37 protein-coding genes, 1 tRNA gene and 1 other RNA gene are annotated in these 41,081 nt (G+C 72.3%); 30 read left to right on the top strand and 9 right to left on the bottom strand.

Translation table 11 applies throughout. The features are described 5' to 3' along the window. Positions 1 to 118: 118 nt before the first annotated feature. On the bottom strand, positions 119 to 310 hold the full coding sequence (locus ACWGE1_RS17265) for a hypothetical protein (protein ID WP_365198949.1): 192 nt from the start codon (positions 308 to 310) through the stop codon (positions 119 to 121). Positions 311 to 546: 236 nt separating this feature from the next. On the opposite strand from ACWGE1_RS17265, the gene ftsE reads away from it, so the two are divergent. From ftsE to ssrA, 5 genes are all read left to right on the top strand, one after another. Then, positions 547 to 1,236, top strand: coding sequence for a cell division ATP-binding protein FtsE (gene ftsE / locus ACWGE1_RS17260; protein ID WP_030011324.1), 690 nt, complete (start codon positions 547 to 549; stop codon positions 1,234 to 1,236). Positions 1,237 to 1,253: 17 nt separating this feature from the next. Beyond that, entirely contained in the window at positions 1,254 to 2,222 is a 969-nt protein-coding gene (gene ftsX, locus ACWGE1_RS17255) for a permease-like cell division protein FtsX (protein WP_453421335.1), read from the top strand. A gap of 67 nt (positions 2,223 to 2,289) precedes the next feature. Further along, positions 2,290 to 3,480: a S41 family peptidase gene (locus tag ACWGE1_RS17250; RefSeq protein ID WP_453421334.1), complete on the top strand. Its 1,191-nt coding sequence runs from the start codon at positions 2,290 to 2,292 to the stop codon at positions 3,478 to 3,480. An 18-nt stretch (positions 3,481 to 3,498) separates the two neighbouring features. Beyond that, positions 3,499 to 3,984 (top strand): SsrA-binding protein SmpB, encoded by a 486-nt coding sequence (smpB, locus tag ACWGE1_RS17245; protein ID WP_453421333.1) that lies wholly within the window; start codon positions 3,499 to 3,501, stop codon positions 3,982 to 3,984. A gap of 82 nt (positions 3,985 to 4,066) precedes the next feature. Next, positions 4,067 to 4,455, top strand: a transfer-messenger RNA (tmRNA) gene (gene ssrA, locus ACWGE1_RS17240). A gap of 55 nt (positions 4,456 to 4,510) precedes the next feature. On the opposite strand, the gene ACWGE1_RS17235 is transcribed toward ssrA, so the two are convergent. From ACWGE1_RS17235 to ACWGE1_RS17225, 3 genes are read right to left on the bottom strand one after another with little or no spacing between them, the layout of a single operon-like run. Then, positions 4,511 to 4,768, bottom strand: coding sequence for a Txe/YoeB family addiction module toxin (locus ACWGE1_RS17235; protein WP_453421332.1), 258 nt, complete (start codon positions 4,766 to 4,768; stop codon positions 4,511 to 4,513). Beyond that, a complete protein-coding gene (locus ACWGE1_RS17230; RefSeq protein WP_030010371.1) occupies positions 4,765 to 5,040 on the bottom strand; it encodes a type II toxin-antitoxin system Phd/YefM family antitoxin in 276 nt (91 codons plus the stop codon). The genes ACWGE1_RS17235 and ACWGE1_RS17230 overlap by 4 nt, the downstream gene beginning before the upstream one ends. A 30-nt stretch (positions 5,041 to 5,070) precedes the next feature. Beyond that, entirely contained in the window at positions 5,071 to 6,342 is a 1,272-nt protein-coding gene (locus ACWGE1_RS17225) for an MFS transporter (protein ID WP_453421339.1), read from the bottom strand. 94 nt (positions 6,343 to 6,436) lie between these two features. On the opposite strand from ACWGE1_RS17225, the gene ACWGE1_RS17220 reads away from it, so the two are divergent. The 8 genes from ACWGE1_RS17220 to ACWGE1_RS17185 all read left to right on the top strand — a co-directional run bounded on the left by ACWGE1_RS17220 (position 6,437) and on the right by ACWGE1_RS17185 (position 16,381). Next, positions 6,437 to 7,402: a LysR family transcriptional regulator gene (locus ACWGE1_RS17220; RefSeq protein WP_453421331.1), complete on the top strand. Its 966-nt coding sequence runs from the start codon at positions 6,437 to 6,439 to the stop codon at positions 7,400 to 7,402. A gap of 97 nt (positions 7,403 to 7,499) precedes the next feature. Continuing rightward, the gene (locus ACWGE1_RS17215; RefSeq protein ID WP_453421330.1) at positions 7,500 to 8,870 is read left to right on the top strand and encodes a nitrate/nitrite transporter; all 1,371 of its coding nucleotides are present in this window, start codon (positions 7,500 to 7,502) and stop codon (positions 8,868 to 8,870) included. A gap of 95 nt (positions 8,871 to 8,965) precedes the next feature. Beyond that, the gene (locus tag ACWGE1_RS17210; protein ID WP_453421329.1) at positions 8,966 to 10,141 is read left to right on the top strand and encodes a uroporphyrinogen-III synthase; all 1,176 of its coding nucleotides are present in this window, start codon (positions 8,966 to 8,968) and stop codon (positions 10,139 to 10,141) included. Between the two features lie 9 nt (positions 10,142 to 10,150). After that, complete coding sequence (locus tag ACWGE1_RS17205; RefSeq protein ID WP_453421328.1) at positions 10,151 to 10,699, top strand: GNAT family N-acetyltransferase; 549 nt, start codon at positions 10,151 to 10,153, stop codon at positions 10,697 to 10,699. Between the two features lie 203 nt (positions 10,700 to 10,902). Next, positions 10,903 to 11,463: a CGNR zinc finger domain-containing protein gene (locus ACWGE1_RS17200; protein WP_453421327.1), complete on the top strand. Its 561-nt coding sequence runs from the start codon at positions 10,903 to 10,905 to the stop codon at positions 11,461 to 11,463. 103 nt (positions 11,464 to 11,566) lie between these two features. After that, positions 11,567 to 13,873, top strand: coding sequence for a HelD family protein (locus ACWGE1_RS17195; RefSeq protein ID WP_453421326.1), 2,307 nt, complete (start codon positions 11,567 to 11,569; stop codon positions 13,871 to 13,873). A gap of 481 nt (positions 13,874 to 14,354) precedes the next feature. Then, positions 14,355 to 15,758, top strand: coding sequence for an NAD-dependent malic enzyme (locus ACWGE1_RS17190; protein WP_033224466.1), 1,404 nt, complete (start codon positions 14,355 to 14,357; stop codon positions 15,756 to 15,758). Positions 15,759 to 16,099: 341 nt separating this feature from the next. After that, the gene (locus ACWGE1_RS17185) at positions 16,100 to 16,381 is read left to right on the top strand and encodes an HU family DNA-binding protein (protein ID WP_007264399.1); all 282 of its coding nucleotides are present in this window, start codon (positions 16,100 to 16,102) and stop codon (positions 16,379 to 16,381) included. Between the two features lie 379 nt (positions 16,382 to 16,760). Here ACWGE1_RS17185 and murA read toward each other — a convergent pair whose 3' ends face one another. Continuing rightward, the gene (gene murA, locus ACWGE1_RS17180; RefSeq protein ID WP_453421325.1) at positions 16,761 to 18,101 is read right to left on the bottom strand and encodes a UDP-N-acetylglucosamine 1-carboxyvinyltransferase; all 1,341 of its coding nucleotides are present in this window, start codon (positions 18,099 to 18,101) and stop codon (positions 16,761 to 16,763) included. A gap of 263 nt (positions 18,102 to 18,364) precedes the next feature. On the opposite strand from murA, the gene ACWGE1_RS17175 reads away from it, so the two are divergent. The 10 genes from ACWGE1_RS17175 to ACWGE1_RS17130 all read left to right on the top strand — a co-directional run bounded on the left by ACWGE1_RS17175 (position 18,365) and on the right by ACWGE1_RS17130 (position 30,774). Next, complete coding sequence (locus ACWGE1_RS17175) at positions 18,365 to 18,925, top strand: YqgE/AlgH family protein (protein WP_453421324.1); 561 nt, start codon at positions 18,365 to 18,367, stop codon at positions 18,923 to 18,925. Positions 18,926 to 18,953: 28 nt separating this feature from the next. Then, positions 18,954 to 19,238: a DUF3039 domain-containing protein gene (locus ACWGE1_RS17170; protein WP_030010729.1), complete on the top strand. Its 285-nt coding sequence runs from the start codon at positions 18,954 to 18,956 to the stop codon at positions 19,236 to 19,238. 167 nt (positions 19,239 to 19,405) lie between these two features. Beyond that, complete coding sequence (locus ACWGE1_RS17165) at positions 19,406 to 21,043, top strand: beta-N-acetylhexosaminidase (protein WP_453421323.1); 1,638 nt, start codon at positions 19,406 to 19,408, stop codon at positions 21,041 to 21,043. Between the two features lie 293 nt (positions 21,044 to 21,336). Next, entirely contained in the window at positions 21,337 to 22,245 is a 909-nt protein-coding gene (locus ACWGE1_RS17160) for an FAD binding domain-containing protein (RefSeq protein ID WP_051779605.1), read from the top strand. Beyond that, the gene (locus ACWGE1_RS17155) at positions 22,242 to 24,395 is read left to right on the top strand and encodes a 2Fe-2S iron-sulfur cluster-binding protein (protein WP_453421322.1); all 2,154 of its coding nucleotides are present in this window, start codon (positions 22,242 to 22,244) and stop codon (positions 24,393 to 24,395) included. The genes ACWGE1_RS17160 and ACWGE1_RS17155 overlap by 4 nt, the downstream gene beginning before the upstream one ends. Before the next feature lie 41 nt (positions 24,396 to 24,436). Next, a complete protein-coding gene (locus ACWGE1_RS17150; protein ID WP_453421338.1) occupies positions 24,437 to 26,737 on the top strand; it encodes a xanthine dehydrogenase family protein molybdopterin-binding subunit in 2,301 nt (766 codons plus the stop codon). 159 nt (positions 26,738 to 26,896) lie between these two features. Beyond that, positions 26,897 to 27,466, top strand: coding sequence for a hypothetical protein (locus ACWGE1_RS17145; RefSeq protein ID WP_453421321.1), 570 nt, complete (start codon positions 26,897 to 26,899; stop codon positions 27,464 to 27,466). Further along, positions 27,466 to 28,920 carry a hypothetical protein gene (locus tag ACWGE1_RS17140; protein ID WP_453421320.1) on the top strand — a complete coding sequence of 485 codons (1,455 nt, stop codon included), beginning with the start codon at positions 27,466 to 27,468 and terminating at the stop codon, positions 28,918 to 28,920. Before ACWGE1_RS17145 ends, ACWGE1_RS17140 begins: the two co-directional genes overlap by 1 nt. A gap of 27 nt (positions 28,921 to 28,947) precedes the next feature. Continuing rightward, a complete protein-coding gene (gene mycP, locus ACWGE1_RS17135) occupies positions 28,948 to 30,123 on the top strand; it encodes a type VII secretion-associated serine protease mycosin (protein ID WP_453421319.1) in 1,176 nt (391 codons plus the stop codon). A 111-nt stretch (positions 30,124 to 30,234) separates the two neighbouring features. Further along, the gene (locus ACWGE1_RS17130) at positions 30,235 to 30,774 is read left to right on the top strand and encodes a hypothetical protein (protein ID WP_453421318.1); all 540 of its coding nucleotides are present in this window, start codon (positions 30,235 to 30,237) and stop codon (positions 30,772 to 30,774) included. Positions 30,775 to 30,830: 56 nt separating this feature from the next. Here ACWGE1_RS17130 and ACWGE1_RS17125 read toward each other — a convergent pair. Beyond that, positions 30,831 to 30,902 (bottom strand) — tRNA-Cys (locus ACWGE1_RS17125). A gap of 180 nt (positions 30,903 to 31,082) precedes the next feature. Between ACWGE1_RS17125 and ACWGE1_RS17120 the strand changes: the two genes are divergently transcribed. The 6 genes from ACWGE1_RS17120 to ACWGE1_RS17095 all read left to right on the top strand — a co-directional run bounded on the left by ACWGE1_RS17120 (position 31,083) and on the right by ACWGE1_RS17095 (position 37,157). Beyond that, positions 31,083 to 32,534, top strand: a complete 1,452-nt coding sequence (locus tag ACWGE1_RS17120; protein WP_453421317.1) for an MFS transporter — start codon at positions 31,083 to 31,085, stop codon at positions 32,532 to 32,534. A gap of 107 nt (positions 32,535 to 32,641) precedes the next feature. Then, the gene (locus ACWGE1_RS17115; protein WP_453421316.1) at positions 32,642 to 32,842 is read left to right on the top strand and encodes a hypothetical protein; all 201 of its coding nucleotides are present in this window, start codon (positions 32,642 to 32,644) and stop codon (positions 32,840 to 32,842) included. Further along, positions 32,839 to 33,249 carry a type II toxin-antitoxin system death-on-curing family toxin gene (locus tag ACWGE1_RS17110; RefSeq protein ID WP_453421315.1) on the top strand — a complete coding sequence of 137 codons (411 nt, stop codon included), beginning with the start codon at positions 32,839 to 32,841 and terminating at the stop codon, positions 33,247 to 33,249. The genes ACWGE1_RS17115 and ACWGE1_RS17110 overlap by 4 nt, the downstream gene beginning before the upstream one ends. A gap of 136 nt (positions 33,250 to 33,385) precedes the next feature. Continuing rightward, complete coding sequence (locus ACWGE1_RS17105) at positions 33,386 to 35,170, top strand: DEAD/DEAH box helicase (RefSeq protein ID WP_453421314.1); 1,785 nt, start codon at positions 33,386 to 33,388, stop codon at positions 35,168 to 35,170. A gap of 364 nt (positions 35,171 to 35,534) precedes the next feature. After that, positions 35,535 to 36,176, top strand: coding sequence for an IclR family transcriptional regulator (locus ACWGE1_RS17100; protein WP_189747270.1), 642 nt, complete (start codon positions 35,535 to 35,537; stop codon positions 36,174 to 36,176). A gap of 183 nt (positions 36,177 to 36,359) precedes the next feature. Next, positions 36,360 to 37,157 (top strand): S16 family serine protease, encoded by a 798-nt coding sequence (locus ACWGE1_RS17095; protein ID WP_453421313.1) that lies wholly within the window; start codon positions 36,360 to 36,362, stop codon positions 37,155 to 37,157. On the opposite strand, the gene ACWGE1_RS17090 is transcribed toward ACWGE1_RS17095, so the two are convergent. The 3 genes from ACWGE1_RS17090 to ACWGE1_RS17080 form a co-directional block, all read right to left on the bottom strand. Continuing rightward, complete coding sequence (locus ACWGE1_RS17090) at positions 37,087 to 38,427, bottom strand: MFS transporter (RefSeq protein WP_453421312.1); 1,341 nt, start codon at positions 38,425 to 38,427, stop codon at positions 37,087 to 37,089. The two genes, ACWGE1_RS17095 and ACWGE1_RS17090, sit on opposite strands and share 71 nt — an antisense overlap. Before the next feature lie 83 nt (positions 38,428 to 38,510). Further along, positions 38,511 to 39,110 carry an ArsR/SmtB family transcription factor gene (locus tag ACWGE1_RS17085; RefSeq protein WP_453421311.1) on the bottom strand — a complete coding sequence of 200 codons (600 nt, stop codon included), beginning with the start codon at positions 39,108 to 39,110 and terminating at the stop codon, positions 38,511 to 38,513. Between the two features lie 76 nt (positions 39,111 to 39,186). Further along, positions 39,187 to 39,666, bottom strand: a complete 480-nt coding sequence (locus tag ACWGE1_RS17080) for an Lrp/AsnC family transcriptional regulator (RefSeq protein ID WP_202201380.1) — start codon at positions 39,664 to 39,666, stop codon at positions 39,187 to 39,189. 141 nt (positions 39,667 to 39,807) lie between these two features. On the opposite strand from ACWGE1_RS17080, the gene hppD reads away from it, so the two are divergent. Beyond that, the gene (gene hppD / locus ACWGE1_RS17075) at positions 39,808 to 40,953 is read left to right on the top strand and encodes a 4-hydroxyphenylpyruvate dioxygenase (RefSeq protein WP_453421310.1); all 1,146 of its coding nucleotides are present in this window, start codon (positions 39,808 to 39,810) and stop codon (positions 40,951 to 40,953) included. Positions 40,954 to 41,081 lie beyond the last annotated feature (128 nt).

The raw sequence follows: 41,081 nt of genomic DNA, 5'->3' as shown, positions 1-41,081 counted from the left end.
CCCCACCCGCCACCCTCCACACGCCCCCGCCCCCCGGGGCACCGCCCCCTACTCATGTGGGTGATCGGTACGCGGCACGAAGACCGCGGGCACCGCGGCAGGGCGCGGTCCGGGCGGTTCAGGCGGTCTGCTGGGCCACCAGGACCAGAGCTGCCACGAGGACCACCATGAGCACGATGAGGGTCACGGGGTTCAGGCCGGAGAAGGGGCCCTCCTGCTGGAGGCGCTCCCGGTTCGCCCGGCACACCGGGCAGCGGCCCTGGCTGACGGGTGCGGCGCAGTTCGCGCACACGAGCCGGTCATATGTCATGCGCTCCTCCTCTCGTCCCCTCGGGCTTCTCGTTGCGTATAACGGCGTGGGGAACCAGACCGTTCCCCCTACCACTGTGCCAGCTTCGCCGACATTCGGCGCGGCCCGTCCGGGCAATCACGTTCCGGACCCCCCGGAGCCCGGGATAAATCGGACAACTCCGGAGGCCGGGTCCACACCTCGCGCCCGTTCGCGTATGGTCACGCACACCTACTCCCGGCGACCGTGGTGCACCCGTGATCCGATTCGACAGCGTCTCCAAGTCCTACCCGAAGCAGAGCCGTCCCGCACTCAGAGAAGTCTCCCTCGACATCGCGAAGGGGGAGTTCGTCTTCCTCGTCGGCTCCTCCGGCTCCGGCAAGTCCACCTTCCTGCGCCTCATTCTGCGCGAGGAACGGGCGAGCCACGGCCAGGTGCACGTTCTGGGCAAGGACCTCGCCAAGCTCTCCAACTGGAAGGTCCCGCAGATGCGGCGCCAGCTGGGGACCGTGTTCCAGGACTTCCGCCTGCTGCCCAACAAGACGGTGGCCGAGAACGTGGCCTTCGCCCAGGAGGTCATCGGCAAGCCCCGGGGCGAGATCCGCAAGGCCGTCCCGCAGGTCCTCGAACTCGTGGGCCTGGGCGGCAAGGAGGAGCGGATGCCCGGCGAGCTCTCCGGCGGTGAGCAGCAGCGCGTGGCCATCGCCCGTGCCTTCGTCAACCGGCCCGCCCTGCTCATCGCGGACGAGCCCACCGGCAACCTCGACCCGCAGACCTCGGTCGGGATCATGAAGCTGCTGGACCGGATCAACCGGACCGGAACCACGGTGATCATGGCCACCCACGACCAGCAGATCGTCGACCAGATGCGCAAGCGCGTCATCGAACTCGAACAGGGCCGACTCGTGCGCGACCAGTCGCGCGGCGTCTACGGCTACCAGCACTGAAAGGTCCCTGAGACGCAATGCGCGCCCAGTTCGTCATGTCGGAGATCGGCGTCGGTCTCCGTCGCAATCTCACCATGACCTTCGCGGTCATCATCTCCGTGGCCCTCTCGCTGGCCCTGTTCGGCGGCTCCATGCTCATGAGCGAGCAGGTGGGCCGGATGAAGGGCTTCTGGTACGACAAGGCCAACGTCTCGATCTACCTCTGCAACAAGCAGGACGCCCAGGAGGCCGGCGAGGCCGCCGCGAAGCCGGACGGTTCGGGGGGCGGCGCCGGGGGCGTCGCCACCTGCCGCAAGGGCGCCGTGACCGAAGAGCAGAAGAAGCAGATCGAGTCCGAGCTCAAGCAGATGTCCCTGGTGAAGTCCGTCGCCTACGAGTCGGCGGACGAGGCGTACAAGCACTACCAGGAGCAGTACGGCCACACCGCCCTGGCCTCCTCCATCACCCCCGACCAGATGCAGGAGTCCTTCCGGGTCAAGCTCAAGAACCCGGAGAAGTACAAGGTGGTCACCTCCGCCTTCGCCGGCCGTGACGGCATCCACACCGTCGACGACCAGCGCCAGGCGATCGACGACCTCTTCCGGATCCTCAACTACCTCAACTACGCGGCCCTCGGCATCATGCTGATCATGCTGATCGTGGCGCTGCTGCTGATCGTCAACACCGTGCGTGTCTCGGCGTTCAGCCGCAGGCGGGAGACGGGGATCATGCGGCTGGTGGGTGCGTCCAGCTTCTACATCCAGGTCCCCTTCATCATGGAGGCGGCCGTCGCGGGCCTCATCGGCGCGGTCTTCGCCTGCGCCATGCTCGTCTCCGGGCAGTACTTCGTGATCGACCACGGCGTCGGCCTGCGGGACAAGATCCAGCTCATCGACTTCATGGGCTGGGGATCGGTGCTGGCCAAGCTCCCGTACGTGCTCTTCATCGGCCTCCTGATGCCCTCTGTGGCCGCTTTCATCGCCCTGCGCAAGTACCTGAAGGTGTGACAAGCGCCCCGTGAGCGGTCCGGGCAACCACCCGTACCGGCGCGGGCCTTGTCCTAGACTCGGCGCCATGCTGGGCTTGCCGAGTATTCCCGCCTTCTGTCTCCGGCCCCGCGGCCTGCGCCGCGGGGCCGTTTTGACGATGGCCTTCCTCGCCGCCGTCGGCACCGGCGCGTACACCGGCTGCTGGGACCGCGAGGAGGGCGCCGCGGTTGTCGCGGCCCCGACCGGAGCCGCCGCGCCCGAGGCCCCGCGCGAGGCGGGCACCGCCGACCGCGAGGCGGTCGCCCGCGCCGCGGCCGAGGCCGTCGCCGAGGGGAAATCGGGGAAGAAGGCCGCCCAGGAAGTGGTCAGCCGCAGCGGCGACCGCTGGGGCACCGTCTACGACCAGGGTGAGTACGCCGCCTTCGCCGAGGGCCTCGACGGCCACTGGACCGGCGTCGGGGTGTGGGCCGAGCGGGCCCGCGACGGCATGATCAAGGTCGACAAGGTGCAGCCAGGCAGCCCCGCCGCCCGGGTCGGACTGCGCGCCGGGGACCGGCTGCTGAGCGTCGACGGGCACGCCGTGACCGGGCTGGCCGTGGCCGAAGTGGTCGCCCTGCTGCGCGGCGAGGCCGGCACCCCCGTCGTGCTGAACCTGAGCCGGGACGGCGCCGACCTCACCGAGACCGTGCGGCGCGAGCAGCTGCGCACCGAGCCGGTGACCGTGCGGCAGCGCCCGGACGGGGTCACGGTCATCAAGGTCGCCTCCTTCACCCGCGGTTCCGGCGAGCGCGTCAAGGCCGCCGTCCGCGCGGCCCCGCCCGGCGAGGGGGTCGTGCTCGACCTGCGCGGCAACCCGGGCGGGCTGGTCACCGAGGCGGTCACCGCCGCCTCCGCCTTCCTGGACGGCGGACTGGTCGCCACGTACGACGTACGGGGGGACCAGCGGGTCCTGTACGCGGCACCGGGCGGGGACACCGCCCGGCCGCTGGTGGCCCTCGTCGACGGCGGCACGATGAGCGCGGCCGAGCTGGTCACGGGCGCCCTGCAGGACCGGGGCCGGGCGGTGGCGGTGGGCAGCCGGACCTTCGGCAAGGGTTCCGTGCAGATGCCGACCGAGCTCCCGGACGGCTCGGTGGCCGAGCTGACGGTGGGCACGTACCGCACACCGGCCGGCCGGAGCCTGGACGGCAGCGGGATCACCCCGGACGTGGCGGCGGGCGAGGCGGTCGAGGAGCGGGCCGTCACGGTATTGGGTGGCCTCGGGGTGGGTCCGTAGTGCGAAAATGACCGCACTATGGCTAAGGAAAAAGGGCGCAAGCTGATCGCCCAGAACAAGAAGGCGCGTCACGACTACGCGATCCTCGACACCTACGAGTGCGGTCTCGTGCTCACGGGAACCGAGGTCAAGTCCATGCGCCAGGGCCGGGCCTCGCTGGTGGACGGCTTCGTGTCGGTGGAGGGCGGGGAAGCCTGGCTCTACAACGTGCACGTGCCGGAGTACAGCCAGGGCACCTGGACCAACCACAGCGCCCGGCGCAAGCGGAAGCTCCTCATGCACCGCGAGGAGATCAACAAGCTGGAGCGCAAGGCGGACGAGTCGGGTCACACGATCGTGCCCCTCTCGCTGTACTTCAAGGACGGCCGCGCGAAGATCGAGATCGCGCTGGCGAAGGGCAAGAAAGAGTACGACAAGCGGCAGACGATGCGGGAGAAGCAGGACACCCGCGAGACGAACCGGGCGATCTCGGCCATCCGTCGCAAGCAGCGCGGCACGGTTTAATCATCTGGCACGCGGTGGTCCACTTCGCGTACCATGGCGTCAGCACCGCCCCCCGGGGTGGAGCACATTGTTAAAAAAACATGGGGATGATCGGTTTCGACAGCGGATGTCGATGCAGGGGAAGCGAGCCGAGGAAGCGGCAATGATCTCGCTAACCATATGTCGCAAACAATAATCGCCAACTCCAAGAGCGATAACTCCCGCTTCACCCTCGCTGCCTAATAACAGTGAGCTGAAGCCTCTGTGAGGAGCGTCAGCCCGGAAGTGGTCCCGGTCCGGATCCTGGCGTCAACTAGGGATCTAAACCTCTAGCCCCGGTCACGGGGGTTGGAGGGAAACCAAACAGTGACTGAGCCCGTCGGAGACTTGTCCGTGTGATCTCCGGGGCTGAGAAAAGCGCAGCGGACTGCGCTCGGAGAAGCCCTGCTTCTGCACCGTTGGACGCGGGTTCGATTCCCGCCATCTCCACTCATCCCATGTGGGCAAAGGCCCCGCAGCCTCTCGGCTGCGGGGCCTTTGTCGTGTGTCAGTAGTGGTAGCGGGCCTTGAGGACCTTCACTTCCTTGTCGTCGGCCCGGTAGACGAGACGGTGCTCGTCGTCGATGCGGCGCGACCAGTAGCCCGTCAACTCGCCCTTCAGTGGCTCGGGCTTGCCGATGCCGGTGAACGGGTCCCGCTGGATCTCGCCGATCAGGCGAGTGATCCGGCGGGCCATCTTCAGGTCGGAGGAGAGCCAGAACAGGAAGTCCTCCCAGGCGGCGGGGTCGAAGTGAACGCTCCTCACTCCTCGCCCCCGGCCAACTCCCTCAGCTCGTCCAGCGTCCTGACGACGGTGGAGGCGCCCTCGCGATCGCGTGCGACGGCCTCCATCAGCCGCTGCGCGTTGGCGGGGGAGCGCAGGAGGTAGACGGTCTCCTGCCAGGAGTCGTAGTCGTCGGCCGACATGAGGACCGCGTCACCGCTCTTGGAGGTGATGCGCACCGGGGCGTGGTCGGTGTTGACGCGCTCGATCAGCGGGAACAGGGTCGCCCTGGCTTCGCTGGCGCTTATGGACATGGTGCGCTCCTCTCTCCGGATAGTACGAGTTTATGGTACCTCTCTGGTACCGGAAACCGGTACGACTTTCGTGGCGGCCAGCGCGACGAGGGCCGCCGCGGCCGGGAGGGCGTAGGCCGTCGACGGGCCCAGGCGGTCGACCAGGGTGCCGGCCGCGGCCGCGCCCAGGGCGATGCCCGCGAAGATGGCGGTGACCGCGAGGGTCATGCCCTCGTTGAGGCGGCCCTCCGGGGTGAGGGCGTGGACGCGGGACATCGCCGTCACCATCGTCGGCGCCGTGGCCATGCCCGCCAGGAGCAGGGCCCCGGCCAGCGGGAGGAGCGAGCCCGTGGCCGCCGCCGCCCAGGGCAGGGTCATCGCCAGGGCCATGGCCACCAGGCAGGTGCGCAGGCCGCGCGGGCGCAGCGTGCCGTAGAGCAGGCCGGCCGCGCAGGAGCCCGCCGCCTGGAGGGCCAGGACCGGGCCGGAGGCGGCGCCCAGCCCCAGGGCGTCGAGGTGGGCGATCGAGGCGATCTCCAGCGAGCCGAAGACCACGCCCGTGGCGAGGAACAGCGGCAGCAGCGGGGCCAGGGAGCGCAGCGGCGAGCCGCGGCGGGGACCCGCCGTCACCGGGGGCTGGGTGGAGCGGCAGGAGGTGAAGACCAGCATGCCGGCCAGCAGGAGCACGGCCGCGGTGAGGGTGCCGGCCTCCGGGAGGACGGCCGAGCACAGGAAGGCCGCCAGGACCGGGCCGAGCATGAAGCAGAGCTCGTCGGCGGCCTGCTCGAAGGACATCGCGGTGTGGTGCGCGCCGGGGGAGCCCTGCAGGAGGTGCGTCCAGCGGGCGCGGGACATGCCGCCGATGTTGGGGGTGGTGGCGGTCGCGGCGTACGAGGCGAAGAGGGTCCAGGCGGGGGCCCCGGTACGGACGCACACGATCAGGGACAGCGAGCCGAGGACCGCGATCAGGGTGGCCGGGACGGCGATCCGGGCCTGGCCGTGACGGTCGATCAGCCGGGCCGTCCAGGGCGCGACCAGCGCGGTGGCGGCCAGGCCCGTCGCCGTGACCGCGCCGGCGAGGGCGTACGAGCCGCGCTGCCCGGCGATCATCATGACCGCGCTGACCCCGAACATGCCCATGGGGAGGCGGGCGATCAGGTTCCCGGCGGTGAAGCCGCGGGTGCCGGGCAGGGCGAACAGGCGGCGGTAGGGGTCCAGCCGGCCCGGGGAAGTGCGGGGCGCCCGGCCGGCGGCACCGTCGTGGGTGCGGGCGGCGGGGGCGGGCGGGGCGGCGAGGACGAGGGTGTTGCCGGTGACGGCCATGAGGGGCATGACCACCACCCTCGGCCGGGACCGGGCGAACCGTCCAACACCTGTCCGGAGCCCATTCACATCGATCTGTTGTTAGTCTCCGGGGATGATGCCCCGCGATGTGGATCCCCGGCTGCTGCGCGGCTTCGTCGCCGTGGCCGAGGAGCTGCACTTCACCCGCGCCGCCGCCCGGCTCTACGTCGCCCAGCAGGCGCTGAGCCGGGACGTGCGGCGGCTCGAAGAGACCCTCGGTACCACGCTGTTCGTCCGGACGACCCGCGCCGTCGAGCCGACCCCCGACGGGGAGCGGCTGCTGCCGCTGGCCCAGCGGGTGCTGGCCGCGCACGAGGCGCTCGCCGCGGCCTTCGCCGCCCCCCGGCCCCTGCTCGTCGACCTGAACACCGACGGGCCGAGCACCGCGCGCACGGTGCTGGAGCGGGCCCGGGAGCTGGCCCCGGACTGTGAGCTGATGGCCCGCTGGGAGAGCGGGCTGACCCACGCAGCCGCCGAGGTCGCCGCCGGGCGCCTCGACGTCTCCTTCGGGTACGCCGACGGACTGGACCCGGTGTTGCGGTCGCGCATAGAGCACCGGCCCGTGCGCTACGAGCCGCTCGCCGTGCTGCTGCCCGAGGGGCACCCGCTGGCCGGACGGGCGGCCGTACCGCTGGACGCGCTCGCCGGGGAGACCGTTTACGCGGGCGCCGGGAACCCGCGGACGCTGGAGTGGACGGGGCTCGCGCGCGAACTGTTCGCCGGGCGGGGCATCCTGATGGCGCCGCCCGCGCCGGTGGCCATCGGCAAGGACGAGTTCGGCCGGGTCATGGCCAAGACCCGCAATCCGGTGCTCGTGACCGTCGACTTCGTCGACATGCCCGGCAGCGTGAAACGGCCGCTGGTCGACCCCGTACCGCTGTCCCCGCTGTCCATGGTGTGGCGGAAGGGATTCGGCCACCCCGGTCTGGAAGCCCTGCAGCGGGCCGCGGCCGGCCTCAGCGCCGAACGCGGCTGGCTGGAAGTGCCCCCGGCGAGCTGGCGTCCGGCCGCGCTCACAGGTGCCCGCCGCGGCGGGTGAGAGCAAGGTTTCCCGGCGGTCATCCGGCGGGGACCTGGGCCGAAACGCGCCGTTCCTACGGTCGTTCCCACGGACGCGACAGCTGTGGAGGCGTGTGATGACCGGTACGACCGCACCGCGCAAGGGGGGCCGCTGGATCGAGCAGTGGGATCCCGAGGACGAGACCTTCTGGAAGGAGACCGGGGAGCGGACCGCCCGCCGCAACCTGGTCTACTCCGTGTTCTCCGAGCACATCGGGTTCTCCATCTGGTCGCTCTGGTCCGTGATGGTCCTGTTCATGGGACCGGCCTACGGGATCGACCCGGCCGGGAAGTTCTTCCTGATCGCGACCGCGACCTTCGTGGGCGCGGTCGTGCGGGTGCCGTACACCTTCGCCGTGGCCCGCTTCGGCGGCCGGAACTGGACCGTCGTCAGCGCGCTGCTGCTGCTCGCGCCGACGGTCGCCGCGATGGTGGTGATGGAGCCCGGGACCTCCTACGGGACCTTCCTGCTCGTCGCCGCCCTCACCGGCGTGGGCGGCGGCAACTTCGCCTCCTCCATGACCAACATCAACGCCTTCTTCCCCCTCCGCAAGAAGGGCTGGGCACTGGGCCTGAACGCCGGCGGCGGCAACATCGGCGTGCCCGTCGTCCAGCTGGCCGGCCTGCTGGTCATCGCGACCGCCGGCGCCTCCCACCCCCGCTACCTGCTGGGCGCCTACATCCCGCTGATCGTGATCGCGGCGGTGCTGGCGGCCGTACGGATGGACAACCTGGCGCCCGTCCGCAACGACACCGGCGCGGTCCGCGAGGCGCTGAAGGACGCGCACACCTGGATCATGGCGTTCCTCTACATCGGGACCTTCGGGTCCTTCATCGGCTACAGCTTCGCCTTCGGCCTGGTGCTGCAGACCCAGTTCGGCCGCACCCCGCTCCAGGCCGCCTCGCTGACCTTCATGGGACCGCTGCTCGGATCGCTGATCCGGCCGGTGGGCGGGGCGCTGGCGGACCGGTTCGGCGGGGCGCGCATCACCCTGGGGACGTTCGTGGCGATGGCGGCGGCGACCGGCGTGGTGGTGTTCGCCTCGCAGCGGTCCTCGCTGCCGGTCTTCCTCGTCGGATTCGTGGCGCTGTTCGTCCTGAGCGGGCTCGGCAACGGATCGACGTACAAGATGATCCCGGGCATCTTCCAGGCGAAGGCGCTGGCGCGCGGCATGAGCGGCGAGAGCGCGGCCGCGTACGGGCGACGGCTCTCCGGTGCCTCGATGGGACTGATCGGGGCGGTCGGCGCGCTCGGCGGACTGGGCATCAACCTGGTCTTCCGCGAGGCCTTCCGCACCTCCGGGTCCGGAACGGCTGCTTTCGTCACCTTCCTCGGCTTCTACGCCCTGTGCTGCGCGGTGACCTGGGCGGTATACCTTCGCCGCCCGGCGGCCACCGTGATCCACACGGTCGGGGTCGAGACGAAACCCCAGCTCACGTCGGTGTAACCGGGGCGAAATACGGGTGAACCGAGTCCGACACGACGTGTTGACAGGCTCGGTCCACCCGTACCGCCCCCACATGCGTCACTAGGCAGGTCACGATGGACGACACGAACACCGGCCCGCTCGCGGGCTTCACCGTCGGGGTCACGGCCGCCCGGCGCGCCGACGAGCTCATCGCGCTGCTGCGCCGGCGCGGTGCGGCGGTGTTGCACGCGCCGGCGCTGCGGATCGTGCCGCTCGCCGACGACAGCGAGCTGCTGGCCGCCACGAAGGAACTGATCGCCTGCGCACCGGACGTGGTCGTGGCCACCACCGCCATCGGCTTCCGGGGATGGATCGAGGCGGCCGACGGGTGGGGCGTCGGAGAGGACCTGCTGGAGCGGCTGCGGGCCGCCGAACTGCTGGCGCGCGGGCCCAAGGTGAAGGGCGCCATCCGGGCCGCCGGGCTCGTGGAGACCTGGTCCCCGGACTCGGAATCGCTCGCCGAGGTACTGGAGCGGCTGCTGTCGGCGGGAGTCGCCGGACGGCGGATCGCGCTCCAGCTGCACGGGGAGCCGCTGCCCGGCTTCGTCGAGGCGCTGCGGGCCGGCGGGGCCGAGGTGGTGGTGGTCCCCGTGTACCGGTGGATGGCCCCCGAGGACCTCGCCCCGCTGGACCGGCTGCTGGACGCGATGATCGGCGGCGGGGTCGACGCCGTCAGCTTCACCTCGGCGCCCGCGGCGGCCTCGCTGCTGTCCCGCGCCGAGGAGCGGGGGCTCAAGGACGCCGTGCTGGACGCGCTGCGCGGCAGGCTGCTGTCCGCGTGCGTCGGGCCGGTGACCGCCCTGCCGCTGCAGGCGCACGGGGTGGAGACGGTGCAGCCGGAGCGGTTCCGGCTGGGCCCGCTGGTGCAGCTGCTCTGCCAGGAGCTGCCGGGCCGGGCCCGGGTGCTGCCGGTGGCCGGACACCGGGTGGAGATCCGGGGGCACGCGGTCCTGGTGGACGCGCAGCTGCGGCCCGTACCGCCCGCCGGGATGGCCCTGCTGCGGGCGCTGGCCCGGCGGCCGGGCTGGGTGGTGGCCCGCGCCGACCTGCTGCGGGCGCTGCCGGGCGCCGGGCGCGACGAGCACGCCGTGGAGACGGCGATGGCCCGCCTCCGGGTGGCGCTCGGGGCCCCGAACCTGATCCAGACGGTGGTCAAGCGGGGGTACCGGCTGTCGCTGGACGCGGGCGGCGAGGCCAAGTACGGGGAGCTCCCCGCGGACGCGGTGACGGCCAGGGGCGTCCTCGGCTAGCGTGCCGGGATGATCATTGACGGGGTTGAGATGAGGGGCGTCGCGCTCGGCGACGCCGCGGGCCTGGCCGAGGCGTTCGCACGCAACCGGGCCTTCATGGCGCACGTCGAGCCGGTCCGCCCGGACGCCTTCTACACGGAGGCCGGCCAGCGGGAGCGGCTCGAGGGCGTGCTCGCCGAACGGGACGCGGGGCGGATCGTCCCGTACGTGTTCGTCGAGACGGCCACGGGTGTGCCCGTCGGCGCGATCAACCTCGGCTCGATCGCCTACGGGCCGCTGTGCAGCGGCGGTGTCGGGTACTGGGTCGATCCCGCCTGGCACGGCAAGGGGCTGGCGACCGCGGCCGTGGAGGAGGTCTGCCGGGTCGCCCGCGACGAGCTGGGCCTGCACCGGGTGGAAGCGGGCACCCTGGTCGACAACCTCGCCTCCCAGCGGGTGCTGGCGAAGGCGGGCTTCGAGCCGTACGGACTCGCGCCGCGCTACCTCCACATCAACGGCGCCTGGCGCGACCACCGCCTCTTCCAGCGCCTCCTGCACGACGACCCGCCGGTCGTCTAGCGCCTCCGGCTGATCACGGCCCGGGCCTTCGGCGGGCGCCGGCACATCCCCCGCGCCTCAAACGCCGGCGAGGCTGGAACGGGCCCGCGCAGCGCGGGTGACGCTCCGCGCGGGCGGGAGGACGACCCACCGGTTCGGGGGCTTCCGCTGGGACCCGCCGGGCGGCAGTCTGGTACGGCACCCCACGACGGGAGGCTGACGGCATGCGGTTCGATTCCGGGCGGATCTGCCTGGACCTGGTGGCCACCTTCACCCCCCACGAGGGGATCCGGGACGGTGACGAGCTGCGGCTGTGGCTCGCCGGCGCCGGCCTCGTACCCGACCGGACGCCGCTCGTCCGGGTGGGACCCGACTGGGCCGAGGCCTTCCGGTCCCTGCGCGCCGACGTGGAAACGCTCGTACGGGCGGAGCTGCTCGGCACCGAACCCGACGAGGACGCCCTCGCCCGGGTCAACGCCCTGGCCGCCGGACCACCCCCTGGCCTGTGCGCCGTACGGGACCAGGAAGGCCACCTCGTACGGGAGTTGTGCGGCGGCGTGGAGTGCGGCGCGCTGCTCGCGGCCGTCGCCCGGGACACCGTCGAGCTGCTGACCGACCCCGGCGACCGGGCGCTGCTGCGGGCCTGCGCGGGCGACGGCTGCACCCGCGTCTACCTGGACACCTCCCGGGGCCACCGGCGCCGCTGGTGCTCCAGCGAGCGCTGCGGCAACCGGGAGCGCGTCGCCCGGCACCGCCGCCGGGCCCTGGCGGCCGGGCCCAGGTGAGGGCCGTACCACCCACCGAGACCGGTTCCGGAACGGGCGTGCGGACAGGGGGCCGATTCGCGTACGGTTGACGGTCGCCCATGCACGTCAGAAGGGGGCCTTGGTGGCCGCGCAGAATGCCGCTGTCGACAGCACGGCGGATTCCGTCCGCGATCGGGAGATCGCGGTCGAGCAGACGCATCTCGACCGGGTGTACCGACGCCTTGAGGAGAAGATCCACGAGGCCGAGTTCCTCATGAACGACGCCGCCAAGCGCGGCCAGGTGGGTACGCCCGGCGCGCTCGCCGAACGCGACGCGCAGGTCTTCCGGGCGGGCATCCACCTGAACCGGCTGAACAACGAGTTCGAGGACTTCCTCTTCGGCCGCATCGACCTGGTGCTCGGCAAGGACGGGGAGCGCGGCGCGGACGGCGCGTACACCTCCGTCGAGCCCGCCGACGACGCGATCCGCGCGGACCTCAAGGCCGACATCGCCGAGACGCTCCACATCGGCCGCATCGGAGTCCTGGACTCCGACTACGCGCCGCTCGTCATCGACTGGCGGGCGCCGGCCGCCGCGCCGTTCTACCGCTCCACGCCCAAGGAGCCCGGCCGGGTGGTGCGCCGCCGCGTCATCCGCTCCAAGGGCCGCAAGGTGCTGGGCGTCGAGGACGACCTGATGCGCCCCGAGGTCACCGCCTTCCTGGACGGTCAGGAGCTCCCCGCCATCGGCGACGGCGCCCTGATGGCCGCCCTCGGGCGGGCCCGTACGCACTCCATGCGCGACATCGTCTCCTCCATCCAGGCCGAGCAGGACCTGGTCATCCGGGCCCCCGCCGCCTCCGTCGCCGAGGTCGCGGGCGGCCCCGGTACCGGCAAGACCGCCGTCGCCCTGCACCGCGCCGCCTACCTGCTCTACCAGGACCGGCGCCGCTACTCCGGCGGCATCCTGATCGTCTCGCCGACCCCGCTGCTCGTCGCGTACACCGAGGGCGTGCTGCCCTCGCTCGGCGAGGAGGGCCAGGTGGCCATCCGGGCGCTGGGCTCGCTCGTCGACGGCGCGGAGGCCACCACCTACGACTCCCCGGCCGTGGCCCGCATCAAGGGCTCCTCCCGGATGCTCAAGGTGCTCCGCAAGGCCGTACGGGGCGCACTGGAGCTCGGCGGCGCCCCCGACCGGCTGCGCGTGGTGGCCTTCGGCCGCCGCCAGGAGCTGGAGGCCGACGAGCTGAACCGGATCCGGCAGAACGTGCTCGGCGGCACCGCCCCGGTCAACCTGCTGCGCCCGCGCGCCCGCAAGCTGCTGCTCGACGCCCTCTACGCGAAGTCCGGCGGCGCAGGCCGGCACAGCGACCCGGAGCTGGCGGCCGAGCTGCGCTCCGCCTTCGACGAGGACATCTCCACCGAGGACGCCTTCATCGGCTTCCTGGGCGCCTGGTGGCCGGAGCTGACCCCGCGCACGGTGCTCGCCGCGCTCGCCGACGAGCGCCACCTCGGGCGCTGGTCGCGCCGGGACCTGAACCCGCGCGAGGCCCGTCAGCTGGCCCGCTCGCTGCGCCGGGTGGGCCCGGACGGCAAGGGCCCCCTGTCGGTGCACGACGTGGCGCTGCTGGACGAGCTGCAGCAGCTGCTCGGCGCCCCGGCGCGGCCCAGGCGCAAGCGGGAGATGGACCCGCTCGACCAGCTCAGCGGGCTGGAGGAGCTGATGCCGACCCGCGAGGAGACCCAGTGGGAGCGGGCCGAGCGGCTCGCGGCGGAGCGCACCGAGTACGCGCACGTGATCGTGGACGAGGCCCAGGACCTGACGCCGATGCAGTGGCGGATGGTGGGCCGCCGGGGCCGGCACGGCACCTGGACGGTGGTCGGCGACCCGGCGCAGTCCTCCTGGACGGACCCGCAGGAGGCGGCCGCGGCCCGTGACGAGGCCCTGGGCAGCCGCCCGCGCCGCCGGTTCACCCTCACGGTGAACTACCGCAACCCGGCCGAGGTCGCCGAGGTCGCCTCCCGGGTGCTGCGCCTGGCGATGCCCGGGATGGAGCCGCCGACCGCGGTGCGCTCCACGGGCCTGGAGCCCCGCTTCACGGCCGCCGAGGGCGATCTGGGCACGGCGGTGCGGGAGGAGACCCGGCGGCTGCTGGAGCAGGTGGACGGCACCGTCGGCGTGGTCGTGGCGATGGACCGGCGCGCGGAGGCCGCGGGCTGGCTGGCGGACCTGGGCGGGCGGGCGGTGGCGCTGGGCAGCCTGGAGGCCAAGGGCCTGGAGTACGACGCCACGGTGGTCGTCTCCCCGGCGGAGATCGCGGACGAGTCCGCGGCGGGCCTGCGGGTGCTGTACGTGGCGCTGACGCGCGCGACCCAGCAGCTGACGGTGGTCTCGGCCGACCGGGACAAGCCGGACGCCGACGGGGTGCCCGAGCTGCTGCTGCCGTAGCGGGGACGGCCCGGGGCGGCGGTGCACAGCCGGGCCCCCGCCCGGCCCGGGGCTCCGTACGGCCGGATGGTCCGCGGCCAGGCGCGTGGTGCTCGGAACCGAGTGCGAGCAGGGGGATCACATTCGGCGATCCTTTGTTAGCCTGGGTACGGCACCGACTCGATCCAAGCCCCCGGGCCCAACCTTCGTCGCTCAGAGCGACCACTTGCCGCGAGGCGAGCATGGCGGGTCGGTGTCACAGACGTAGGAATCACCAGGTCCGCCCCCTCCACCCGTGGAGGGGGCGGACCTGTTTTGTGTGGACCCACCATTCCGAACCCCCCTGGTATCTCGTATGGTGGAAGAGTCTTTCCGAATTTTGTAGCTGGTTACCTTGTACTGGCTGGTAGGTGGGACGATCGGACAACAGGTCCTGCCGCACCTGCTGTGCAGCGGGGCTCTGTGTGTTACAGCGAACCAGGGACAGAAGAGGAACACGGCCATGGCAACGGCGCCCAGCGTCTCGTATTCGATGACGGTCCGTCTGGAAGTGCCCGCGAGCGGAACCGCGGTCTCCCAGCTCACCACCGCCGTGGAGTCCTCCGGCGGATCGGTCACCGGCCTCGACGTGACCGCATCCGGCCACGAAAAGCTCCGGATCGACGTCACCATCGCCGCGACCTCCACCGCGCACGCGGACGAGATCGTCGAGAAGCTGCGCGGCATCGAGGGCGTCAGCCTCGGCAAGGTCTCCGACCGCACCTTCCTGATGCACCTCGGTGGCAAGATCGAGATGGCGTCCAAGCACCCCATCCGCAACCGTGACGACCTCTCCATGATCTACACCCCGGGCGTGGCCCGCGTGTGCATGGCGATCGCCGAGAACCCCGAGGACGCGCGCCGCCTCACCATCAAGCGCAACACCGTCGCAGTCGTGACGGACGGCTCCGCCGTGCTGGGCCTCGGCAACATCGGCCCGATGGCCGCCATGCCGGTCATGGAGGGCAAGGCGGCCCTGTTCAAGCGCTTCGCCGACATCGACGCCTGGCCGATCTGCCTCGACACCCAGGACCCCGACGAGATCGTGGCCGCCGTCAAGGCCATCGCCCCCGGCTTCGCGGGCATCAACCTGGAGGACATCTCCGCGCCGCGCTGCTTCGAGATCGAGGCCCGGCTGCGCGAGGCCCTCGACATCCCCGTCTTCCACGACGACCAGCACGGCACCGCGATCGTCGTGCTCGCGGCGCTCACCAACGCACTGCGCGTGGTGGGCAAGGCAGTTGGCGACGTCAAGGTCGTCATGTCGGGTGCCGGCGCGGCCGGTACGGCCATCCTCAAGCTGCTCCTCGCGGCGGGCGTCAAGAACGCGGTGAGCGCCGACATCCACGGTGTCGTGCACGCGGGCCGCCCCGACCTCGTCGACGCGGCCGCGGACTCCCCGCTGCGCTGGATCGCCGACAACACCAACCCCGAGGGCTACACGGGCACGCTGAAGGAGGCCGTGGTCGGCGCCGACGTGTTCATCGGCGTCTCGGCCCCCAACGTGCTGTCCGGCGAGGACGTCGCGGCCATGGCGGAAGGTGCGATCGTGTTCGCGCTCGCGAACCCGGATCCCGAGGTGGACCCGGCCGTCGCCCGGCAGACCGCCGCCGTCGTCGCCACCGGCCGCTCCGACTTCCCGAACCAGATCAACAACGTGCTGGTCTTCCCGGGCGTCTTCCGCGGTCTGCTGGACGCTCAGTCCCGCACCGTGAACACGGAGATGATGCTGGCCGCCGCGAGCGCGCTGGCGGACGTCGTCGGCGAGGACGAGCTGAACGCGAACTACATCATCCCGTCGGTGTTCAACGACAAGGTCGCGGGTGCGGTCGCGGGCGCCGTCCGCAAGGCGGCCTCGGGGGCCTGAGCCCCGCTGTGACGGCCCTCACGGCGCCCCGTTCCCGGCGCGTCGCGAGATGCGGGCCCGTCGGGCCGCCTCTAGGGTTTGCGGGGATGCCCGCGGGGTCCGCGGTCCGCGGCGGCGTGTGAGCGAAGGCGTGGACGGAGCGTCACCGCGGCGTGACTGTGGCGCTTTTCGTGTGACCCCGACGGGTGCCGGATTGGCTTTCCCGCCGCTGGTGGGGGCAGGATGCGTAACCGGGCGAGAGGGTCTGACGTTCAGACCCGGGTCCGGGGACTGTCCTAGGGCCCTGGCAGCATCGGCTTCGATCTCACGCCTCTAAGGCAAGTTGAACACGGGAGTACAACATGAACCGCAGTGAGCTGGTGGCCGCTCTGTCCGAGCGCGCCGAGGTGACCCGCAAGGACGCCGACGCCGTTCTGGCCGCGCTCGCCGAGACCGTCGGCGAGATTGTCGCCAAGGGCGACGAGAAGGTCACCATCCCCGGCTTCCTGACCTTCGAGCGCACCCACCGTGCCGCTCGCACCGCGCGCAACCCGCAGACCGGCGACCCCATCCAGATCCCGGCCGGCTACAGCGTGAAGGTCTCCGCGGGCTCCAAGCTCAAGGAAGCCGCCAAGGGCAAGTAGTCCTGCCCCGGCGCCGGAGGCCGCACAGGCCTTTGGAACGGCAGTAGTACGCAGAACGACGATGGGCGGTCACCCCCGGGCGGGGTGGCCGCCCTTCGGTCTGTCCGGGGCCGGACACGGGCGGACGCGGACCGGTGGACCCGCTGGGCGGGGGCGGGGCCCGGGCGGGCCCGGCAGGCCCTGTGAGGGCCCGTCAGGGGCCTGACGGAGGCAGGTATGCCGCCGGCATGCCCCACCGGGCGTCCGTACGGGCCCGGGTGGGCCCGGGTGGGCCCGCGCGCGGCCTCCGTACGGCCTTCGCCGGAGCACGCGAAAGCCCCCCGGGCCCTGTGCGGGGCCCGGGGGGCTTCGTGCGTACGCGACGCGCGCGGTCAGCGGCTCAGACGAGCTCGCCGCCCGGGAGCTCGACCTTCGCACCGAGTTCCACGAGCTTCTCCATGAAGTTCTCGTAGCCGCGGTTGATCAGGTCGATGCCGTGGACCCGCGAGGTGCCCTCGGCGGCCAGGGCCGCGATCAGGTACGAGAACCCGCCGCGCAGGTCGGGGATGACCAGGTCGGCGCCCTGCAGCTTGGTGGGGCCGGAGACGACCGCCGAGTGCAGGAAGTTGCGCTGGCCGAAGCGGCAGGCCGAGCCGCCCAGGCACTCGCGGTACAGCTGGATGTGAGCACCCATCTGGTTGAGCGCCGAGGTGAAGCCGAGCCGCGACTCGTAGACCGTCTCGTGGACGATCGACAGGCCGGAGGCCTGCGTCAGGGCCACGACGAGCGGCTGCTGCCAGTCGGTCTGGAAGCCGGGGTGCACGTCCGTCTCCAGCGCGATGGCGTTGAGCGGGCCGCCCGGGTGCCAGAAGCGGATGCCGTCGTCGTCGATCTCGAACGCCCCGCCGACGCGGCGGAAGGTGTTCAGGAACGTCATCATCGAGCGCTGCTGAGCGCCGCGCACGTAGATGTTGCCGCCGGTGGCGAGGGCCGCGGAAGCCCAGGAGGCGGCTTCCAGACGGTCCGGGAGGGCCTTGTGGTTGTAGCCGCCGAGGCGGTCGACGCCGGTGATCCGGATGGTCCGGTCGGTGTCGACGGAGATGATCGCGCCCATCTTCTGCAGCACGCAGATGAGGTCCTCGATCTCCGGCTCCACCGCGGCGTTGCTGAGCTCGGTGACGCCCTCGGCCAGGACGGCCGTCAGCAGCACCTGCTCGGTCGAGCCGACCGACGGGTAGGGCAGGCGGATCTTGCAGCCGCGCAGGCGCTGCGGGGCTTCCAGGTACTGGCCGCCCTCGCGCTTCTCGATGGTCGCGCCGAACTGGCGGAGCACGTCGAAGTGGAAGTCGATCGGCCGGCCGCCGATGTCGCAGCCGCCGAGGCCCGGGATGAAGGCGTGGCCGAGGCGGTGCAGCAGAGGGCCGCAGAAGAGGATCGGGATGCGGGAGGAGCCCGCGTGGGCGTCGATGTCGGCGACGTTCGCGCTCTCGACATGGGTGGGGTCGAGCACGAGCTCGCCCGGCTCCTCGCCGGGACGGACCGTCACCCCGTGCAGCTGGAGCAGCCCGCGGACGACGCGCACGTCACGGATGTCGGGAACGTTGCGCAGCCGGCTGGGTTCGCTGCCGAGCAGAGCGGCGACCATGGCCTTGGGCACGAGGTTCTTCGCACCGCGGACACGGATCTCGCCCTCAAGCGGGGTACCGCCGTGGACAAGCAGGACATCGTCTGTGCCGGTCATGAATCTCGCGTTCCGGAGAGGGGTGGGCAGGGGGCCAGGGAAAAGGGTAAGGGCCACCACCCCCTTGTTCGTAAGGCCGACGTGGCCGTAGGACTGTCATGAATTCGGTACAACACCCTCCGTATCCACCGCATGGCGGAGCGTTGCGTTCCGCCTACTCCGTCCATGCGCGCTCCTCGCTGCTGCCGTGCGCCCTGAGCTGCGGTCGATCCGATCTTTCCGCCCGCTCCCCGCAAACGGCCAATGTGCGGGATCATGTCGGCATGACCGAGGTGTCCTCCCTCACAGGGCGGCTGCTCGTGGCCACCCCCGCCCTCGCGGACCCGAATTTCGACCGCGCGGTCGTCCTGCTGCTCGACCACGACGAGCAGGGCTCCCTCGGCGTGGTCCTCAACCGGCCGACCCCCGTGGGCGTCGGCGACGTCCTGCTGCCCTGGGCGCCGCTCGCCGGCTCCCCCGGGGTGGTCTTCCAGGGCGGACCCGTGGCGATGGACTCGGCCCTGGGTGTGGCGGTGATCCCGGGCGAGGAGGGTCCGCTCGGCTGGCGCCGGGTGTACGGGGCGATCGGCCTGGTCGACCTGGAGACGCCGCCGGAGCTGCTGGCCGCGGCCCTGGGCGGCCTGCGGATCTTCGCGGGCTACTCCGGCTGGGGCCCGGGGCAGCTGGAGGCGGAGCTCGGCGAGGGCGCCTGGTACGTGGTGGAGTCGGAGCCCGGTGACGTGTCCTTCCCGGATCCGGAGCGGCTGTGGCGGGCGGTGCTGCGCCGCCAGCGCAGCGAGCTCGCGATGGTCGCCACCTATCCGGACGACCCGTCGCTCAACTGACGGGCGCGGGGTTAAGTACCCTGGGTCCATGAGCACTCTTGAGCCCGAGCGCGGGACTGGCACGGGGACCCTCGTAGAGCCGACGCCGCAGGTGTCGCACGGTGACGGCGACCACGAGCGCTTCGCCCACTACGTCCAGAAGGACAAGATCATGGCGAGCGCGCTCGACGGGACCCCCGTCGTCGCGCTCTGCGGCAAGGTCTGGGTACCGGGCCGGGACCCCAAGAAGTACCCGGTCTGCCCCATGTGCAAGGAGATCTACGAGTCCATGGGCCCCGGCGGGGACAAGGACAAGGGCGGCAAGGACAAGTAGTCCCGACCCCCGGCCCACCCTCTTTCGCGGGACCGAGACCCCCGGTGCGCACCAGCGCGTCCGGGGGTCTTTGCCGTGCCCGCGGGGCGCGTTAGGGTCGGCGCGACGAGCGCCCTGCGGAACGAGCGTTGCGCAGGGCGCAACACGCCGTCGTGAAGGGCTCACGCATGGACTTGATCCCCGTACCCCGGGTCGCCGTTCCCGACGAGCACGGACGCCGTTTCGCGTTCGGGGCCGAGCCGGTCCTCGACGCCGGGCCGGGGGCCGGGACGGTCGCGCGCTGGCTGCGGCGGGAGCTGGGGGCGGCCACCGGCTGGGAGCTGCCCGCCGCCGCGGCCGGTGTGACCGCGCAGCTGCGGCTGCGGATCGACCCCGGCGCCGCGGGGGAGCAGGGACCCGAGGCGTACCGCATCGAGATCGGCCCGGACGGCGCGGAGCTGACGGGCGCGACCGCGGCCGGGCTGTTCTGGGCCGCCCAGACGCTGCGTCAGCTGCTGGGGCCCGACGCGTACCGGAAGGCACCGCTGCCCGGCCGCACGTGGAGCCTGCCGTACGCCTCCGTCGTGGACGGCCCGCGGTTCGGCTGGCGCGGGATGATGCTCGACGTCGCCCGGCACTTCATGCCCAAGGACGGGGTGCTGCGCTACATCGACCTGCTCGCCGCGCACAAGCTGAACGTGCTGCACCTGCACCTGACCGACGACCAGGGCTGGCGGATCGAGATCAAGCGCCACCCGCGGCTGACCGAGGTCGGCGGGTGGCGGGCGCGCAGCCGCTGGGGGCACCGGGCATCGCCGCTGTGGAACGAGACCCCGCACGGCGGCCACTACACCCAGGACGACATCCGCGAGATCGTCGCGTACGCCGCCGAGCGGCACGTCCGGGTGGTCCCGGAGATCGACGTACCGGGGCACTCGCAGGCCGCGATCGCCGCGTACCCGGAGCTGGGCAACACCGACGTGGTCGACACCGCCGCGCTGGGCGTGTGGGACGACTGGGGGATCACCGAGAACGTGCTCGCGCCGACCGAGGCCGTGCTGCGGTTCTACGAGGGGGTCTTCGAGGAGCTGCTGGAACTGTTCCCGGCGGAGGTCTCACCCTTCGTGCACGTGGGCGGGGACGAGTGCCCCAAGGCGCAGTGGAAGGCCTCCGCGGTCGCGCAGGAACGGATCCGCGAGCTGGGCGTGGACGGGGAGGACGGGCTGCAGTCCTGGTTCGTCCGGCACTTCGACGGCTGGCTCGCCGAGCGCGGGCGCCGGCTGATCGGATGGGACGAGATCCTGGAGGGCGGCCTCGCGGACGGCGCCGCGGTGTCCTCGTGGCGCGGCTACGCGGGCGGGATCGCCGCCGCCGAGGCCGGGCACGACGTGGTCATGTGCCCCGAGCAGCAGGTGTACCTGGACCACCGGCAGGCGGACGGCGCGGACGAACCGGTGCCGATCGGGTACGTGCGCTCCCTGGAGGACGTCTACCGCTTCGAGCCGGTGCCGCCGAAGCTGTCGGCGGAGGCCGCCGCCCGCGTGCTGGGCGCGCAGGCCAACGTCTGGACCGAGGTGATGGAGAACCGGGACCGCGTCGACTACCAGGTGTTCCCGCGGCTGGCGGCCTTCGCCGAGGTGGTGTGGTCGTGGCAGCCGGCGCCGGAGGAGCGCGACTTCGCACACTTCGAGGGGCGGATGGCCGCGCACTACGCGCGGTTGGCCGCGCAGGGGGTCGATTATCGGCCGCCCGGCGGGCCGTTGCCGCGGCAGCAGCGGCCCGGTGTGCTCGGGCGCCCGATCGAGGGCGCGCCCCCGAACGTGTGACAAGCCCGTGACGGATCGAACCGGAACCGAAAGGGAACGGGAGTGGAACTCTCCCTCAATTTCCGCCGATACAGGGAAAATCGGGCAATCGGGGAGGAGGGCCGCCGAAGGCGGTGGGACGGGCCCGTACGGCCCGTACGGGGCACCCGGGGCGGGCCGGGTGCAGCGGACCGACCCTCGCGCCGGGCGGCCCGGAAGATGTGCCAGAGTTGCCACGTCCCGGCGGTGAGCACGTACCGTACGGCGGACAGGCGTGAGCGCCGGGACCGGGACATCGGGAAGGGGCAGCTGGGTTGACCACGCACGCACCGCACGCACTGGATTCACCTCAGGGGCCGCAGGGCCCGCAGGCGGCGCAGTCCGTGACGCTGCCGGCCTCGCTCGACGAGGCCGTGGCGGCGCTCACCGCCATGCCCGCCGCCGTACCGGTCGCGGGCGGCACCGATCTGATGGCCGCCGTCAACGCGGGGCTGCTGCGGCCCGCCGCACTGGTGGGCCTGGGCCGGATCAACGAGATCCGCGGATGGCAGTACCAGGACGGCCACGCGCTGCTCGGTGCGGGCCTCACGCACGCACGGATGGGTCGGCCGGATTTCGCCGCTCTGATCCCCGCGCTGGCCGCCGCGGCCCGAGCCGCAGGCCCCCCGCAGATCCGCAACGCCGGCACCCTCGGCGGGAACATCGCCACCGCCGCGCCCACGGGTGACGCACTGCCCGTGCTGGCCGCGCTGGAGGCCGTACTCGTCATCGTCGGCCCGGGCGGGCAGCGGGAGATCCCGGTGTCGTACCTGCTGGCCGGGCGGGAGATGCTGCGGCCCGGCGAACTGATCGGCTTCGTGCGGGTCCCGCTGCTGCACGCACCGCAGGTGTTCCTGAAGGCCACGGGCCGTACCGGGCCGGGGCGCGCCGTGGCCTCCGTGGGGCTCGTACTGGATCCCGCGCGCCGCGGCGTGCGCTGCGCCATCGGCGCCGTCGCCCCGATGCCGCTGCGGCCGCTGGAGGCCGAGCAGTGGGTGGCCTCGCTGATCGACTGGGACGGCGGACGGAGCCTGGCCCCCGAGGCGCTGGAGGCGTTCGGCGAGTACGTCGCGGCCGCCTGCGTGCCCGACCAGGGGGAACCGGTGGCTCCCGGAGTACTGCATCTGCGGCGGACGGTGGCCGTGCTGGCGCGCAGGGCCCTCGGGAGGGCGCTGACCTCATGAGCGAGAACGAGAACGAGAACAAGAACGTGACCCAGGGGAACGGCACGGCGGGCTGGGGCTGGGAACCGGTCCCGCAGGGCGGCGAGTACGACTCGGAGGCCACGGCCTTCGTGAAACTGCCGCAGGACATGCTGGACGCGCTCGGCACCGGGGAGCCGCTCGCGGCGCCCGGGCACGGCTACGTGCCGCCGCCGATGATCGTGCCGCTCGGCTCGGCCAGTACGGATCCGGCGGCCACGGGTACGTGGACGATCCCGGTGCAGTGGCCGGAGGCCGGTGGCTCCGGCCAGACCGGTCCGGGGTCCGCCGAGGGTGCGGATCAGGGGCAGGGCCAGGGGCCGGGTGCCGGTGCCGGTCAGGGTCCACGGTCCGGATCGGTGGGCGGGCCCATTCCGGCGTCGATCCCGATCCCCGCGTCGGTCGCGGCGGCGTTCGCCGAGGCCGAACCGGAGCAGCAGACGACCGACCCGGGCGCGACGGCCGAGTGGCGGTTCCCGCAGGCCGTGCACGAGCCCGAGGCGGTCGCGTCGACGACCGGGCAGTGGGCCGTGCCCGAGTTCACCGAATTCCCCGAGCAGCCCGGTGACTACCGGCCGGGCGCGCTGGACGCCGACTGGAGCCAGGCCCCGGCGACGCTGCCGGGCGGCGCCCCGGCGCCCTGGGCGTACCTGACGCAGCAGCCGGCCGGGGACCCGAACACGGACACCGGCGCGGGCCTGCTGCCCGGAACGGACGGGGCCGCCGCCGCGTCGGCCGCCGCCGCCGCGACCGCGCACGCCGCCGGGCGGCTGCTCGGCGGGCCCGGAGTGGGCGCCGCGGGACGAGGGCCGCGGGTGCTGGGCGGCCCGGGCGTGGGCACCCCCCTGCCCGAGGGCGAGCCGGTGCACCAGGCCCCGCACGACATCGAGGCGGCGCACGGCCCGGCGCCGGAGCCGGCCGAGGGCGCCAGGGGCGCCGATCACGCGGATCACACCGATCACACCGATCATGCGGGGCACGGTGAGTACGCGGGGCACGCCGGGTACTCCGGGTACGCGGAGCCGGTCGGGTACCCCGAGCCGGCCCCCGCCGCCCCGGCCGCCGCCGAGCAGCCGGTGGCCCCCGACAACCTGGATCTCTTCGGCGGAGTGCGCGTGCAGGCGCCGGCCGCCGAGCCCGCGCAGCCCGGCGGCACCGACGGACACGGCTTCACGGCATTCGGCCACGTACCGGACCCCGGTCCCGGCGCGCTGCCCGAAGCGGGGCCCGAGGCCGGGGCGGACGGCGCCCACGAGGTCCCGCACGGCGGGGCGCACGAGGTCCCGCACGGCGGCGCGCACGAGGGCGAGCCGGGCGCTGTCGCTCCGGAGTCCGCGGCCGCGGCGAGCGGCGAGCACGGCCCGGCGGTGCCCGACGCCGGGACCGGGGACGAGCCGGCCGCGCAGGAGCCCCCGGTCGACCGCACCCCGGTCGCGGACACCGCCGACAGCGTCGGTGCACTCCCGGACGAGGGAACCGGCGAAGGGCTCCCGGCCGCGGTGGCGGCGTACGGGGAAGAGGACGAGGACGCCGGGGCCGTCGCCCACCACGAGCACCCGTCGGCCTCCTACGTCCTGCGCGTCAACGGCGCCGACCGGCCCGTCACCGGTGCCTGGATCGGCGAGTCCCTGCTGTACGTGCTGCGTGAGCGCCTCGGTCTCGCGGGCGCCAAGGACGGCTGCTCGCAGGGAGAATGCGGCGCCTGCGCCGTGCAGGTCGACGGCCGGCTCGTCGCCTCCTGCCTGGTACCGGCGGCCACGGCCGCCGGCAGCGAGGTCCGCACCGTCGAGGGGCTCGCGACGAACGGGGAACTCTCGGACGTCCAGCAGGCGTTGTGCAGGTCGGGCGCGGTGCAGTGCGGGTTCTGCGTGCCCGGCATGGCCATGACCATCCACGACCTGCTGGAGGGCAATCACGCCCCCAGCGAGCTGGAGACCCGGCAGGCCCTGTGCGGCAACCTCTGCCGCTGCTCCGGCTACGCGGGAGTGGTCGACGCCGTGCGCGAGGTCGTGGCCGAGCGCGAGGCGGCGGCCGCCACCCCCGCCGAAGCACCCCAGACGCCCTCCGAGGCGCGCATCCCGCACCAGGCAGCGCCCGGCGAGGGCGGCATCCACCACGGAGGCACGGCGTGAGCGGGCAGGACGCGGCGACCGCGACGACAACGGTGAACACCATGGTGACGGCCCTGGCCGCCCCGGGTTCCGAGGCATCCGAGCCGCAGGTGCCGCGCGGGATCGGGGCCTCCGTCCCGGCCGCGGACACCCGCGCCAAGACCGAGGGCACCTTCCCCTACGCCGCCGACCTGTGGGCCGAGGGCCTCCTGTGGGCCGCCGTACTGCGCTCCCCGCACGCCCACGCCCGGATCCTCTCCATCGACACCACGGCCGCCGCCGGGATGCCCGGCGTCCGTGCCGTCGTCACGCACGCCGACGTGCCCGGCGCCACCACGCACGGCCGCCGGATCGCCGACCGGCCGGTGTTCGCGCACGACGTCGTGCGCCACCACGGCGAGCCCATCGCCGCCGTCGCCGCCGACCACCCGGACACGGCGCGGCTCGCCGCGGCCGCGATCGCCGTCGAGTACGAACTCCTCGACCCGGTCACCGACCCCGAGCAGTCCTTCGGCGCCCCCGCCCTGCACCCCGACGGCAACCTGATCCGGCACATCCCGCTGCGCTACGGCGACCCGGAGGCCACCGGCGAGGTCGTCGTCGAGGGCCTGTACCGGATCGGCCGCCAGGACCCCGCCCCCATCGGCGCCGAGGCCGGACTGGCCGTGCCGCGCCCCGACGGCGGCGTGGAGCTCTACACCGCGTCCACCGACCCGCACACCGACCGAGACCTGGCCGCCGCCTGCTTCGGACTGGAGCCGGACCGCGTGCGCGTGGTCGTCACCGGCGTGCCCGGCGCGACGGCCGACCGCGAGGACGCCGCCTTCCAGCTCCCCCTCGGCCTGCTCGCCCTGCGCACCGGCTGCCCGGTCAAACTGGCCGCCACCCGCGAGGAGTCCTTCCTCGGACACACCCACCGCCACCCGACCCTGCTGCGCTACCGCCACCACGCGGACGCGGAGGGCCGGCTGGTCAAGGTCGAGGCGCAGATCCTGATGGACGCGGGGGCGTACGCCGACGCCTCCGCGGAATCCCTGGCGGCGGCGGTCGCCTTCGCCTGCGGCCCGTACGTCGTCCCGCACGCCTTCGTCGAGGGCTGGGCGGTACGCACCAACAACCCGCCGTCGGGCCACGTCCGCGGCGAGGGCGCCATGCAGGTCTGCGCCGCGTACGAGGGCCAGATGGACAAGCTCGCGGCCGCCCTCGGCATCGACGGGGCCGAGCTGCGCATGCGCAACGTCCTGGCGACCGGTGACCTGCTGCCCACTGGCCAGACGGTGACCTGCCCGGCCCCGGTGGCCGAACTGCTGCGCGCGGTCCGCGACTTCGAACTGCCCGCCCTGCCGAAGGACGCCCCGGAGGACGAGTGGCTGCTGCCGGGCGGCCCCGAGGGCGCGGGCGAGCCCGGCGCGGTACGGCGCGGTGTGGGCTACGGCGTCGGCATGGTGCACATGCTCGGCGCGGAGGGGACCGACGAGGTCTCCACCGCCACGGTGAAGGTGGTGGGCGGCGCGGCCACGGTGATCTGCGCGGCCGTCGACACGGGCCAGGGCTTCGCCACGCTGGCCCGCCAGATCGTCCAGGAGATCCTGGGCGTCGACGAGGTCACCATGGCCCCGGTGGACACCGACCAGCCGCCGGCCGGCCCGGCGGCGCACGGTCGCCACACGTGGGTGTCCGGGGGCGCCGTGGAGCGGGCCGCCAAGATGGTCCGCACCCAACTCCTCCAGCCCATGGCCCACAAGCTGGGCATGTCGACGGAGCTCCTGCAGATCCAGGACGGCCGCATCACCTCGTACGACGGCGCGTTCTCGATGTCGGTCGCGGAAGCGATGGCCGGCAAGGAACTCTGGGCCACGGCCCAGTGCCGCCCTCACCCGACGGAACCGCTGGACGCGGACGGGCAGGGCGACGCCTTCGTGGGACTCGCCTTCTGCGCGATCCGCGCGGTGGTGGACGTGGACATCGAACTGGGCTCCGTACGGGTCGTGGAACTCGCCGTCGCACAGGACGTGGGCCGCATCCTGAACCCCCGTCAGCTGGAGGCCCGTATCGAGGCGGGCGTCACCCAGGGCGTGGGCGCGGCCCTGACGGAGAACCTCCGCACGGTCTCCGGCCTGGTCCGCCACCCGGACCTGACGGGCTACGCCCTGCCGACGGCGCTGGACGCCCCGGTGGTCCGCATCGTCAAACTGGTCGAGGAGCGCGACGTGGTGGCTCCCTTCGGCGCGAAGGCGGCGAGCGCGGTCCCGGTGGTGACGACCCCGGCGGCGGTGGCCTCGGCGGTTCGCGCGGCCACGGGCCGCCCGGTCAACCGACTGCCGATCAGGCCCTCCGCGGCAGTGGGAACGCCCAACTCGTGACCGTGTGACCCACATTGCACGTGCAACCCCGGACTTGGGGCTGTCGGCCCCTGTCGCTAGAGTGATCGGTACCGGTGTGCACGCGCGCGTGGACACGGGTGCGAACGGGGACGGGGAGCGGCGGAAACGCCGCGACCACGGGGAGACGGGGAGGCCAACGTGGCAGAGGACAACGGGGCGGGCCAGGCGGTAACGGCCCTCGCGCTGGGGCTGGCGGGTCCGATGGGCGCGCTCGCGGGGGTGGCCTACAGTGCGGCCACCGCGGCGCTGAAGGTCGAGTTCGACTCGCTGACCGAGTACAAGGGCATGGTGGACGGCCTGTTGGACGACCTCACCGGCTCTGACGCGGACCACAAGAAGTTGGCGGACGGCAAGCTGCCGGCGGGCAAGCTCGGTAAGGGCTTCCCGGAGGTCGAGGCGCTGTTCAAGTCGTACGACACGGTCATCACGGAGCTGCAGAAGCTCTCGAAGGGGCTGGCGGGGCAGATCGAGGCCCTGGGCATCGCGGTCCTGACTGCGGGCAAGGGCTACGACGGCGTGGACGAGGAGACCAGGCGCCGCATGGTCGCCATCGCCCAAGAGGCGAAGAAGGATTACGTGGCGGACCGCGACCCGTGGCCGGAGGAGGCGCGCCGCCTGGCGGCGTCCAACCAGCCGACGACACCCACGACTCCGACTCCGACTCCGACCCCAACTCCGTCGCCCAGCAAGTCGGGAGTTACCTACTGATGGCAACGTCATTCGAAGGCTTCACGCACCAGCAGATGCGGGACATGATCGCTTCGCTGGATCCTGCCTCGGTCCAGGCACGGGCCGACCAACTGGCGGCGGCCGCCAAGAAGATCGAGACGATCGGCGAGGCGCTCAAGCGCCACGTCGTGACCGGCTGGGAAGGCGAAGGAGCCGACTCCTTCCAGCTGTGGGTGAGCCGCGCGGGCAACGCGACGCTGCGCCTGAGCGAGTACAGCGCCAAGGGCGGCGAGTGGATGGGCAAGGTCGTCCAGACGATGACCGAGGCCACGAAGATGACCGCCGTCGACGCGACCGCGACCAAGAACCTCGCGGCGGCCATCGAGCACCACAACGACCCGGACGCGGCGAAGGTCCGCTCGGAGGCGCAGACGATTCTGGACGCGGACCACCGCGAGGCGGTGCGGCTGATGACCAACCTGGCGCAGTCGTACGAGCATTCGTCCGAGCAGATGAACAAGGCGGAGATCCCGACGTTCCCGCCGCCGCCGAAGAAGTTCGTGCCGGACAAGCTCGATGGCGTCGAAGGCATGGAGAGGCCCGGAGGAGGGGATGGCGGAGTAGGTGGCTCGGCTGGTCCCTCATCCACGAGCTCGGGCCCGGGAAGTGGTGCGTCCTCGTCGAGCGAGCCTGGGTCGGTGCCCGGGCGTCAGCCGCAGCCGGACAACACTCTGCCGACGACGACTGCGCCCGCGCCGGTGACTCCCGACCGTGACGTGGAGGTGGACCTCGACACCGTCGGCACGCTGCCTCCGAACCAGACGCTGCCTCCGGTGACGACGACGCCCGGTGGGCCGCTGCCCACGAGCCCGGTCGGACCGACCCCCGGCCCCTTCGTGCCGCCCATGGGAGTCCCGCCGATCAGCGGGGTGAAGGGTCCGGGTCTCCCCGGTGTCTTCGGCCCCGGTGTCCCCGCCCCGGGCACGACCGGCCCCCTCGGCAGGGGTGGCACTGTGCCCGGCATGCTCCCGCGTGACAACGGCATCATGGGCGGCCGCCAGGTGACCTCCACCGGCCCCAGCTCGGGTATCCCGCGGGGTACGGTCATCGGTGAAGGCGCCCAGGCGGGCCGCCCCATGGGGGGCGGAGGCATGGGCCACGGTGGCGGTGGTTCCCACGGCGGCGGCAGCCAGGGCGGCTTCGCCGGCGGACGTCGACTGGCCTCGGAGCCGGGAGGTGTCGTCGGAGGGCGTCAGACCGGTGCGGCAGGTCGCCCGGTCGTGGGCGGTCAGCCCTTCACCCAGGGTGGTTCGGGTCTCGTGCGCAATGGCGCCGGGGGCGCCGGCATGGGTCCCATGGGCCACGCGGGCGCCGGCACGCAGACTCCGGGCAAGCGACGGAACGACCAGGGGGGCGAACGCCCCGACTACCTGGCCGAGGACGAAGAGACCTGGCAGGGCAACCGTCGTGTTGTTCCGCCGGTGATCGACTGAGCAGAACGGACATGGCGCGGGATGCACATGCGTAAGGCGACCTCGGCCCTGGTGGGTCTGCTGTTGGCCGGGGTCGCCGCGACCCCGGCCCACGCGGAGACCATTCGATCGCAGCAATGGCATCTCGACGCCATGAAGGCCGACGAAATTTGGAAGATCAGCACGGGTAAGGGAATCACCGTCGCGGTGATCGATTCGGGAGTCAACCGCATCCCGGAACTCCAGGGGCAAGTCCTCCCCGGCGCGGTCTTTCCTGTCGGCGACGCTCCGGGCGACAAGGACAACGACTACGACGGTCACGGCACCAGCATCTCCGCGATGATCGCCGGTACCGGAAAGCATCCGAGTGGTGACGGTGCCTACGGGCTTGCACCCGGCTCCAAGATTCTCCCGATCCGCGTGCCCGACGTGCTGGAGGAGGCGAAGGCTCCATCGGTGGTTGCGGCCATTCGGTATGCGGCAGACTCGGACGCCAAGATCATCAATATCTCCAAGGGTGTCGCCGGCAAACCAGAGGATGATCGAGATCGGGCTGACGCGGTGAAGTACGCGCTTTCCAAGGGGAAGCTGATCTTCGCTGCCGTCGGCAACGATGGGGATACGACCAACGAGGTTCTCTACCCGGGCGCCACCCCCGGGGTGGTGGGCCTGGGAGCCGTCGACGTGAACGGCAAGCCGACCAGCGAGTCGCAGCACGGGCCCCAGGTGGACATGGTCGCACCAGGCATGGACATCGTTTCGGCTTGCATCCTTAAGTCGGGGCTCTGCAAGACCCACGGCACAAGTGACGCCTCTGCCCTCGCCTCCGCCTCCGCCGCCCTCATCTGGTCCGTCCATCCCGACTGGACCAACAACCAGGTTCTGCGTGTCCTCCTGAACACCGCCGGGAAGCCCACCGACGGCGTCGAGCGCAACGACTACGTCGGCTACGGCCTGGTCCGCCCCCGTATCGCGCTCCAGACCCCCGGCGACCCCGGCCCGGCGGACGTCTACCCGCTGCCGGACCTCGCGGCGGCGGATGCGGCCAAGAAGCCCGCCGCGTCACCCGACGGCAAGGCCCCCGGCGCGGCCGCGTCCAAGCCCGCTGCGCAGGCCGAGGAGAAGAAGAGCAGTGGTTCGCTTCCCTGGATCGCTCTCGGGCTGGGCGCCTGCGTGCTGATCGGCGGAGCGGTGACCGTGGTCGTCGTACGCCGCAACCGCTGATCCGGTCCGGTCCGCACCGGTTCGACTCCTGCGCGGGTGTCGCGCCACGGAGACGGCGAATGCCCACTCGAACGGCCTGGATCTGGTGGCCATGATGAACGGCGGATCCTGATGCCCCGCACGCCCCGTGTGGTCGTCGGCGTCGCCGTGGGGGCGGCGCTGTTGGCCGGCTGCTCCGACGGCCCGGTGTCGGCCGCGCCCGAGCTGCCCGGGTCCACCTGCTTCGGGGCCTTCACCCCGGCCGAACTCGCGCCCTTCATGGGTACGGGCAGGGAGGTGAAGGTGGACGGCCCGGCCGACGCCCGGCTGAGCGCCGGGCGGAAGAGCGCGATCTGCAACATCTATGTGGACGGGAAGACCCGCTTCTTCGCGACGGCGGAGCGCTTGCCGCAGGGGCAGCACTTCGTCTGGGCCCCTGCGGTGGACGAGCAGAAGCCGGAGGCGCTCCCCTTCGCCGAGAACAGCAAGCTCTGGGACGGAGGTGCCGCTGTCGTCCTCCCGTGCAGCGGGCCCGCGGACGCCTTCGAGCTCAGGCTGTGGATCGACGGCTCGGTGGAGAAGATCCAGCAGGATGCGCGGCGGCCCCTGTTCACCGGGCTCATGAAGAAGTACCTGGACTTCGCCAGGGAGCAGACCGGCTGCGGAGCCTGAGCCGGAAAAGGCGAAGGCCGCCCAGGGGTGCGCCTGCCCCTGGACGGCCCGCCGCGAAGCCGTGACCGGAATCGAACCGGCGTAACCCGCTTTGCAGGCGAGTCCCTCAACCACTCGGGCACACGGCTGTGTGGTGGTGACGTGAATGACCGTACGGGGGCCCGTGGGGCCGGGGAAGGGATGCGCGGGCCGTGCAATGCGACTGCCATGCCGCGTTAACAGTCCGGCGGACCTAGGTCTGCGGGAGGAGGACGGGATCCGTCGAATTGACAGGGTCGATCCCGGGCTACGCACCTTACTCTGGGGCGATGAGCGCCCTTGAACCCCGTGTGCCGCAGAGAACCGCGCCGATCCCGCCCCCGCCCCGGGGCGGGATTCTGGGGCCTGCCTACCGGACGCTCAGCATCGGGGTCATCTCCGTCGTCTTCCTCATCGCCTTCGAGGCCACCGCCGTCGGCACGGCCATGCCCGTCGCCGCCCGCGAGCTGGAGGGGATCGGGCTCTACGCCTTCGCCTTCTCCGCCTACTTCACGACCAGCCTCTTCGGCATGGTCCTGTCGGGCCAGTGGGCCGACCGGCAGGGGCCGCTGCGGCCGCTGACCGTCGGGATCGCCTCCTTCGCCTCGGGGCTCGTGATCTCCGGGACCGCCGGGGCCATGTGGGTGTTCGTGCTCGGCCGGGCCGTGCAGGGCTTCGGCGGCGGGCTGGTCATCGTCGCCCTGTACGTGGTCGTCAGCCGGGCCTACGAGGAGCGGCTGCGGCCCGCGATCATGGCCGCCTTCGCCGCCGGCTGGGTGGTCCCCTCGATCGTCGGACCGCTGGCCTCCGGGTCCGTCACCGAGCACCTCGGCTGGCGGTGGGTGTTCCTCGGGATACCGGCGCTGGTGGTGGTCCCCCTGATGGTGGCGCTGCCTGCGATACGGCGGACCGCGTCCGGGCCCGTCGATCCCGCCGCCCCGCCCGTGGCCTTCGACCGGCGGCGGATCCGGCTGGCCCTCGGCATCTCGGTGGGCGCGGGGCTGCTCCAGTACGCCGCCCAGGACCTGCGGTGGCTGTCGCTGGCGCCGGGCATCGCCGGCGCCGCCCTGCTGGTGCCCGCCGTGCTGGGGCTGCTGCCGCGCGGGACCTACCGGGCGCGGCGCGGGCTGCCGTCCGTGGTGCTGCTGCGCGGGCTCGCCGCGGGATCGTTCATCGCGGCGGAGAGCTTCGTACCGCTGATGCTGGTCACCCAGCGGGGGCTGAGCCCGACCCTGGCCGGGTTCTCGCTCGCGCTGGGCGGGCTGACCTGGGCGGGCGGTTCGTGGGTGCAGTCCCTGGGCCGGATGGCGCCGTACCGGGAGCGGCTGATGGTGTCCGGGATGGTGCTGGTGGCGCTCGCCATCGCCGCGGCGCCCGCCGTGCTGATCGAGTCGGTGCCGGTGTGGACGCTGGCGCTGGCCTGGGCCGTCGGCTGCCTCGGCATGGGCCTGGTGATCGGCTCCACGAGCGTGCTGCTGCTGAAGCTGTCGGCGCCGGAGGAGGCGGGGTCCAACTCCGCCGCCCTGCAGATCTCGGACGCGCTGGCCAACGTGGTGCTGCTGGCCGGGGGCGGCGCCGCCTTCGCCGCGCTCGGTGGCGGCGCGGTGGGCGCCGCGCACACCGTGACCGCCGGGGGCTCGGCCTCGCACCCCGCCGCCTTCGCGGTGGTCTTCCTGCCGATGGCGTGCGTGGCGCTGGTGGGAGCCTGGGTGGCGACCCGGCTGGATCCCGCCGAGGCGTGAGACCAGGAGACCAGGAGGCCGGGAGACCGGGAGGTCGGGGGGCGGGGGCGGGGCGTGCCGGGGAATTCGGCTGCTTCATGATCGGTGGCCGCACTACCGTTGCGGCCATGAACGAGCTGATCATCCGGTTGTCCGACGCCGAGCGCGCGGAATGCGCCGACCTTGCCGATGCCACCGGCCGGTCGTCCGAGGAGCTCGCGCTGGACGCGGTACGGGCGCTGCTGCAGGCCGAGCGCAGCCGGGTCGGGGCCGAGGCGCTGCGGCTCGCGCAGCGGCACGCGCCCCTGCTGAAGCGGCTCGGCGAATGAGCGCCGCCGCCCCTGTGCGCCACCTCACGCTCGCCGAGGTCCTCGACCTGGCCCGGCACGCCTGCCTGGCCCGGGACCAGCCCGTCGAACTGCGCGCCCCCGGGCTGCTGGAGTCGGCCGTGCACCGGCCCAGGGCCCGCATGCTGGGGACCCCGGCCTACGAGGACCCGTACGAGCAGGCTGCCGCGCTGCTCCACGGCATCGCGACGAACCACCCCCTGGTCGACGGGAACAAGCGCACCGCCTGGCTCGCCGCGGCGACCTTCCTCGCCGTGAACGGGGCCGATCCGGGCAGCGTGGACCAGGAGGCCGCGTACGCGCTGGTCATCGATGTGGCCGCCGGGCGCGAGGGCGATGTCGCGCGGATCGCCGCCCGGTTGAGGGCCCTGCTCCTCCCGCCGGTGTGACGCTCGCCGCACCCGCCGAGGTCACGGGCCTGTCCCTCCGCGAGGGGCGGGCCCGGGCCGGTAGGGTGGCCCGGTTGTCCTACGTACGACTGCCTGCCACCCGTACCAGATACGCCGAGAGCACGAACCGGAGACCGTGACTACTACCGCCTCCCACCATCTCTCACCCGCCTTCCCCGGCCGTGCCCCCTGGGGTACCGCCAACAAGCTGCGTGCCTGGCAGCAGGGGGCGCTCGACCGCTACATCCAGAACCAGCCGCGGGACTTCCTCGCGGTCGCCACGCCCGGCGCCGGCAAGACCACCTTCGCGCTGACCCTCGCCTCCTGGCTGCTGCACCACCACATCGTTCAGCAGGTGACCGTCGTCGCGCCGACCGAGCACCTGAAGAAGCAGTGGGCGGAGGCGGCGGCCCGGATAGGCATCCGGCTCGACCCCGAGTACTCCGCCGGACCGCTCAGCAAGGACTACCACGGCGTCGCCGTCACCTATGCCGGTGTCGGCGTGCGGCCGATGCTGCACCGCAACCGCTGCGAGCAGCGCAAGACCCTCGTCATCCTCGACGAGATCCACCACGCCGGTGACTCGAAGTCCTGGGGCGAGGCATGCCTGGAGGCCTTCGACCCGGCGACCCGGCGCCTGGCCCTGACCGGTACGCCCTTCCGGTCCGACACGAACCCGATCCCCTTCGTCACGTACGAGGAGGGGAACGACGGGATCCGGCGGTCCTCCGCCGACTACACCTACGGCTACGGGAACGCGCTCGGCGACGGCGTCGTCCGGCCGGTCATCTTCCTCTCCTACAGCGGCAACATGCGCTGGCGGACCAAGGCCGGCGACGAGATCGCCGCCCGGCTCGGCGAGCCGATGACCAAGGACGCCATCTCCCAGGCCTGGCGCACGGCGCTGGACCCGCGCGGCGACTGGATGCCGAACGTGCTGCGTGCCGCCGACCAGCGGCTGACGGAGGTCAGGAAGGGCATCCCGGACGCCGGCGGCCTCGTCATCGCCTCCGACCAGGAATCGGCGCGCGCCTACGCCAAGCTGCTGAGGGAGATCACCGGCAGCAAGGCGACCGTGGTGCTCTCCGACGACACCGGCGCGTCGAAGCGGATCGACGAGTTCAGTGAGGACGGCAGCCGCTGGATGGTCGCGGTCCGGATGGTGTCCGAGGGCGTCGACGTACCGCGCCTCGCGGTGGGCGTCTACGCCACCACCATCTCGACGCCCCTGTTCTTCGCGCAGGCCGTCGGGCGATTCGTGCGTTCGCGCAGGCGCGGCGAGACCGCTTCCGTGTTCCTTCCGACCATTCCCTACCTCCTCGGCTTCGCGAACGAGATGGAGGTCGAGCGCGACCACGTCCTCGACAAGCCGAAGAAGCAGGGCGAGGATGATCCGTACGCCGAGTCCGAGAAGGAGATGGACGAGGCGAACAAGCAGGAGGACGAGGACACCGGCGAGGACGAGCAGATGTCCTTCGAGGCGCTGGAGTCCGACGCGGTCTTCGACCGGGTGCTCTACGACGGCGCCGAATTCGGCATGCAGGCGCACCCGGGCAGCGAGGAGGAGCAGGACTACCTCGGCATCCCCGGGCTGCTGGAGCCGGACCAGGTGCAGATGCTGCTGCAGAAGCGGCAGTCCCGGCAGATCGCGCACAGCCGGCGCAAGCCGGACTCCGAGGCGGACCTGCTGGAGCTGCCCGCCGACCGGCGGCCGGTGGTCTCGCACAAGGAGCTGCTGGAGCTGCGGAAGTCGCTGAACACGATGGTGGGCGCGTACGTCCACCAGAGCGGGAAGCCGCACGGGGTGATCCACACCGAGCTGCGCCGGGTGTGCGGTGGACCGCCGAGCGCGGAGGCCACCGCGGGGCAGCTGCGCGAGCGGATCAAGAAGGTGCAGGAGTGGGCCACCCGGATGCGGTGAGTCCGCGCGGGTGAGTTCCTACGGAACGGCGGACGGGGTCCGTGCGGAGGTTCGCACGGACCCCGTCGCCTGTTCGGAGCAATGGGCAGGCAAAGATCCACTTTCGGATCGAGGTCACGAATTGACACCGAGATCGATCAGGAAACGGCATAAACAGGTAGCACGCGCCCGGATTCTGGACGAGCCCTTCCGCTGAGCGGACCTGCTCGCTACTGTCCCCGCAACAAACGCACCGTGGCAGCGCCGCCGCGGGAGCGCAGCCGGTGCAATGGCCGCTACCGGCGGCCTCTCCGTGCGTCGCCGCGGGACCGGCGGCGTGCCGCCCCGAGAGTCACCGCCGCTCACCGAAAGAGGGAGAGGCGTCGTGACCGCGGAAACCTCCCAGACTCTCGACAGAGGGCTCAGAGTCCTCAAACTGCTCGCCGACACCGACCACGGTCTGACCGTCACCGAGCTCTCCAACCGCCTCGGTGTGAACCGCACCGTGGTCTACCGGCTCCTCGCCACCCTCGAACAGCACGCCCTGGTCCGCCGTGACCTCGGCGGCCGGGCCAGGGTCGGCCTCGGGGTGCTGCGGCTGGGCCGACAGGTCCACCCGCTCGTGCGCGAGGCCGCCCTGCCCGCGCTGCGGTCCCTCGCCGAGGACATAGGCGCCACCGCGCACCTGACCCTCGTCGACGGCACCGAGGCGCTCGCCGTCGCCGTCGTGGAGCCGACCTGGACGGACTACCACGTGGCCTACCGGGCCGGCTTCCGCCACCCGCTGGACCGCGGGGCCGCCGGGCGGGCCATCCTGGCCGCCCGTCAGGGCTCCCTGATCGAGCCGGGGTACACGCTGACCCACGGGGAGCTGGAAGCGGGCGCCAGTGGCGCCGCCGCGCCGCTGGTGGGCATCACCGGGCTGGAGGGCAGCGTCGGCGTCGTCATGCTCTCGGACGCGGTGCCGGAACGGGTCGGGCCGCGGGTGGTCGACGCGGCGCGCGAGGTCGCCGACGCCCTTCGCTAGGCCGCGGGCTCGGCGGATCCGGGGGCCTTCTGTTGCGTTGCCGGATGCGGCGCCGTTGCGGGGGCGCTGCCCCCGGGCCCCCGCGCCTCAAACGCCGGGCCGGGCTGGGATGGCCGGGCCGGGCCGGGATGGCCGGGATGGTGCGGCGGGGCCGGTCGGGGGTGGGGCGGATAGATTGGGCGGGTGCTTTCACGCCTCACACGTCTCCCGCGTCCCGCCGCCCTGGCCCTCTGCGCCGTGCCCGTGCTCGGGCTCTTCGCCGCCGCGGCCTTCGCGCCGCTGCCCTTCGTGGTCGCCATTCCCGGGCTCACGGCCGACGTTCTGGGGTCGGACCAGGGCAAGCCGGTCATCACCATCACCGGGGCCCCGGTCCGCGACACCAAGGGCGAGCTGCGGATGACCACCATCCGGGCCACCGGCCCGTCCTCGTCCATGAAGCTGCACGAGCTCATCGGCCACTGGTTCGAGACCGATCAGGCGGTCATGCCCAGGGAGGCCGTCTACTCCACCGGCGGAAGCGACGAGGAGATCGAGAAGCACAACCTGGAGGAAATGGCCAAGTCGCAGTCGGCCGCCACCGATGCGGCCCTCGGCTTCCTCCACAAGGACCCCAAGGACGTGAAGGTCGAGCTCAACCTGGCCGACGTCGGCGGTCCGAGCGCCGGGCTCCTCTTCTCCCTCGGCATCATCGACAAGCTCGACGGCGACGGCAGCGGCGGCGACCTCACCGGCGGCCGCAGCGTCGCCGGTACGGGAACCATCACCGCGGACGGCGAGGTCGGCGCGGTCGGCGGCGTGGCCCTGAAGACCCAGGCCGCGCGGCGCGACGGGGCGAGCGTGTTCCTCGTACCGAAGGCCGAGTGCGCGGACGCCCGGTCGGAACTCCCCGAAGGGCTGCGGCTGGTCCCCGTCACTTCGCTGACGGATGCGGTGAACTCCCTGCGCGCGCTGAACCGGGGAGAGTCCGTTCCGTCCTGCTGACGGCCGGCTGCCCGTCCATGGCGCGCCACGCGGGGAAGACCAGCGGGGCGAGCGTCGTCAGCAGGTACGTGCCGCCGAACAGCAGCAGCGCCGTGGCGACCCCGAAGCCGTCGACCAGCAGGCCCGCCGCGAGTCCGCCCAGCGGCATGGTCAGCTCGCAGCCCGCCGTGGCCACGCCCGAGACGCGACTGCGCAGCGCCTCCGGCACCTGCTCGTACATGACCGTCGTCAGGATCGGGTTGAGCACGCCCACGCCCAGGCCGGCCAGGGCCATCGTCACCGCGAGCGGCAGCGTCGTGTCGGTGACGGCGGCCACCACGTACCGGGTCGCCCCCGAGAGCAGGAAGGCCGCCGCGAACACCGCGCGGCGCGGGAAGCGCTCGCCCCACATGCCGTAGAGCAGGGCGCCCAGCAGTGCGAAGCCGCCGAAGAGGGAGATCATCAGACCGAGGGCGGTGGCGCCGCCGAGGGCGTCCCGGCCGTGCACCGGCAGCAGGACCGAGGACCAGCCCTGGTCCAGCCCGTTGGTCATCATGACCATCACGGTGATGCCCAGCAGGAGCCGGGTGCGGGTCATGAAGGCCCAGCCCTCGGCGAGTTCGGCGCGGTACGCCCCGAAGGACACCTTTCCGGCGGCGCGTTGCGGTTCGGCGGCCGGGATCCCGCGCAGGAAGGCGGTGACCAGCAGTGCCGACGCCCCGAAGGTCGCCGCGTCCAGCAGCAGTACGGTCTCGGCGCCGAACGCAGCGATCAGCAGGCCGGCCGCCGCGGCCCCGATCATCCGGGCGCCGCGCGAGACCGCGTCGTAGAGGCCGGCGGCCCGGGTGATGGTGGTGCCGGCGTGCTCGGCGAGGTTCGGCAGGAGCACGGCGCGGGCGGTCAGGCCGGGGGTGTGCACGAGGCCGGTGACGGCCATCAGCGCGCACAGCATCCAGAACTCCAGCAGGCCCGCGTAGTGCAGCAGCGGGATCGCACCGACCGACAGGCCGCAGACCAGGTCGGAGACGGCGGAGACCCGGCGGCGGCCGATCCGGTCGATGACCGGTCCGCCGACCAGGGCGGCCACGATGACGGGCAGGGTGGCGCAGAAGGCGACGATCCCGGCCCGGCCGGCGCTGCCCGTGGTCTGCAGCACGAACCACGGGACACCGATGAGGGTGAGTGAACTCCCGGCTATGGAGACGGTGTTGGCGGCCAGTACGCCGACCAGAGGGCGCTTGTCCGTACGGCGCTTCGCGTGCGGCGGCCCGTCGGGTGTTAAGGCGTGCACGGCAGGACTCCTCGGATGGGCGGGGGAGGGGAGGGGAGGGGAGGGGAGATGGTGCGACGGGTGCGACGGGTGCGGCGGGGCCGCTACTCGGCCGTCTCGCGCGGGAAGGCGTGCGTGTGGAAGCGGACCGCCTTCGTGTCCTGCGAGGCCGGCAGGTCGCGATAGCTGTTGATCAGGTCGTGCATCTTGTGGATCAGCTCGTGGCTCTGCGCGGGGGTCAGGTGCAGGGTGAAGTCGCTCATGTCCGCGCCGCGCCGCCATTCCTGGGGCCAGTTGTGGGCGTTGCCGAGCCAGGTGCTCAGCTCCTGCGTGTGGATCGTCGCGATCTCGTGCAGGAAGAGGTCCGCCGCACCGCGCACGGCCGGGTCCTCGTCGAGCGTCAGCGTCTCGTCGAACGCCGTGCCGTCGTACACGGCCCGCCACCAGCGTTCGCGGCCCTTGCCGTGCTCAGGTGCGTCCTCGACGAACCCGTGCGCCGCGAGCTGGCGCAGGTGGTAGCTGGTGGCGCCGCTCGACTCCCCGAGCCGGTGGGCCAGTTGGGAAGCCGTCGCGGGGCCGTCGTGGCGCAGCGCGCCCAGCAGGCGGATGCGCAGGGGGTGGGCGAGCCCGCGCAGTGAACGGGCGTCGAGCGTACGGACGTTGGGCTCTGTGGGCCCCGCAGGTTCCACCGGGTTCTCGGGCATGGCTCGACGATAGAGTTGCAAAGAATCCTGTGCAAGGATTTCTTTGCAACGTCTTCTTTGGATGCCCGCCCAGGGTTCAGGGCCGGGTGTCGTCCTCCGCCGCCTGCTCCACCAGAGGGATGATCCGCAGCGGTACCGGGTTCTCCATCACGATCGCCGTCGAGGCCCGCACGATCCCCTCGAACCCGACGACGCGGTCGATCACCCGCTGGAGGTCGGCGTTGGAGCGGGCCACCAGCCGGCACAGCATGTCCCCGTGCCCGGTCGTGGTGTGCAGCTCCAGCACCTCCGGTACCCCGTTCAGGTGCGCCCGTACGTCGGCCCCCTGCCCCTGCTTGATCTCCAGCGTCGCGAACGCGGTCACCGGATACCCGAGGGCCGTCGGGTCGACCTGCGGGCCGAACCCGCGGATCACCCCGTTCGACTGGAGCCGGTCCAGGCGCGCCTGCACGGTCCCGCGGGCCACGCCGAGCCGGCGCGAGGCCTCCAGGACCCCTATCCGCGGCTCGCGGGCGAGCAGGACGATGAGCCGGCCGTCGAGTTCGTCGATGCCCATGGACGCCTCCGGGTGCCCACGCGTGCTCGTGGGTAGTCATAGTGCACAGATGTTTCAACCAGACTGCGGTCATCCTGGGCAGTTTGTACAGCCAAACAGGAAACTATTGCGCAGCTTGTGGATCGGCGGGACTCTGCGCTCATGACTGAGACCCTCGACACCACCCCGCACACCGCGCGTGAGGCCGACCCCTTCCCGGTGAAGGGCATGGACGCGGTTGTCTTCGCCGTCGGCAATGCCAAGCAGGCCGCGCACTACTACTCGACCGCCTTCGGCATGAAGCTCGTGGCCTACTCCGGACCGGAGACCGGCACCCGCGAGACGGCCAGCTACGTCCTGACCAACGGCTCCGCGCGCTTCGTGCTGACCTCGGTCATCAAGCCGACGACCGACCACGGCCGCTTCCTCGCCGAGCACGTCGCCGAGCACGGCGACGGCGTGATCGACCTCGCCATCGAGGTCCCGGACGTCCGCGCGGCGTACGCGTACGCCGTCGAGCAGGGCGCCCGCGGCCTGGACGAGCCGTACGAGGTCAAGGACGAGAACGGCACGGTCGTGCTGGCCGCGATCGCCACCTACGGCCAGACCCGCCACACGCTGGTCGAGCGCGGCGACTACACGGGCCCGTACCTGCCCGGCTACGCGGCCGCCGAGCCGATGGTCGCGCCCCCGGCCAAGCGCACCTTCCAGGCCATCGACCACTGCGTCGGCAACGTCGAGCTCGGCCGGATGAACGAGTGGGTCGCGTTCTACAACAAGGTCATGGGCTTCACGAACATGAAGGAGTTCGTGGGCGACGACATCGCGACCGAGTACTCGGCGCTGATGTCCAAGGTGGTCGCGGACGGCACCAAGAAGGTCAAGTTCCCGATCAACGAGCCGGCGATCGCGAAGAAGAAGTCGCAGATCGACGAGTACCTGGAGTTCTACAACGGCCCCGGCGTCCAGCACATCGCGCTGGCCTCGAACGACATCGTCTCGACGGTCCGCTCGATGCGCGCGGCGGGCGTCCAGTTCCTCTCGGTCCCGGACACCTACTACGACACCCTCGGCGAGTGGGTCGGTGACACCCGGGTGCCGATCGACGAGCTGCGCGAGCTGAAGATCCTGGCCGACCGCGACGAGGACGGCTACCTGCTGCAGATCTTCACCAAGCCGGTGCAGGACCGCCCGACGGTCTTCTTCGAGATCATCGAGCGGCACGGCTCGATGGGCTTTGGCAAGGGCAACTTCAAGGCGCTGTTCGAGGCGATCGAGCGCGAGCAGGACAAGCGCGGCAACCTCTAGCCTTCGGCTCGGCCCGCAGATTTCGACGCGCTGCCCGCACCGCTCCGGTGCACCGCGCAGCGGGTCTTCACGAAACGGCCCGAGGGGGGCCTGGCGCCGCCCCTGTTTCCGGGTGGGGCGGCGTGGTG

The organism is Streptomyces sp. NPDC054932 (genome assembly GCF_053610205.1).
This window is presented reverse-complemented; position numbering and strand designations above follow the sequence as displayed.

Coding starts and splice junctions, on each gene's coding strand:
- ACWGE1_RS17225 (WP_453421339.1), bottom strand. CDS start 6,342: ATGGCCGTCACCGGCAACACCCTCGTCCTCGCCGCCCCGCCCGCCCCC.
- ACWGE1_RS17080 (WP_202201380.1), bottom strand. CDS start 39,666: ATGGGCATCGACGAACTCGACGGCCGGCTCATCGTCCTGCTCGCCCGC.
- ACWGE1_RS17120 (WP_453421317.1), top strand. CDS start 31,083: ATGAGCGCCCTTGAACCCCGTGTGCCGCAGAGAACCGCGCCGATCCCG.
- ACWGE1_RS17230 (WP_030010371.1), bottom strand. CDS start 5,040: ATGTCCATAAGCGCCAGCGAAGCCAGGGCGACCCTGTTCCCGCTGATC.
- hppD (WP_453421310.1), top strand. CDS start 39,808: ATGACTGAGACCCTCGACACCACCCCGCACACCGCGCGTGAGGCCGAC.
- ACWGE1_RS17155 (WP_453421322.1), top strand. CDS start 22,242: ATGAGCGAGAACGAGAACGAGAACAAGAACGTGACCCAGGGGAACGGC.
- ACWGE1_RS17150 (WP_453421338.1), top strand. CDS start 24,437: ATGGTGACGGCCCTGGCCGCCCCGGGTTCCGAGGCATCCGAGCCGCAG.
- ACWGE1_RS17165 (WP_453421323.1), top strand. CDS start 19,406: ATGGACTTGATCCCCGTACCCCGGGTCGCCGTTCCCGACGAGCACGGA.
- ACWGE1_RS17185 (WP_007264399.1), top strand. CDS start 16,100: ATGAACCGCAGTGAGCTGGTGGCCGCTCTGTCCGAGCGCGCCGAGGTG.
- ACWGE1_RS17200 (WP_453421327.1), top strand. CDS start 10,903: ATGCGGTTCGATTCCGGGCGGATCTGCCTGGACCTGGTGGCCACCTTC.
- smpB (WP_453421333.1), top strand. CDS start 3,499: ATGGCTAAGGAAAAAGGGCGCAAGCTGATCGCCCAGAACAAGAAGGCG.
- ACWGE1_RS17220 (WP_453421331.1), top strand. CDS start 6,437: ATGATGCCCCGCGATGTGGATCCCCGGCTGCTGCGCGGCTTCGTCGCC.
- ACWGE1_RS17210 (WP_453421329.1), top strand. CDS start 8,966: ATGGACGACACGAACACCGGCCCGCTCGCGGGCTTCACCGTCGGGGTC.
- ACWGE1_RS17190 (WP_033224466.1), top strand. CDS start 14,355: ATGGCAACGGCGCCCAGCGTCTCGTATTCGATGACGGTCCGTCTGGAA.
- murA (WP_453421325.1), bottom strand. CDS start 18,101: ATGACCGGCACAGACGATGTCCTGCTTGTCCACGGCGGTACCCCGCTT.
- ACWGE1_RS17175 (WP_453421324.1), top strand. CDS start 18,365: ATGACCGAGGTGTCCTCCCTCACAGGGCGGCTGCTCGTGGCCACCCCC.
- ACWGE1_RS17265 (WP_365198949.1), bottom strand. CDS start 310: ATGACATATGACCGGCTCGTGTGCGCGAACTGCGCCGCACCCGTCAGC.
- ACWGE1_RS17140 (WP_453421320.1), top strand. CDS start 27,466: ATGGCAACGTCATTCGAAGGCTTCACGCACCAGCAGATGCGGGACATG.
- ACWGE1_RS17110 (WP_453421315.1), top strand. CDS start 32,839: ATGAGCGCCGCCGCCCCTGTGCGCCACCTCACGCTCGCCGAGGTCCTC.
- mycP (WP_453421319.1), top strand. CDS start 28,948: ATGCGTAAGGCGACCTCGGCCCTGGTGGGTCTGCTGTTGGCCGGGGTC.
- ACWGE1_RS17205 (WP_453421328.1), top strand. CDS start 10,151: ATGATCATTGACGGGGTTGAGATGAGGGGCGTCGCGCTCGGCGACGCC.
- ACWGE1_RS17130 (WP_453421318.1), top strand. CDS start 30,235: ATGCCCCGCACGCCCCGTGTGGTCGTCGGCGTCGCCGTGGGGGCGGCG.
- ACWGE1_RS17215 (WP_453421330.1), top strand. CDS start 7,500: ATGACCGGTACGACCGCACCGCGCAAGGGGGGCCGCTGGATCGAGCAG.
- ACWGE1_RS17085 (WP_453421311.1), bottom strand. CDS start 39,110: ATGCCCGAGAACCCGGTGGAACCTGCGGGGCCCACAGAGCCCAACGTC.
- ACWGE1_RS17170 (WP_030010729.1), top strand. CDS start 18,954: ATGAGCACTCTTGAGCCCGAGCGCGGGACTGGCACGGGGACCCTCGTA.
- ACWGE1_RS17115 (WP_453421316.1), top strand. CDS start 32,642: ATGAACGAGCTGATCATCCGGTTGTCCGACGCCGAGCGCGCGGAATGC.
- ftsX (WP_453421335.1), top strand. CDS start 1,254: ATGCGCGCCCAGTTCGTCATGTCGGAGATCGGCGTCGGTCTCCGTCGC.
- ACWGE1_RS17250 (WP_453421334.1), top strand. CDS start 2,290: ATGCTGGGCTTGCCGAGTATTCCCGCCTTCTGTCTCCGGCCCCGCGGC.